The 41,868-nt window shown below is 41.1% G+C and carries 39 protein-coding genes (1 of these 39 running past the window's edge); 15 read left to right on the top strand and 24 right to left on the bottom strand.

The annotated features are described in order from the left end of the window. From DW862_RS09325 to DW862_RS09290, 8 genes are all read right to left on the bottom strand, one after another. Positions 1-293: relaxase/mobilization nuclease domain-containing protein (locus DW862_RS09325; protein ID WP_243636466.1), on the bottom strand; the 293-nt coding region annotated here is incomplete at its 3' end. Then, on the bottom strand, positions 259-642 hold the full coding sequence (locus DW862_RS09320; RefSeq protein WP_004315361.1) for a MobC family plasmid mobilization relaxosome protein: 384 nt from the start codon (positions 640-642) through the stop codon (positions 259-261). The genes DW862_RS09320 and DW862_RS09325, both read right to left, overlap by 35 nt. A gap of 145 nt (positions 643-787) precedes the next feature. Continuing rightward, the gene (locus DW862_RS09315) at positions 788-1,753 is read right to left on the bottom strand and encodes a toprim domain-containing protein (RefSeq protein WP_004315363.1); all 966 of its coding nucleotides are present in this window, start codon (positions 1,751-1,753) and stop codon (positions 788-790) included. Between the two features lie 162 nt (positions 1,754-1,915). Beyond that, complete coding sequence (locus DW862_RS09310) at positions 1,916-2,989, bottom strand: AAA family ATPase (protein ID WP_004315364.1); 1,074 nt, start codon at positions 2,987-2,989, stop codon at positions 1,916-1,918. A gap of 5 nt (positions 2,990-2,994) precedes the next feature. Then, on the bottom strand, positions 2,995-3,282 hold the full coding sequence (locus DW862_RS09305) for a helix-turn-helix domain-containing protein (RefSeq protein WP_120067914.1): 288 nt from the start codon (positions 3,280-3,282) through the stop codon (positions 2,995-2,997). 131 nt (positions 3,283-3,413) lie between these two features. After that, a complete protein-coding gene (locus DW862_RS09300; RefSeq protein WP_004315366.1) occupies positions 3,414-4,337 on the bottom strand; it encodes a hypothetical protein in 924 nt (307 codons plus the stop codon). A 111-nt stretch (positions 4,338-4,448) separates the two neighbouring features. After that, the gene (locus tag DW862_RS09295; RefSeq protein WP_004315367.1) at positions 4,449-5,642 is read right to left on the bottom strand and encodes a site-specific integrase; all 1,194 of its coding nucleotides are present in this window, start codon (positions 5,640-5,642) and stop codon (positions 4,449-4,451) included. A gap of 178 nt (positions 5,643-5,820) precedes the next feature. Next, entirely contained in the window at positions 5,821-6,777 is a 957-nt protein-coding gene (locus DW862_RS09290) for a bile acid:sodium symporter family protein (protein ID WP_117811452.1), read from the bottom strand. An 81-nt stretch (positions 6,778-6,858) separates the two neighbouring features. On the opposite strand from DW862_RS09290, the gene DW862_RS09285 reads away from it, so the two are divergent. From DW862_RS09285 to dnaA, 3 genes are all read left to right on the top strand, one after another. Next, entirely contained in the window at positions 6,859-8,118 is a 1,260-nt protein-coding gene (locus tag DW862_RS09285; protein WP_117811468.1) for an N-acetylmuramoyl-L-alanine amidase, read from the top strand. Between the two features lie 9 nt (positions 8,119-8,127). Next, positions 8,128-9,021, top strand: coding sequence for an MlaD family protein (locus DW862_RS09280; RefSeq protein WP_004299349.1), 894 nt, complete (start codon positions 8,128-8,130; stop codon positions 9,019-9,021). A gap of 351 nt (positions 9,022-9,372) precedes the next feature. Then, the gene (gene dnaA, locus DW862_RS09275; RefSeq protein ID WP_004299347.1) at positions 9,373-10,785 is read left to right on the top strand and encodes a chromosomal replication initiator protein DnaA; all 1,413 of its coding nucleotides are present in this window, start codon (positions 9,373-9,375) and stop codon (positions 10,783-10,785) included. 104 nt (positions 10,786-10,889) lie between these two features. Here dnaA and DW862_RS09270 read toward each other — a convergent pair whose 3' ends face one another. Next, entirely contained in the window at positions 10,890-11,633 is a 744-nt protein-coding gene (locus tag DW862_RS09270) for an NADPH-dependent oxidoreductase (RefSeq protein ID WP_117811471.1), read from the bottom strand. Positions 11,634-11,917: 284 nt separating this feature from the next. On the opposite strand from DW862_RS09270, the gene DW862_RS09265 reads away from it, so the two are divergent. The 4 genes from DW862_RS09265 (at position 11,918) to folB (ending at position 18,985) form a co-directional block, all read left to right on the top strand. Then, entirely contained in the window at positions 11,918-14,461 is a 2,544-nt protein-coding gene (locus DW862_RS09265) for an adenosylcobalamin-dependent ribonucleoside-diphosphate reductase (RefSeq protein WP_004299345.1), read from the top strand. 131 nt (positions 14,462-14,592) lie between these two features. Further along, entirely contained in the window at positions 14,593-17,274 is a 2,682-nt protein-coding gene (locus DW862_RS09260; RefSeq protein ID WP_120067912.1) for a 4-alpha-glucanotransferase, read from the top strand. A 303-nt stretch (positions 17,275-17,577) separates the two neighbouring features. Further along, a complete protein-coding gene (locus DW862_RS09255; protein WP_115484711.1) occupies positions 17,578-18,627 on the top strand; it encodes an acyltransferase family protein in 1,050 nt (349 codons plus the stop codon). Beyond that, positions 18,614-18,985: a dihydroneopterin aldolase gene (folB, locus tag DW862_RS09250; protein WP_117683269.1), complete on the top strand. Its 372-nt coding sequence runs from the start codon at positions 18,614-18,616 to the stop codon at positions 18,983-18,985. The genes DW862_RS09255 and folB overlap by 14 nt, the downstream gene beginning before the upstream one ends. 132 nt (positions 18,986-19,117) lie before the next feature. Here the strand turns inward: folB and DW862_RS09245 are convergent, their stop codons facing one another. Genes DW862_RS09245 through mtaB form a run of 4 tightly spaced genes read right to left on the bottom strand, consistent with a single transcriptional unit; the run spans position 19,118 to position 22,923 of the window. After that, entirely contained in the window at positions 19,118-19,642 is a 525-nt protein-coding gene (locus DW862_RS09245; RefSeq protein ID WP_004306620.1) for a methylglyoxal synthase, read from the bottom strand. Positions 19,643-19,645: 3 nt separating this feature from the next. Then, positions 19,646-20,674, bottom strand: a complete 1,029-nt coding sequence (locus DW862_RS09240) for a glycosyltransferase family 2 protein (protein WP_120067910.1) — start codon at positions 20,672-20,674, stop codon at positions 19,646-19,648. Between the two features lie 2 nt (positions 20,675-20,676). After that, positions 20,677-21,600 (bottom strand): lysophospholipid acyltransferase family protein, encoded by a 924-nt coding sequence (locus tag DW862_RS09235; protein WP_022199215.1) that lies wholly within the window; start codon positions 21,598-21,600, stop codon positions 20,677-20,679. Positions 21,601-21,603: 3 nt separating this feature from the next. Beyond that, positions 21,604-22,923, bottom strand: a complete 1,320-nt coding sequence (mtaB, locus tag DW862_RS09230) for a tRNA (N(6)-L-threonylcarbamoyladenosine(37)-C(2))-methylthiotransferase MtaB (protein ID WP_015531376.1) — start codon at positions 22,921-22,923, stop codon at positions 21,604-21,606. 110 nt (positions 22,924-23,033) lie between these two features. On the opposite strand from mtaB, the gene DW862_RS09225 reads away from it, so the two are divergent. Together DW862_RS09225 and DW862_RS09215 are read left to right on the top strand one after the other, a co-directional pair. Further along, positions 23,034-24,707 (top strand): long-chain fatty acid--CoA ligase, encoded by a 1,674-nt coding sequence (locus tag DW862_RS09225; RefSeq protein WP_004299337.1) that lies wholly within the window; start codon positions 23,034-23,036, stop codon positions 24,705-24,707. Positions 24,708-24,866: 159 nt separating this feature from the next. Then, positions 24,867-25,088: a hypothetical protein gene (locus DW862_RS09215; RefSeq protein WP_004299336.1), complete on the top strand. Its 222-nt coding sequence runs from the start codon at positions 24,867-24,869 to the stop codon at positions 25,086-25,088. An 89-nt stretch (positions 25,089-25,177) separates the two neighbouring features. Here DW862_RS09215 and DW862_RS09210 read toward each other — a convergent pair whose 3' ends face one another. The 8 genes from DW862_RS09210 to rpsF form a co-directional block, all read right to left on the bottom strand. Then, positions 25,178-26,086 (bottom strand): sugar phosphate isomerase/epimerase, encoded by a 909-nt coding sequence (locus DW862_RS09210; protein ID WP_008025008.1) that lies wholly within the window; start codon positions 26,084-26,086, stop codon positions 25,178-25,180. Positions 26,087-26,235: 149 nt separating this feature from the next. Then, the gene (locus DW862_RS09205) at positions 26,236-27,099 is read right to left on the bottom strand and encodes a DUF1080 domain-containing protein (RefSeq protein ID WP_004316253.1); all 864 of its coding nucleotides are present in this window, start codon (positions 27,097-27,099) and stop codon (positions 26,236-26,238) included. A gap of 44 nt (positions 27,100-27,143) precedes the next feature. After that, positions 27,144-28,631: a Gfo/Idh/MocA family oxidoreductase gene (locus DW862_RS09200; RefSeq protein ID WP_008776248.1), complete on the bottom strand. Its 1,488-nt coding sequence runs from the start codon at positions 28,629-28,631 to the stop codon at positions 27,144-27,146. A 12-nt stretch (positions 28,632-28,643) separates the two neighbouring features. Continuing rightward, entirely contained in the window at positions 28,644-29,756 is a 1,113-nt protein-coding gene (locus DW862_RS09195) for a Gfo/Idh/MocA family protein (protein ID WP_087320618.1), read from the bottom strand. 239 nt (positions 29,757-29,995) lie between these two features. Beyond that, positions 29,996-31,660, bottom strand: coding sequence for a DUF6377 domain-containing protein (locus tag DW862_RS09190; protein ID WP_120067908.1), 1,665 nt, complete (start codon positions 31,658-31,660; stop codon positions 29,996-29,998). An 82-nt stretch (positions 31,661-31,742) separates the two neighbouring features. Then, positions 31,743-32,186, bottom strand: a complete 444-nt coding sequence (gene rplI / locus DW862_RS09185) for a 50S ribosomal protein L9 (protein ID WP_004307965.1) — start codon at positions 32,184-32,186, stop codon at positions 31,743-31,745. Positions 32,187-32,200: 14 nt separating this feature from the next. Then, positions 32,201-32,473 carry a 30S ribosomal protein S18 gene (gene rpsR, locus DW862_RS09180; RefSeq protein ID WP_004307964.1) on the bottom strand — a complete coding sequence of 91 codons (273 nt, stop codon included), beginning with the start codon at positions 32,471-32,473 and terminating at the stop codon, positions 32,201-32,203. 2 nt (positions 32,474-32,475) lie between these two features. After that, entirely contained in the window at positions 32,476-32,820 is a 345-nt protein-coding gene (gene rpsF / locus DW862_RS09175) for a 30S ribosomal protein S6 (RefSeq protein WP_004299329.1), read from the bottom strand. 160 nt (positions 32,821-32,980) lie between these two features. Between rpsF and DW862_RS09170 the strand changes: the two genes are divergently transcribed. Continuing rightward, complete coding sequence (locus DW862_RS09170; protein WP_004299328.1) at positions 32,981-33,427, top strand: MarR family winged helix-turn-helix transcriptional regulator; 447 nt, start codon at positions 32,981-32,983, stop codon at positions 33,425-33,427. Between the two features lie 140 nt (positions 33,428-33,567). Continuing rightward, a complete protein-coding gene (locus DW862_RS25870; protein WP_004299327.1) occupies positions 33,568-33,744 on the top strand; it encodes a hypothetical protein in 177 nt (58 codons plus the stop codon). Positions 33,745-33,821: 77 nt separating this feature from the next. Here DW862_RS25870 and DW862_RS09165 read toward each other — a convergent pair whose 3' ends face one another. The 3 genes from DW862_RS09165 to DW862_RS09155 all read right to left on the bottom strand — a co-directional run bounded on the left by DW862_RS09165 (position 33,822) and on the right by DW862_RS09155 (position 38,569). Continuing rightward, positions 33,822-34,523 (bottom strand): response regulator transcription factor, encoded by a 702-nt coding sequence (locus DW862_RS09165; RefSeq protein WP_004299326.1) that lies wholly within the window; start codon positions 34,521-34,523, stop codon positions 33,822-33,824. A 1-nt stretch (position 34,524) separates the two neighbouring features. Continuing rightward, positions 34,525-36,081 (bottom strand): sensor histidine kinase KdpD, encoded by a 1,557-nt coding sequence (locus DW862_RS09160; protein ID WP_004299325.1) that lies wholly within the window; start codon positions 36,079-36,081, stop codon positions 34,525-34,527. Positions 36,082-36,412: 331 nt separating this feature from the next. Beyond that, complete coding sequence (locus tag DW862_RS09155) at positions 36,413-38,569, bottom strand: translation factor GTPase family protein (RefSeq protein ID WP_004299324.1); 2,157 nt, start codon at positions 38,567-38,569, stop codon at positions 36,413-36,415. A gap of 548 nt (positions 38,570-39,117) precedes the next feature. Between DW862_RS09155 and hemW the strand changes: the two genes are divergently transcribed. The 4 genes from hemW to DW862_RS09135 form a co-directional block, all read left to right on the top strand. Beyond that, a complete protein-coding gene (gene hemW / locus DW862_RS09150) occupies positions 39,118-40,248 on the top strand; it encodes a radical SAM family heme chaperone HemW (RefSeq protein WP_120067906.1) in 1,131 nt (376 codons plus the stop codon). 19 nt (positions 40,249-40,267) lie between these two features. After that, positions 40,268-40,822, top strand: coding sequence for an RNA polymerase sigma-70 factor (locus tag DW862_RS09145; protein WP_044918835.1), 555 nt, complete (start codon positions 40,268-40,270; stop codon positions 40,820-40,822). Between the two features lie 90 nt (positions 40,823-40,912). Beyond that, the gene (locus DW862_RS09140) at positions 40,913-41,347 is read left to right on the top strand and encodes a hypothetical protein (protein WP_117683271.1); all 435 of its coding nucleotides are present in this window, start codon (positions 40,913-40,915) and stop codon (positions 41,345-41,347) included. Positions 41,348-41,373: 26 nt separating this feature from the next. Next, a protein-coding gene (locus DW862_RS09135) for a FecR family protein (RefSeq protein WP_117683272.1) crosses the window boundary here: on the top strand, positions 41,374-41,868 show its 5' portion. The gene runs 384 nt beyond the window's last position; 495 of the gene's 879 nt are visible here — the first part of the coding sequence; its start codon is at positions 41,374-41,376; its stop codon lies beyond the right edge, outside the window.

Genomic DNA, 41,868 nt, shown 5'->3' with positions numbered 1-41,868 from the left:
ATGATATACTGCGTATCGGTGATTTTCATTTCACGCATATACTCCTGCGCAAGTTGTACCATCTTCCCGTCTGTCAATTTGGGCGCATCCACTGTCGAATAACTTAACGCAATATGTCCGACAGGCTTCTTCAAATCGGGATTCATCCCGGTCTGCATACAGAAGCTGCGGATTATATCACCCCGGCTTTCAGTCAGAACCCCGTCCGCATGAAGCAAAACCGCCTGCTCCTTGCCAAGCACATAGTTCACACAGCCCTTAAAACCGCTTCCCTTTTTTATTTTTCCAATCATCCGACAAATGGTTTATGATTCCAATAATCCTGTTTTTGAGCTTCACCAGTTCCACCGCCACCAGTGCGAAACCTCCGGCATTCGCCCGGTGCGCCAACTGGTTGATGTTGTTGGCTTCCCCTGCCAGTTTGCGGATGGTGTCCGCATCCTGCCTGTTCAGCCGGGGTATGACCTCTGCCGAAACAACCGCCTGCCTTACATACTCACTGACACGCAACCCGGCTTCCCCGGCTCGCTTCCTGATGGCGTAATACTGCAACTCGGTCAGTTTCGTACTGACAACCCGTTGCTGCTTCTCTATCCGTTTCTTTGCCGGACGTCCCCCCGGCTTGTCCTTTATACTCGTCATGGTTTTTTACGTTTGAATGGTGTCTTAAAAATTGCGACCAACGGGAGAAATTTTCTTTGCGGTGAGCAAAGCAAGGTAGTTTCGGTTTACCGAAACATAACCTTGCTCTCCAAATAAACCGCCAGCCGTTGATAGTCCTGCCGGATTAAATGCCCCTGCCTCTCTTTTGTCTTGAGGCGGCACGTTGTCCGGTTTCCTGCTTCGTTTCCTGCACTTGGCTGGCTTCGTTTTTCTGTTCCTGCTTCCTGCCGCACAGATAATCGTTCAAGTCCGAATATCCCCTATAATTGTGCGAGAAGTCACGCACACGGTAGGAGTATTCCAATTCGATAGCCCGTGTCGCTTCATATCCAGCCTTGTCATTGTCAAGCATACAGTGGATGCGTTCATACGGGTACAGCACGTCAATGGCTTTCGGCACGTTGACAGTCGAATTAAGAATGACATAGTCCTGTCTGTCAAGGTCGGGCATGGTCGGGCAGTTCTTCATCCGGAGCGTGAGGAAAGAAAGATAGTCCATAAACCCCTCGAATACCAAACACTTCTCTCTCGGCTCTCCCTGCTGCCGTATATGGGTGATGTCTTTCGGGGCAATGCAGCCTTTGAAAAAGGAATTGCGAACCTCGTAACCTCCTGCCATGTTCGGGAAACCGATAGCAAAGAACGGTCTGCCGTTATTGGTAAAATGGAGTTCCTTACATTCTCTTTTTGCCAGTTCGACATTGATACCCCGTCCCTGCAAATAACGGAGCAATGCCGGATGGATAAGGTCACGGACTTCCAAATGCTGGAAGCTCGGTTCTGTCCTACGCTGGGGAAAAGAAAAACTGACCGGACGGACGTGCGGTGTCTGTTCCGCTATCCGGTTTAAAAGGTATGGCAAGCTGTCTGAACAATAGAGTTCCTTTGCCAGTGCGATGATGTTGCCGCCCTTGCCTGCGCCAAAGTCATACCAAAGGTTGCGGTCAGTGTTCACCTTGAAAGACGGTTCGTGTTCCTCCCTTAACGGTGATTTGTACCATAAACCGTTACCCTGCTGCTTGACAGGAGAGTAACCTAAACTGTGCAGATAGTCTGCGATGGGTATTTGTTTCACATCTTCGATGTTCATAACATTTTCTTTTTGGGGATTAAAAAATAGTTGAAAAGTGCACCAGTCCTGTTTAGTCCGTTATATATACACCCGTACCATACTAAACCTGCCTGTTCCGATACTGGGAAATAGTAAGTCCGTTCCTCTTGTATATACACCCGGACTAAACCAAACTGACTTTTAATAATGGAAATCGGGATTATAGCGGTAGCCCTTGCCCTCTTTCACAATCATGCGCTTGTTCACAAGAAACTTGTTAAGCGACACAAGAACATTGCGTCCACGCTCGTAACCGATACTCGCATAACCCTGTTTCAATGCCGCTATGACATTGGAATAGCCTTGTACCACCTGCTTGCCGAAACCGTTCTCCAACGCTTCCCGGTGTTGCTGTTCAGTCAGTTCCGTAAGCGAAAAGTTCCTGTCCTGCTTAGGTTGTTGGAATACATAATCATCCACGATTTCGGGTAAAGCGTTGTCATTGATACGGAATGCGAACGGGTCAAATTCCCGGTCACGTATGTGCATCGCCTTTACCTCGCTTATGTTGCCGTCCTGCTGGCTTTTCGTGATTTGCAGGACGGTTTCAGCCTTGTTGTTCAGTTCCGTACCGATATGCCCCCTTGTGTTGTCATCCCCCTTATTCAAATGCAGAACAGTGTGGATATGCAGGTTATATCCGCTTGACCAGCGCATCAAGAGGTTGATTAGGTCGGTTGATTCGCTGGGGCTGTTGATGTCATACATCAAGTCACGGATTCCGTCAATGATGAGCAACCCCACATCGGGCATATTTTCAAGCATATAGCCGATAATCTGTTTCCGCTTGTCGGGGGTCTGCTCCCTTAGCACGATGAAAACAAAATCGTCCCTGTCCTTGTCGGTAGGCAGTCCGGCAAGTCGCAAAATACGCTCCATGACCTTATGGCAATGGTATTTGCTCTGCTCGGTATCTACATAGAGGATTTTCCGCTTGTTCGGTGGCAGATATGCCGAATACTTCAGTACCTCGTCATTCTTCAACGCCGCCGCAACGATGGCGGAAATGTTGAATGTCTTTTTGCTCTTGGCTTTTCCTGTGGATGCGCTGAAATTACCCAGCGTGCCAATGGTAGAGCCGTTCACCCAGAGTATTTCGGGCGGCACTTCGTAAGTGTCCGTCACCTTTAGATGGATGGTTTTCCAAAGGGCTGCAAAATCCTCTTTCTGCATGGTGACATCCTGCCCGGCTTCTGTCGCTTTTCTATTTTCCATAGCCGCTATTTCTTTAAGGGACGGTTAAGGATATATTTCTGCGCTTCCTGCTCTATCTGCGCCTGCGTCTTCACCGGGTTCTGACGCAACCACGCTTCTAATTCCGCTTTCTCAAAATAAAGAATTTTGCCCTGCGGCTTGTAATGGGGTATCAAGTTACCCGAAGTCAGCTTGTACAGGTAACTTTTTGAAAGGTTCAAGAACTTGCTCGCTTCATCAAAACTAAGCACATTCTTTGAAAGGAACACTAAATTTTCGAGTTCTGCAACTCGCTTCTCAATACTTGTTTCCATATAACAAAAGTATTTGCGTTAGACAATATGGAGTGCATGCCCTCCAGTTTCTTGTAATCGATTACGGGGGCAAAAGTATTGAGGAATAGCTTGATAGTGGATTAAGCTATGTTTGAGGTATTAACCTATTCTTAAAGTTTTTTCAGTTGTTTGATATAATTGCTGATGGTTACATAATCTTTTTCATGTTCCACCCCTTTTACATAATTGGCGGCTGTGGCTAAATCACCTTGATTCAGATATTTATCTTTCTTTATATTCTTCGTAACAAACAACTTATTCTTTGCTATAACAGATTGCCAGTTAGGTGTTATCAAACCACGATTGCTTAATTCCGAAAAAAGAAAAGCTACCTGCCTGTTGTTATTAGACCTAAATATAACTTTTGGCTTACAGGAAAGTATTGCTTTCAAATCTTCAAAAGTCATAGGAGCATTGAAAATTTCCACTTCATTGATACAATCCACCAACAATGCTATTTGTCTGTCGTTTAAAATAGACTTAAACGGATTTTCTGTTTCAGCAATATGGGAGATAATTTTAGGCTCTTGGCATTTATCTTGAATTGGTTGCGGCTCTTTCTGTTGTGGCTGCATTTCCGCTTGCACCTTACTTTCTTTCTTTTTTCGCAAGTACGCAGAATATTTTTCCAATACAACAGTTTTAACTATTACGGAAAAATAAGGCAGTTCTTCATCATAAACCGTATTATCTTGCTCATACCGGGAATAATCAAATGAAAGAGGATTAAACGACATGTATTTTCTTTTCTCATCGGATTTCAAGGATTCATAAAAACCGCTTTCCCAAAAGAAATCAGATACAGAATAAAAATATTGAATATCATTCAACACAGAATAACGAATATATAACTGCACCAACTCATCAGCGGTACGAACATATTCTTGCTGTTCCAGTTTATCTGCCTGTTCTTCGTCGAAATATAAGGACTTAGAGGCAATATTATCTATCATAACTTGGCTGGCATGATTGATACAGCGATTGAATATACCTTGTATATGGTCGAATTTTATTTTCAGTTCTTCTTCTGTCATAATAATCTATGTTTCAGTTAGTAGAAACAAAGATATATTTTTCCGGCTAAACAAAGACAAAAAAAGAAAGAAAGTACGGTAACTGTGATATAACCATACTTTCTTTTTAAATCAGTCCGTCAAATTCGGTATCAAACTTATAGCTTCTTCTTTTTTCTTATCGACAATCTTCGCATAAATTTGAGTTGTGGCAATATTTTTATGTCCTAACAATTTGCTAACTGTGTACAAGTCAGCCCCCAATGTAAGCATCATGGTAGCATGGGTATGCCGGGCAACATGAAACGAGATATGCTTAATAATCCCTGCGTCTTTCGCCCATTTTTGAAGTATTTTATTTATAGTTCCCTCATGCGTCAAAGGAAAAATCAAATCATCGCCTTTTGCTTCATTTTGTTGCGGCAACCACTTTAACGCTTCATCGGATATAGGCAGATAAAGCGGTTCTTTTGTTTTCTGCATCTTTATTTCAATTCTTATTCTTTCACCGCTTTTCTGCAAATCGTTCCACTTCAATTTTCTTATATCGCTTACACGCAGCCCACACAAACAACTGAAAAGAAAGGCTTGTTTCATTATCTCATACTTGCACTCTGTCCCGATAAGCCGCTTCAATTCCTCTATTGTCAAATACTCCCTGCGGCTGACTTCCGCTTTTACCTTACTGGCAAAATCAAACTCTTTCGTTGGATTGACCGTAATAATCCCCTCTTTATAGGCTCTATTTATAGCGGTACGCAGCACCCCATAGTAAGCAATAACGGAATTATTACTTAATACACCCCCAGCCTTTAACAAACCAAACTTGCTTGCTTTCTTCGCTTGTTTCAAGAAATCCACAAAGCTATTCAAGAAGTCCTTATCTATATCACGAAAAGCGATATAATCCCCTCTGAACAATTTTAGTTCACGAATGGTATTACCAACGGTCTTTTCATAGTTCAAGCTGCCACGTTCTTTAGATTGGCTTCTCATGTTCATTAAATAATCAATCACATTCGCTTTTGACTTGTTGGTGTTCTGAAAGCCGTGTGCATCATTTTGCAACTCTACTATCCGCTTGCTTTGAATAGCTTTTGCAAGAGCCAACGTAGCTTCGTTCTTTGCCTTATCCTCTCTTGTCTTTTCGGGTATAAGGTATAATTTCAAAAATTCATATTGCCGTTTACCGCCAACATAATTTTCTTTTCTAATAACATCACCTGTATAGTAGTCCAAATAAATAGACTGGTTGCCATTGGCAAGCTGCTTGAATCTAATCCTTACAGGTTCTTTCAATTTAACTTCTTGTTTTTTCTTCGCCATAATTATGTTCTTATTTTGTTACCGATACAAATATAGCGATTTGTTTTGTTACTTCAATGAATACAGGTAACAAAATAGTAACAAAATAAAGGCATTTATTAGACTAAACAAGAAAATAAGGAAAATAAAGGAAATTACATTCAATAAATATAAAATACTAAATATCAATATCTTATGTTCAATATTTTATCTCATTTTTTCTCTTTTTCCACAACTGACAGCTGTTGATGATGTTCTGCCATAACACATACGAACCGGGAGCCACAGAAGACAATGGATTCAAATAAGTATGTGCCATCCAAATAGCCAGAATCGTATTCTTTTGTCCCAACGCCTGCCCGCCACTGATACGGTCATTATAAATTGAGCCGATTGTCTTCCCCAAAAAGAACTGCAAACAGCAGGCAATCAGTGCTCCGACAGCAATCATGATTTCCGTAAAACCATCCGCTGGGTCATTGAGCAAGGAATACAATGTCTGCGCTGTTACGATAGCTAAAGACACAGCCCACAAATAAAAAGCAAGTTCATGATAGCCCAATAACTTCTGATGCACTTTTGGCAAACACTTACTCAACAACCAGGCAGCCAAAAAAGGACAAATCAACAACGGAAATACCTTACCTAAAATAACAAGAAACGCCTCCCAAAAAGTGACATCAGGATGCACCTCCACCAAAGGAAAAAGAATAGGCACAGCAATAGCCGCACCGATATTTGCTATCAATGTATAAGTAGTCAGACTGGCTGCACTCCCACCCAACTTGGAAGTAATCACCGCAGCAGCCGTAGCCGTAGGACAAATAATACAAACCATCACTCCCTCTGCTACTATTTTATCAAAGCGATAAAGCAGCAGATAAGCAGCCAACGCTCCGCCAATCTGAATCAATAACAACCACATATGGAGAGGTTTAGGCTTCAAATCACGAGGAGATACCTTACAGAAGGTCAATAGCAACATCGTAAAAATAAGATAGGGAGTCAGAAAAGAAAGGCTGATAAACAGCGGATAACCTATAGCACCTACCAGCATAGCAATAGGTAACGTCCAATTCTTCAAAAACTTAAGCATCGTCGTACATTTTAACTTCGAAGCACAAAGTAACGGAGATTTCAGGAAAAAAGCTACCATTAAACCGAAAAAAACACAAAACTTAATGGCAAATAATGAGTTTTCTACAAATTTCTACTACATTTGCACCGTATTATAGATATGAAACTGAATAGACCGTACATATTATACATATTCATTTGCCTCTGGCTACTTTTTCTACCCTCATGTACTAACCACTTATGGGGGAAGGATTTTGTAGTAGTTATCGACGCAGGACATGGCGGACATGATCCGGGCGCCATCGGCAAAATCTCGAAAGAGAAAAATATCAATCTGAACGTTGCCCTGAAAGTGGGAAATCTGATTAAAAGGAATTGCGACGACGTCAAAGTGATTTACACTCGTAGCAAAGATGTATTCATCCCTTTAGACCGACGCGCAGAAATTGCCAACAACGCGAAGGCTGACCTCTTTATTTCCATTCACACCAACGCACTGGCTAACAATCGTACCGCAAAAGGTGCTTCAACCTGGACACTGGGTTTGGCCAAATCAGACGCAAATCTGGAAGTTGCCAAGCGAGAGAACTCCGTAATCCTCTACGAAAGTGACTACAAAACAAGATATGCCGGTTTCAACCCGAACTCTGCCGAGTCATATATTATATTTGAATTCATGCAAGATAAATATATGGAGCAGAGTGTACACCTAGCTTCGCTGATGCAAAAACAATTTCGCCAAACTTGTAGAAGGGCAGACCGTGGAGTGCATCAAGCCGGATTCCTTGTCTTAAAAGCGAGTGCCATGCCGAGCATTCTGATAGAACTAGGATTTATCTCTACGCCCGAAGAGGAGCGCTATCTGAATTCCGAAGAAGGGGCCGGCACCATGGCAAAAGGCATCTACCGTGCTTTCTTAAATTATAAGAGAGAACATGAACTGCGCCTAACGGGAGTCAGCAAAACGATCGTCCCAACCGAACAGGAAGAAGACAATGCCCCGGCAATAGCCCAAAAGGATACCGAAAGTGTGAACACAGCTCCCCAACAGGAAAAGCTATTGGCCGAAGCAAAAACAAAACCTGCCGCGACAGCAAAAACAGCACCGAAACGCCCAATTGTAGTAGAGAGTGCAACCAATGACAGTGAAATTACGTTTAAGATACAGATACTTACTTCTTCCAAACCTCTCGCCAAAAACGACAAACGGCTGAAAGGACTGAAAGAGGTAGATTATTATAAGGAAGGAGGAATATACAAATATACGTATGGAGCCTCCGCCGATTATAACAAGGTGTTGCGTACGAAGCGCACCATTACGGCACAATTCAAAGACGCCTTTATCATCGCTTTCCGGAACGGCGAGAAAATGAACGTCAATGAAGCGATTGCCGAATTCAAGAAAAGAAGAAATAAATAAAAAGATAAAATGAAGTACATTACAAAAGAAGTCAGAATAGGTATTGCAGGTATCGTTGCACTATGTGTGCTTATATACGGAATTAACTGGCTGAAAGGTATACACATGTTTCAACCGTCCAGCTATTTCTATGCCAAATTTGAAAATGTAAACGGACTCACCAAATCAAGCCCGGTATTTGCCGACGGTGTTCGTGTAGGTATCGTGCGTGACATCTATTATGATTATGCCAAACCCGGAAATGTAATTGTCGAAGTGGAACTGGACACGGAACTGCGGATTCCCAAAGGGAGTAGTGCCGAGCTTGTATCCGAACTTATGGGAGGCGTACGCATGAATATTCTTCTGGCAAACAACCCGCGCGAAAAATATGCCGTAGGAGATACGATCCCCGGCACACTGAACAACGGAATGATGGAAAGCGCGGCGAAACTGATCCCAAAGGTAGAAGAAATGCTTCCGAAACTGGATTCTATCCTCATCTCTCTGAACAATATATTAGGAGACAAGAGCATCCCTGCCACCCTGCACTCGATAGAGAAGACAACCGCCAACCTGGCAGTAGTCAGTTCGCAGGTAAAAGGGCTGATGAGTAATGACATACCTCAACTCACCAGTAAACTGAACACCATCGGAGACAACTTCGTTGTTATCAGCGGAAATTTGAAAGAAGTAGACTATGCAGCCACTTTCAAAAAAATAGACGAAACGCTGGCTAACGTAAAAATACTTACAGAAAAATTAAACAGCAAAGATAACACAATCGGACTGCTCTTCAACGACCCGACTTTATACAATAATCTGAATGCAACAACTGAAAATGCAGCCAGCTTATTAGAAGACCTGAAAGAGCATCCGAAACGGTACGTTCACTTCTCATTATTCGGCAAGAAAGACAAGTAGCAAATTATCGTTATATAGATTTTATCTAAATAACGAAGGGCTTTCAAAAGAAAGTAGATTGCTCTTCAAATGTCTATCTACAAACCGAAATAATATTCCCGTACAAACGTACAAAAGTGAGAAAAAAGGCTAAAATTATATATATAAGACATTAACATACAGATACTTACAAAACTGCAAGAGAGGGTAAACAGAGTGTGTCCGACAACAAACGCATAAGTCATTGAAAGTAAACACATTATTGTTAGCATGAAAAAAACAAGAAAAAATAGATTTGTTTTTTCCGAATAAGATTCCCAATTTTGCAAACGTAGAAGTTTTGCTTAATTAATAAATGTATTAAAAGTTACTATGATTGAATCAAATCATGTCGTACTTTGGAACCGCTGTCTCGACGTTATTAAAGACAATGTTCCCGAGACGACATATAATACTTGGTTTGCCCCTATTGTTCCGTTGAAATATGAGGACAAAACGTTGATCTTACAGATCCCGAGCCAGTTTTTCTATGAAATACTGGAAGAGAGATTCGTAGATCTTATACGTAAGACATTATATAAGGTCATTGGCGAAGGAACCAAGTTGATGTACAATGTCATGGTGGACAAGACTTCGATTCCGAATCAAACCGTGAATCTCGAAGCAAGCAATCGTTCTACGGCTGTTACTCCCAAAAGCATAATCGGAGGAAACAAAGCTCCCAGCTTCCTACAGGCTCCTGCCGTTCAGGATTTGGACCCGCATTTGAATCCCAATTATAATTTTGAGAACTTCATTGAAGGATACAGCAATAAACTTTCAAGAAGTGTGGCGGAAGCCGTAGCGCAAAAACCGGGAGGGACTGCTTTCAACCCGTTATTCCTTTATGGAGCATCCGGAGTAGGAAAGACGCACCTGGCAAACGCAATAGGCACGAAAATCAAAGAAATTTATCCAGAGAAAAGAGTATTGTACGTTTCGGCACATTTGTTCCAGGTACAATATACGGATTCTGTACGCAATAACACGACCAACGACTTTATTAACTTTTATCAGACGATTGATGTATTAATCATTGATGATATTCAGGAGTTTGCCGGTGTCACCAAGACTCAAAACAACTTCTTCCATATCTTCAATCATTTACACCAGAACGGCAAACAGCTCATATTAACTTCAGACCGTGCTCCTGTATTGTTGCAAGGTATTGAAGAACGCCTCCTGACCCGTTTCAAATGGGGTATGGTAGCCGAGCTTGAAAAGCCGACGGTAGAACTTCGCAAAAACATTCTACGCAACAAGATACACCGCGACGGGTTACAATTCCCGCCAGAAGTGATCGATTATATTGCCGAAAATGTGAATGAAAGTGTACGCGATTTGGAAGGTATCGTCATTGCTATCATGGCTCGTTCCACTATTTTCAACAAAGAAATAGATTTGGATTTGGCACAACACATTGTACATGGCGTGGTTCATAACGAAACGAAAGCGGTTACCATCGATGATATCCTCAAAGTGGTATGCAAACATTTTGATCTGGAACCGTCTGCCATACATACAAAATCCAGAAAAAGAGAAGTCGTTCAAGCACGACAGATCGCCATGTATCTAGCTAAAAACCACACAGACTTTTCAACTTCTAAGATAGGTAAGTTTATCGGTAACAAAGACCATGCAACGGTACTTCACGCCTGCAAAACCGTAAAAGGACAATTGGAGGTGGACAAAAGCTTTAGTGCAGAAGTACAGGAAATAGAATCGTTACTGAAAAAGAGAAACTGAAATTAAGTATAAAGTATTAAGTATTATCCATGCGGACAGGCTTTATTATGCGGTTTCGCACCAGGGTAATACTTAATACTTTATACTTGAAAAATACTTAATACTTATTTCAAGAATCCTTGCTGGCGAAGTACTTTCAATAGGTTTTCGGACATAAATTCGTTATCTTTCTTTGTGTAACGCACGTCCGTAAAGACTTGAGCCAATGTTTCTTTTTTATTTTCTTCGATAAACTGCTTGTTTTCCGGCAACGATTCTTTGTAGGCATAGAGTTTATCTATTTCTTCCGGTGTATAGTCGTGATATTTTTCATCGTGCACGGCAGCTTCCAAAGGCAAACGATCTACTTGTGCGGGAATACCATCCGGATAACCTACCGTTATTGTGGTAAGAGGGAATACCAGTTCGGGGAGTTGGAGGGTATCAATAATCATTTGAGGATTATAAGTGGTAGTTCCCAAATAACAAATGCCGAGTCCTGCTTCTTCCGCCAGCGTACAAAAAGTCTGCGCAACAAGCAAAGTATCCATAGACGCATTCATAAAAGACATTAAATTATCGTAGCCCGGCACAGCTTTCCGCTGTTCACACCATTTGCTGAAACGACGGAAATCAGCACAAAAAGTCAGTATGACCGGAGCATTTTTTACCATCGGCTGATTGAAATGAGCAGGCGAAAGTTTCTCTTTCATTTCCGCATCGCGAGTCACAATCACACTATAAAGTTGCATCCCACCCATCGTAGAAGCACGGAAAGAGGTTTCAAGCAAATCATTTAACAAAATCGGATTTATATCTTTAGGCAGATATTTCCGGATAGTTCTTCTGTTCTTTACGGTTTCAAACATATCTTTTTTTTGCAAAGATATAAAAAGAAAAAAATAATCCACCACACTAGTGGAATAGAATAGTTTTCTTTTTGGAGAACTTTAACCTTTGAACAAAATTCAATTCTAACTGTTTATCAAACACTTAGCATAAACAAATGGAAAACTTGCAACCTGTTAATAAATTAATTCATTTTTATTTTGATAGATGAAAAAACATTCTTAGCTTTGCGCCTACATTTGTTAACGATAAGTAAACTTCTACATATTACTTATTAAAAACGAGATTTAACACAAATTGAATCGTGGAAAAACAGATTTATTCTTACGACGAAGCCTATGAAGAATCTTTACGATATTTTCAAGGCGACGAGCTTGCTGCAAGGGTTTGGGTAAACAAATACGCAGTAAAGGATTCTTTCGGTAATATCTATGAAAAATCCCCGGAAGACATGCATTGGAGAATTGCAAATGAAGTGGCACGCGTAGAATCGAAGTATCCGAATGCGTTGACAGCAAAAGAACTGTATGATTTACTGGATCACTTCAAGTACATCGTCCCCCAAGGTAGCCCGATGACAGGAATCGGTAACGACTACCAGGTTGCTTCACTATCCAACTGCTTCGTTATCGGAGTGGACGGTGCAGCCGACTCTTATGGCGCTATTATCAAAATCGACGAAGAACAGGTACAACTAATGAAAAGACGCGGTGGTGTAGGTCATGACTTATCACACATCCGTCCGAAAGGTTCTCCCGTTAAAAACTCGGCGTTGACTTCTACCGGTCTTGTTCCGTTCATGGAACGATATTCGAATTCCACTCGTGAAGTAGCTCAAGACGGACGTCGCGGTGCATTGATGTTGAGCGTGTCTATCAAGCATCCGGATTCGGAAGCATTCATTGATGCCAAGATGACCGAAGGTAAAGTGACCGGAGCAAACGTTTCTGTCAAGTTGGACGACGCTTTCATGCAGGCTGCCGTAGACGAAAAGCCGTATGTACAGCAATATCCTATCGACTCTGCCCAACCTACATTCACCAAGGAAATCGACGCTTCTACCTTGTGGAAGAAAATCGTTCACAATGCATGGAAATCGGCAGAACCGGGCGTTTTGTTCTGGGATACGATTATCCGTGAATCTGTGCCTGATTGCTATGCAGACCTGGGTTACAGAACGGTATCTACCAACCCATGCGGAGAAATTCCTCTATGTCCTTACGATTCTTGCCGCTTACTGGCTATCAATCTATATTCTTATGTGGTAAATCCGTTCAAACCGGATGCTTATTTTGATTTCGACCTGTTCCAAAAACACGTGGCTCTCGCTCAACGGATCATGGACGATATTATCGACCTCGAACTAGAGAAGATCGAACGTATCATGACCAAGATTGACGAAGATCCGGAAAACGAAGAAGTGAAACATGCGGAACGTGCACTTTGGGAGAAAATCTACAAGAAGAGCGGACAAGGTCGTCGTACCGGCGTAGGGATCACTGCAGAAGGTGATATGCTTGCTGCATTAGGATTGCGCTACGGAACGGAAGAAGCAACGGAATTCTCTGAAAAAGTACACAAGACAGTAGCTCTCGGTGCCTATCGTTCTTCAGTGGAAATGGCCAAAGAACGCGGTGCCTTCGAAATATACAATAGCGAACGTGAACAGAACAATCCGTTCATCCAACGCTTGGCAGCAGCCGACCCGAAACTGTATGAGGACATGAAGAAATATGGTCGCCGCAACATTGCCTGCCTGACGATTGCTCCAACCGGAACGACCAGTTTGATGACGCAGACCACCTCGGGTATCGAGCCTGTATTCCTGCCTGTTTACAAACGTAGAAGAAAGGTGAACCCGAACGATACGAATGTTCATGTAGACTTTGTAGACGAAACAGGGGACGCATTCGAAGAATACATCGTATTCCATCATAAATTTGTTACTTGGATGGAAGCTAACGGATACGATCCGGCCAGACGTTACACCCAGGAAGAAATTGACGAACTGGTTGCCAAATCTCCTTATTACAAAGCGACTTCTAACGATGTCGACTGGTTGATGAAGGTGAAGATGCAGGGAAGAATCCAGAAATGGGTAGACCACTCTATCAGCGTAACCATCAATCTGCCGAACGATGTGGACGAGGATTTAGTAAACCGCCTGTATGTAGAAGCATGGAAATCCGGCTGTAAAGGTTGTACCGTATATCGTGACGGTTCACGCTCCGGAGTGCTGATCTCTACGAAATCGGATAAGGACAAGAAAGAAGGACTTCCTCCTTGCAAACCGCCTACGGTTGTAGAGGTACGTCCGAGAATATTGGAAGCAGACGTTGTCCGTTTCCAGAACAACAAGGAAAAATGGGTAGCTTTTGTCGGATTATTGGACGGACACCCTTATGAAATATTCACTGGTTTGCAAGATGACGATGAAGGTATCTTGCTGCCTAAGAGCGTGACTTGCGGACGTATCATCAAAAATGTGGATGAAGACGGTACCAAACGTTACGACTTCCAATTCGAGAACAAACGCGGATATAAGACGACCATTGAAGGATTGTCAGAGAAGTTCAACAAGGAATACTGGAACTATGCAAAATTGATTTCCGGCGTGCTTCGCTACCGGATGCCGATTGAACAGGTTATCAAACTGGTTGGCTCTCTGCAATTGAACAGTGAAAGTATCAACACTTGGAAAAACGGTGTAGAACGTGCATTGAAGAAGTATATTCAGGATGGAACGGAAGCCAAAGGTAAGAAGTGCCCGAACTGTGGCAACGAGACATTGGTTTATCAGGAAGGCTGTCTGATTTGTACTACTTGCGGCGCTTCCAGATGTGGATAATAGTCCTACGTATGTTAATTAATATATAAACAAAAGATTAAAAGGAGTCCGGTGCGGCTCCTTTTATTTTTTATTCAAAAAAATGTCTTATACTTGCAGTGTCTTACATATACAATCAAAATCTAATATATATGATTCTATCATTTAATATTGAATACCGCACCAATTGGGGAGAAGAAGTAAGGATTTCCGGCTTATTTCCGGAATCAATTCCTTTACACACCACCGATGGTATCTATTGGACGGCAGAACTTGAGCTTGAAGTCCCTCAAGAAGGGATGACTATCAATTATAGCTATCAGATAGAGCAAAACGGAATAGTTATCCGCAAGGAATGGGACAGTTTTTCGAGATCTATTTTCTTATCAGGCAGCTCCAGGAAGATATACAGAATCAATGATTGCTGGAAAAATATCCCGGAACAACTGTATCTTTATAGTTCTGCTTTTACAGAAGCCTTACTGGCACATCCTGAAAAAGAGAATATCCCGCAAAGATATAAGAAGGGACTGGTTATCAAGGCCTACGCCCCACGTATCAACAAAGATTATTGCCTGGCAATTTGTGGCAACCAGAAATCATTAGGTCACTGGGACCCGGAGAAAGCGGTGCTGATGAGTGATACCAATTTCCCGGAATGGCAGATAGAGCTGGACGCCAGCAAACTAAAATATCCGCTGGAATATAAATTCATCCTCTACAACAAACAGGAAAAGAAAGCAGACTGCTGGGAGAAAAACCCTAACCGCTATCTGGCAGACCCGGAACTGAAGACCAACGAAACGCTCGTGATTTCCGACCGATATGTTTATTTCGACATTCCCGCATGGAAAGGGGCAGGAATCGCTATACCCGTATTTTCTTTAAAATCAGAGAAAAGTTTCGGAGTAGGTGATTTCGGCGACTTGAAACGTATGGTCGACTGGGCAGTAAATACTCGCCAGAAAGTTATTCAGATTTTACCGGTCAACGACACCACCATGACTCATGCATGGACGGACTCTTATCCTTATAACAGCATTTCTATTTATGCTTTCCATCCGATGTATGCGGATATCAGGCAAATGGGAACTCTGAAAGATAAAGAAGCGATATCGAAATTCAGCAAGAAGCAAAAGGAACTGAACAGCCTCCCTGCTATTGACTACGAAGCGGTCAACCAAACTAAATGGGAGTTTTTCAACTTACTGTTCCGACAGGAAGGAGAAAAGGTATTGGCTTCCAAAGGTTTCAAAGATTTCTTTGAAACGAACAAGGAATGGCTGCAACCTTATGCAGTCTTTAGTTATCTGCGCGATGCCTACAAAACGCCCAATTTCCGCCAATGGCCGCGACACTCTGTTTACCAAGCGGAAGATATAGAAAAAATGTGCCAACCGGGAACGGCAGATTATCCTCACATCTCGTTGTATTATTATATCCAGTATCATCTGCATCTGCAGTTGTTGTCTGCAACCGAATATGCCCGCCAACACGGTGTCGTATTAAAGGGGGATATTCCGATTGGTATCAGCCGCAACAGCGTGGAAGCCTGGACAGAACCCCATTACTTCAATCTCGACGGACAAGCGGGTGCTCCGCCCGATGATTTCTCGATCAACGGACAAAACTGGGGATTCCCCACATACAACTGGGATGTCATGGAAAAAGACGGATACCGCTGGTGGATGAAGCGTTTTCAGAAAATGGCGGAATACTTCGATGCTTACCGGATCGATCATATCCTCGGGTTCTTCCGTATTTGGGAAATACCAATGCACGCTGTACACGGATTGTTAGGTCAGTTTGATCCTTCTTTACCGATGAGCCGGGAAGAAATCGAAAGTTATGGTCTAACGTTCCGGGATGAATATCTGCTACCATTCATCCATGAATCTTTCCTCGGACAGTTGTTCGGACCGCATACCCATTTAGTCAAACAGGATTTCCTTGAATCGGTTGATGACTCCGGACTTTATCGGATGAAACCGGGATTCGAAACACAACGGGAGGTAGAGCAATTCTTCGCCGGTAGAAATGATGAAGATAGTGTATGGATTCGGGAAGGGCTTTATTCATTAATCAGCAACGTCTTATTTGTTGCGGATAAGAAAGAGGAAGGTAAATACCACCCGCGCATCGGTGTGCAACGGGATTTCGTATTCCGGTCGCTGAACGAAGAAGAGAAAAATGCGTTTAACAAACTATACGATCAGTATTATTATCACCGGCACAACGAGTTCTGGTATCAACAGGCTATGAAGAAGTTACCTCAATTGACACAGTCAACCCGCATGTTGGTTTGTGGAGAAGATTTGGGGATGATTCCTGCTTGTGTGTCGTCGGTGATGAATGATCTCCGGATTCTTAGTCTGGAAATTCAGCGGATGCCTAAGAATCCGATGTATGAATTCGGGCATTTAAATGAGTATCCGTACCGGTCTGTCTGCACAATCTCCACTCACGATATGTCTACGTTGCGTGGCTGGTGGGAAGAAGATTATCAACAGACCCAACGTTACTATAATGCAACGTTAGGACATTACGGAGTTGCACCGACAACTGCCACCCCGGAGTTATGCGAGGAAATCGTACGCAACCATCTCAACAGTAATTCCATTCTCTGTATCTTGTCTTTCCAAGACTGGTTATCGATAGACGGGAAATGGAGAAATCCGAATGTGGCGGAAGAGCGAATTAATGTTCCATCCAATCCACGCAATTACTGGAGATACCGGATGCATCTCACTCTGGAACAGTTGATGAAAGCAAAAACACTTAATGATAAGATTGGTGAACTGATTAAATACACAGGAAGAGATCCGAATAAATAGAATAAAAGATACAAGTAACTTTCAAAAAGGATATTTTCCGGACACTACCGACGCGGATAACACTAGATTAAGAACGCTAAAAATCTATGTGATCCGCGTCATTCGTTTTTCAAGGATATATTGATAACAGAGGTAAAATAAGGAGTTTCAAAACATAGTCAACCATTTTTTTCGCAATAATATCATTACTATATATCATACTTTTTCGCTTTTCGCATCATTCGTTTATTTTTTCAATGTTCCTCTTTTTATTCCGATTTATAAAGTATCTTTGCGCCGAAAAAGAGAAATTAAAAAGAGATAATGGAAGGCAACCAGAGCAGACGTATTGATTTTGTGGACTTAACCAAAGGAGTCTGCATTATCCTTGTGGTAATGGCACACGTTGGAGGGGCCTTCGAACAACTGGATACGAATTCGATGTTATCCTGTTTCCGCATGCCGCTTTACTTCTTTATCTCGGGAGTGTTTTTCAAATCATACGAAGGCCTGTTCGGATTCATCCTACGAAAAATAAACAAATTGATTATTCCTTTTCTTTTCTTCTATCTAAGTGCATTTCTAATGAAATACATTGTTTGGAAGATTGCTCCAGGAGTGTTTCAACTGCCTGTGTCGTGGAATGAACTCTTAGTTGTATTTCATGGACACGACCTTATCAAGTTCAATCCACCGATCTGGTTTCTACTCGCATTATTTAATTGCAACATCCTATTTTATCTAATTCACTTTCTGCGCGAAAAGCATCTGCCTGTCATGTTCGCTGTGACAATCCTGATTGGTTGCGCAGGATTTTATCTCGGAAAATTACAGATAGAGTTACCCCTGTATATAGATGTTTCCATGACTGCCCTCCCCTTCTATGTGGCCGGTTTCTGGATCCGACGGTATAATTTCTTTCTATATCCCAGCCATCGTTTCGACAAACTGATACCGGTTTTTGTTGTATTGGCACTGGTGGTAATGTACTTTACCGCTACCACATTGGGTATGCGTACCAACAATTATGCGGGAAATATTTTTCAAGTATATATCGCTGCGTTTGCAGGAATATTTATGATTATGTTACTTTGCAAAAAAGTGAAAAAGATAAAGGTTGTTTCTTACTTGGGACGATATTCAATCATCACCTTGAGTATTCATGGACCGATACTTCATTTTTTAGGTCCATTAGTCAGCCGTTATATTCACAATAGTTGGGCACAAGCAAGCGCACTTCTGCTTATAACATTAAGCATCTGCCTTCTGCTCACACCCGTCTTTCTTAAAGTGATTCCACAAATGGTTGCACAGAAAGACCTGTTAAAAGTCAAACAAGATCACACTAAAAAGACAGTATATGAAGATAAATAGTAGCTATATTCTTTTGAAAGAAATTCGTTGTTACGCCTATCATGGAGTCGCACCGCAAGAAAATCTGATTGGGAATGAATATCTCATTGACCTGAAACTGAAAGTAGATATCAGCAAAGCTGCCCGGACAGATGAAGTTACCGACACCGTCAACTATGCCGAAGTACATCAAGTGATAAAAAACGAAATGGCTGTTCCCTCGAAATTGCTGGAACACGTTAGCGGACGGATTATACAAAAACTCTTTGACCAATTCCCCTGTATTGAAGAAATCGAACTCCGGCTTTCCAAACGAAACCCACCGATGGGAGCAGATATAGAGTCCGCAGGAATTGAGCTACACTGCAGCAAGAAATAAGATAATCACAGCTAGAAATGAAACATAAATGACGAAATGCAGATAATACGATATTAATAAAGTAATCCGTATCATCTGCATTCCTTTTTTAAGCAAGATCTGCTTCTATTTTCACAGCCGTAAACTACCGGCTTATTTTCTCTTCTTTTTTCTTCTATTTACCGATTCGACAGCTTCTGTCACCACAGGTTTATCCTGAAAACGTTTTGTATAGCTGGAATAGTCCGGATGAATGCGTTCGTAATCAGGATCCATAAATAACGGACTGGAAATAATATGATCCGCCGTAGAACGGTTACAACAGAAAACAATATTTTCTACACCGGCCAAACGGGTTAATGCTTTTACATCCGTATCATGCGGTTGCAATGTCATGGGGTCCGTGAAGAAAAAGAGATAATCAATCTGCCCATCCACAATACGTGATCCCATCTGTTGATCACCACCTAACGGACCTGATTTTAAAATCGTAAAATCCCACTCTTCATCAGGATGTTTCTCCTTCAATGCTTCCAATATCAAAGTACCCGTAGTACCTGTACAGTAGAATTTATTACCCATCAACAGTTCCGAGTTCCACAGTACCCATTCGATGAGGTCTTTTTTCATTGCATCATGCGCTACCAGCCCGATGCCTCTTCTAACCTTTGATTCCATTTGCTATCCTTTTAAATCCGACAATTGAGAGAATCGTTTGCATCCCCTCGCATAAAACTGCCACAATATACTACTTTTTGTCCGTTCAAGTATCGGATTCAAAGTTTTTTTTCTCATATTTTCTTCACGGGACAAAGAAAATGACGGACATAATCGTTTATACTCTTTCCGCGCACGCATCACAGCACTAGCATTATCCCAGTGCCCTTGCAACAAGAAATTGAACGCCGCCAGATAATCGAGACAGGTCCGGATACGCATCACTTTATTTAACTCCTCCTGTGGAAGATTCTTATAGAGCATGACAAGATTATTACGGAAATTAAGAAAAGTCTTATGAGGATTCTCTTTTTTAAGAGTAGCTCCCCCCACATGATAGACAATGCTTTGAGGTACACAGACAATCTCACGATTCCGCGAACGGAGTCGCCAGCACAAATCTATTTCTTCCATGTGAGCAAAGAAACGTCCATCCAATCCCCCGACATTCACATAATCAGTGCGCCGGATAAACAACGCTGCCCCCGTGGCCCAGAAAACAGGAATTACCGTATCATACTGGCCTTCGTCTTTCTCCACAACTCCCATAATACGCCCCCTACAAAAAGGATAACCGTATTTATCAATAAAGCCACCGGCTGCCCCGGCATATTCGAAATATTCTTTTTGCCGCTGGCTTCGTATCTTCGGCTGACAAGCAGCTACCTCCGGATGCTTATCAAGATAAGCAATCATTGGTTCCAACCAATGTTCCGTCACCTCGACATCCGAATTCAAAAGAACTACATATTCTGCGTCGACCTGCTGCAATGCTAAATTATATCCATCCGCAAAGCCATAATTTTGGTCGAGAACAATCGTTCTGACAGAAGGAAATTCCTGTTGAAGCAAAGTAACGGAAGCGTCCGTAGAACCATTGTCAGCCACACAGACCTCAATCCCCTCCCCTTCCGAATACCGGACGACAGACGGAAGAAAAGTACGGAGCATATCACACCCGTTCCAATTTAAAATTACAACTGAAACTTTCATTATTATTCTTTTTTCTTGTTCAGCTCTTTCTCTTCTAATCGATCGGCTTCTTCACGAGTCATTTTCCAACGTTTATGAGACCACAACCAATATGCCGGTTCTTTACGAATCGTCTGTTCTAATCTATGAGCAAACATTTCCGTGATTTCTCCTTCTCTTGTTTCTTTCGGTGTTTCCGTCATTAACTTGAACTCCGCTTCACAGTATCCTCTGCGCTTCTTACTAAGCTCGCAATAGAAAACAGGAAAATTCATCATTTTGGCAATTCGCTCCGCACCATTCAGAAAACCGGTTTCCTGTCCTAAAAAGGTAGTCCAATATTTATCATATCCACTGGGCCATTGATCAGTAATCAAACCGACTACCATCTTTTTTCCATCATGTTTGAGCTTAATAATTTCACGGGCTGTAGAATGTTTCGGAATATTATACCCCCCGAAACGAGAACGAATACGTTTAAACAACTCATCCAAATATTTATCCCTCAACGGTTTATAAACCTGTACGGGAACATCCCCTGGTTTCATGATTGCTCCCATGCCTATCAACCACTCATAATTGGCATAATGAGGAATCATTACTATAATACCTCCATACTTTTCTGTCAGTTCAAGATATTGTTCCGTATTCTTATAAGTCATTCTCTCACAAAGTTCTTCAGCAGACATATGCAACAATTTCAAATCTTCAAGCATATAATCCGACAAATAGCGATAAAACTTGCGTTCTATCTGTAATCTCTCCGCATCAGTTTTTTCCGGAAATGATCTCAATAGATTTCCCCGAACTACTTTCCGACGATATTTTCCAACACGATACATCAGCAGATAATTTAAATCCGAAAGCATATATAAAATCCGGAACGGAAGAGCTGAAAACAGCCACATTCCACTGTATACCAACCAATAGATAAGTTTTGATCTCATAACTTATATCAAAATTGTACCTTTAAGTGCTGTCATCTCCTCATTAAACTCTCCCAGACGTACATTAACTACCTGATTATCCAGCGAGTCATCACTTTCCACCTCTACACGAATATAATTCTCCGTAAATCCATGCATCGGAGCACCAGTTTTCGATTTTTCCATCAATACCGGCATTGTCTGCCCGATATGACATGCATAAAAAGCCTGTGTCTTTTGGTCCGATAGTGCCAACAGACGCTGACTACGCTGATGCTTCTCTTCCGGAGAAACCACATATTCTATTTTTAAGGCTTGCGTTCCGGGACGTTCGGAATAGCTAAACACATGCAACTGCGTCACATCCAATCCGTCAATAAACTGATAAGCCTGTTCAAAGTATTCGGGTGTTTCTCCACGGGTTCCCACAATCACGTCCACTCCGATAAAAGCATCCGGCATCACCTCTTTTATCTTCTTCACTTTCGAAGCAAAAAGAGCAGTGTCGTAACGACGGCGCATTAACTGCAAAACTTCATCGCAACCGGATTGCAAAGGGATATGAAAATGAGGCATAAAACTACGGGAATGAGACACAAACTCGATAATCTCATCAGTCAACAGATTGGGTTCTATGGAAGAGATACGATAACGTTCGATTCCCTCTACCTGATCCAATGCTTTTACCAGATCAAAAAAACTCTCTCCTGTTGTTTTACCAAAATCTCCGATATTCACTCCGGTCAGAACGATTTCTTTTCCGCCTTCAGCAGCTGCCTGCCGGGCCTGCTCAACCATGGAAGCAATAGTCCCGTTACGACTTCGCCCGCGGGCAAAAGGAATCGTGCAATATGAACAGAAGTAATCGCATCCATCCTGCACCTTCAAGAAGAAACGGGTACGGTCTCCCCGTGAACACGAGGGAGAAAACGAACGGATATCTTTGGTTGTAGTGGTGATAGCCTCTCCTTTTTCATGCTTTTGGAGGTCGCCCAGATATTGAAGTAGTTCTCCCTTCTGTTCCGCTCCCAGCACTACATCTACTCCATCTATCTTTGCCACGTCGCCAGGCTTCAATTGCGCATAACATCCGGTCACTACCACAAAAGCATCGGGATGCTGCTTTACCAAGCGGTGGATGGCTTGCCGGCATTTCTTATCCGCCATCTCTGTCACCGAACAGGTATTTACCACACAGATATCTGCTTTCTCTCCTTTGCGCGCAGTCCGGACTCCTGCCTCACGCAGGATTTTACCGATAGTTGAAGTCTCTGAAAAATTTAATTTGCAGCCTAAAGTATAATAAACGGCTGTCTTATTTTGAAATACAGTGGTATCTATCATAAGCTGTTATAAACACATTAACTTTGCAAAGTTACACATTATTATCAGTAAAACACTTTAGGATACGAAAGTTTATTCCTATTTTTGCACAATTCACTAAAAAACGTGCAATGATTAAAGAGAATTTCATTAAACTATACGAAAATAGTTTTCGTGAGAATTGGGATCTGCCTTGTTATACTGATTATGGAGAAGATACCCAATACACATACGGTGAGGTAGCTGAAAAAATCGCCCGTTTACATCTGTTATTCAAACATTGTAGCCTTCGCAGAGGAGATAAGATTTCAGTTATCGGCAAAAATAACGCTCATTGGTGCATCGCCTATATGGCAACGATCACATACGGAGCGATCATTGTCCCTATCCTTCAAGATTTTACGCCTAATGACGTTCATCATATCGTCAATCATTCCGAATCTGTATTCCTGTTCACCAGCGACAGCATTTGGGAGAATCTGGAAGAGGAAAAATTAACGGGGCTACGGGGAGTATTCTCATTGACTGATTTCCGGTGTCTTTATCAACGTGACGGGGAAACCATACAGAAGTTTCTGAAAAATACCGATAAAGAGATGCATGCTTTGTATCCGAAAGGATTTACCCGTGAAGATGTTCAGTACACCACTTTATCCAATGACAAGGTGATGCTGTTAAATTACACTTCCGGAACCACCGGTTTCAGTAAGGGTGTGATGCTGACAGGAAACAATCTTGCCGGCAATGTCACTTTCGGTATTCGTACCGAACTCCTTAAAAAAGGGGATAAAGTGCTTTCTTTCCTTCCCCTCGCCCACGCATACGGTTGCGCATTCGACTTTCTGACAGCAACGGCTGTCGGCACCCATGTCACTTTGCTTGGAAAAACGCCTTCTCCTAAAATTATAATGAAAGCTTTTGAGGAAGTGAAACCTAACCTTATTATTACTGTCCCGCTAGTGATTGAAAAGATATATAAGAATATTATCCAGCCACTCATTAATAAAAAAGGTATGAAGTGGGCACTCAATATCCCTCTGCTCGACACCCAAATCTACAACCAGATACGTAAAAGACTGATTGATGCACTGGGAGGACGGTTTAAAGAGATCATTATCGGTGGCGCCGCTATGGATAAGGAAGTAGAAGAATTCTTCTACAAAATCAAATTCCCTTTTACCATCGGTTATGGAATGACAGAATGCGGTCCGCTTATCAGCTACGCCCCCTGGGATGAATTTGTACTAGGTTCTTCCGGAAAGATTCTAGATATAATGGAAGCACGTATCTATAAGGAAACCCCGGAAGCAGAAACCGGAGAAATCCAGGTTCGGGGAGAAAATGTGATGGTGGGCTACTACAAGAACCAGGAAGCAACACAGGAAGTATTCACGCAGGACGGCTGGCTACGTACGGGTGACCTCGGTTCCATGGACAGCAACGGAAATATTTTCATCCGGGGACGACTCAAAACTATGATCTTAAGTTCTAGCGGACAGAATATCTTCCCCGAAGAGTTGGAAACCAAACTGAATAACCTACCTTTCATTCTCGAAAGTCTTGTTATCGAACGCAATAAAAAATTAGTGGCACTTGTTTATGCCGATTACGAAGCGTTGGATTCTCTCGGATTAAATAATCCGGATAACCTGAAAACAATCATGGATGAAAATCTTAAGAACCTGAACAGCAACGTAGCCGCTTATGAGAAAATCAGCAAGATCCAACTCTACCCTACTGAATTTGAAAAAACGCCCAAAAGAAGCATAAAAAGATACTTATATAACAGTATTGCTGTCGATTAGTATGTTCTAAAACATATAAAAAGGGGAGAAAAGTGGCCAGTTACAAAAAAAAATATAAAAAAAGTTGGCGTTTCGAGAACAACATATTGAAAAAGTACATACCTTTGCATCGTTTTAATAAAGCAATTGATTGTATTACGTTTTTAAAAAGCAAAGAAAATGAAAAAATTAGTTTTGATGGCCGTAGCTATCGTAGCAGTATCATTCGCATCATGTGGTAACAAAGCAGCTGACGCAGCAAAAGCAACTCAGGATTCTATCCGTATCGCTGACTCAATCGCAGCAGTAGAAGCAGCAGCTCTTGAAGCTGAACAAGCAGCAGCCGCAGCAGCAGATTCTTTGAATGCTGATAGCACTGCAACTGAAACTGTAGCTGAATAATTCAGAAACAGCTTAGAGAGAATTGAAAGTCTGCCATGCGAAAGCATGCACAGACTTTTTTTTATGCCTTTATTTTAGCAAGCCACACGTTATTTAGCGTATGAACTTTTCACAAAGGGAGCGTTCAATAAATAATCCAGACTTTCTTCTACACTTTCCTCTACCGGAACACTATACTTTTCGATTTCAGCAACGAGATAATTAACGCCTGCAGTTTTTGCATTCTTAAAGATAGCATCAAAACCGACCATTCCACTTTGTCCAATCTCTCTGTGATCTTTCACATGGAATATCTGGAAGCGACCGGGATATTTATTAAAATAATCAACAGGACTGTTTTGTCCGCGAACTACCCAATAAAGGTCCATCTGGAAGAAAACATATTCAGGATTCGTATGTTCTAACATATAATCATACATCACTTTATCTTCTACCTTCTGAAATTCATGAGCGTGATTGTGATATCCGAACGACAAACCTTGTTGTTTGCAACGCTTGCCTATTTCATTATAATATGCACAATATGTTTCTAAATCCTTGAGTGTCTTAGGTACATCCATCCACGGAGCTACAATATATTTCATACCGGCAGCTTTGTGATCGGCAATACATTGATCCCACCATTCAAGTGACTTTGAATAGTCGCCGGAAGCCAATTCTTCTTTAGACAATTGTCTTGTACAATGTGAAGACAAGACTTTTAATCCTGCCGATTCGACATCTTTCTTAAATTGTTGGGGAGTACGGTCATAAAATTTACCGTTGTTATAATTGGCAGCTTCAACACCGGTATATCCCATGTTTGCCAATTTCTTCAGAAGAGCAGTATAAGTGGGGTCACACTTACCATTTTTGTTGTCTACCTTGTTTAATATATCTCTGACAGAATAGAGCTGAATTGCTACTTCTTTTTTAGCTTTTTTCTTGGTTTGTGCCGTTACTGCCAGTGGAATCATGAAAAGAGCAGCCAATGCACAGATATAAATTCTAGTTTTCATATAATAGATATTAGTGGGTTACAATTATTCAGGTTTACATAGAAAAAACAGGCACGGATTACACAGACTTCACGGTTACTCCATGGCAATCGCCATTCAAAAAAAACGTGAAATACACGTAACCCGTGCCTTTCTTTATTACTATTCGATTAGTCCAAAACTTTCACGCGGATGTTGCGGAACCAAACATCGTCACCGTGATCTTGCAAACCAATGAAACCTTCGTGATTTTCGCCACCGCAATTATTCAGCAATTCAAATGCCAAAGGCCATTTTTCTTCACTGAACTTACTTGCTTGCAACATATCAGTCCATTGTTTTGTCCACAAATGATATTCAAGTACGTTTTCATCGTTTTGTCCGTGAACAACAGTACCTTTATAAACCATAATCTTAGCCTTGTTCCATTCGCCAAACGGTTTAGAGTTTTGAGGAACTGCCGGAATCATGTCATACAAAGAAGCTGACTGACGATTGTTGTCCTTACCCAATTTAGCATCCGGATGATTGGCATTGTCCAACACCTGATATTCGGGCGCAGAAATATAAATAGGCTCAAGCACATCATTACCGTCTTTATCTTTCGATGTAACTTCCTGAGCTAAATAGAAAATACCGGAGTTACCACCTTTAGAAACCTTCCACTCCATTTCCAGTTCGAAGTTTTTAAACTTGTGAGCAAAAATCAGGTCACCACCATCACCGTCTTGAGCTTCACCGCCACCAGAACCGTTGAATTTGATACAACCGTCTTCAATTGTCCATTTAGAAGGAACACGGTCTTTTCCATAACCACGCCATCCGTTAAATGTTTCGCCATCAAAGATTGTGATATAACCATTTTCATCAACAGGCAAATTCAAGCTATCTGTTTCTGCCGCTTTCAATGATTTAGAGTAAGTCAACGCAACTTTTTGCTCTTCCGGAGCATTTGCTTTCTTCTGACCACCGCAAGAAGCGAAAACGCCTGCAGCAAGACAACAACAAGCTAATGGATAAAATACTTTTTTCATGATATCAACTATTTAATTTTTAATCTTTAATTTTTAATCTACTTTTATCTTGGCATATCAGGCAGTCTCCAGCCTTCACGATAATTATGTTTCACTAATTCAGCCGCAAACTGTTTTGCATTGATCGGATCTGTCCATGTCTTATCAAATGTAGGATGACCATTATGAATCTTGAATCCGTCTTTGATAACAGTACGAATGGTTTCGTTATCACCGATATTTGTAAAACACATGTTAGCTCCATCCCACTCGAGAGTCTTATTCAGAGCTTGCAAACGAATAGCCAATACACCCATTGCTACCATTTCATTCATAGGTCCGGCTTCTGAGAAGTCAGATTTAGTCATGATACGATTAGATTTATCTTCTTTACATGCACGTACCCAATCCATTTCGTGACCACCATTCATTGCTTTAGGAACACGACGGCAAACCTTCGGTGCATTTGGTTTACGACCTGAAAGCAACCAAGGATTCTGTCCATAACATCCGCAAATCAATGTATCTTTTGTTCCGTGGAAAATAGTCAAACCACCACCGCTCTGCATCAGTTGTTTTCCTTCTGGGAATCCTTTCGGACGTTCTGGCATCATACCGCCATCATACCAATGTATTTCCACTTCAGGCATAGCTACTTTCGGCATATTTTCACGAGCAGGGAAAATCATTTTCACGTGTTGTGCCTGTGGAGCACAAGCATTCAACAATAATGTCGATGAACCTTCCACTTTGGTAGGATACTGCAATTTCAATGCTTTAAACGGCTGATGCAAAATATGACAAGCCATATCACCCAATGCACCTGTTCCGTAATCCCACCATCCACGCCAGTTCCAAGGATGATAAATAGCATTGTAAGGATTCATTTTAGCAGGACCTGTAAACAAATCCCAATTCAATGTGCTAGGAATTTTATCAACCTTTTCAGGAACATTCAATCCTTGAGGCCAAATAGGACGGTCTGTTGCACATTCTACTTTCGTTACGTCACCGATTTCACCATTCCAAATCCATTCACATACTAAATCCGTACCTTCATCCGATGCCCCTTGATTACCCATTTGGGTGACCACGCCCGTTGATGCAGCCAGTTTTGTCAACAAACGAGATTCATAAACAGAGTGGGTCAATGGTTTCTGACAATATACATGTTTTCCCATTGTCATTGCGTCAGCAGTGATAATAGCATGAGTATGGTCGGCAGTTGCGATAATCACACCGTCGATAGATTTACCCATTTCATCATACATCTTACGATAGTCCCAGTATTTTTTAGCCTTGGGGAATTCGTCGAACACGCCTTTTGCGTACTTCCAATCCACATCACAAAGAGCCACAATATTTTCAGTGCCCTTTACGTGATTAATGTTGGCATGTCCCATGCCACCAATACCCACAGCTGCAAGATTTAATTTGTCAGTAGGCGACACATGCCCGTGACTCATACCTAAAATTGTACTAGGAGCAATGGTTATACCTGCTAAAGCAGCGGCTCCCGTTTTGAGAAATTTTCTCCTCGAAATGTTTGACATGATTTTATTTGTTTAAGGGTTAATAATCTTTGGAAGGTTGCCGTGCAACAATCCATATCCATTTTTCATGTTTTTTCTTCGTTCGCGTATTTGCTCCAAAGTGCGCAAATTACCAATAGCGGGCAAATCGTGTTTGCGGGTATCTTTCAAGAATGTCCATGCATATTCGGATGCAATAGCCGAATCGCGCATTAGCGGTAATCGTGAACTGCGTTTTCCGGTTTCTACCGAATCAGCAAACAGGTCACACAACACGTCTATATTCTTGCCGCCAAAAGGTTTCTCTACACGGATGGTCTGATTGACACCGTGTAGGTCGACAACAGCAGTATTGAAGTCATGCGTCATACGCACAACCCCTTTTGTACCTATAATATCTACATACGAATTATGTGTCTGGTCTTTAGATAATTGCCCATAAACAAATCCTTGGGTAATATCAAAAACGACCCCATTTTGAAAAGTTCCGTGACATTGCACCCACCAAGGATCTTTATAGTTCCACATATTCACTCCCTGGGCATTCCATGTTCTATAATCACATCCTGCATACCAACGGGTAATATCTACATAATGCATTCCGCAATCATGGAAAGCAGGTCCCTCATACTCATGACCTTCACCTGGTGCCAAGCCGGGAGTCATGTGACAAATACGAATAATAGCCAACTCTCCGATTTCCCCTTGCTGGATATATTCCTTCATTAAATTATGATACCAGGAATTTCGCAGATACAAGTTTACCGTAGAAATGAGATTTGTGTTTTCTGTCATTTCTACAACTTTCCACTCATTTTCCATTGTATCTGCAACTGGTTTTTCTGAAATAATGTGTTTACCGTAACGAATAGCTTTTTCTATTTGTTCCATCCGCGAGTCAGCCAAAGTGAAAAGCCCGACTACCTGCACACTTTCATCCTCAAAAATCTTTTGATTATCTTCTAATATAATAGAGTTAGGAGAAAGCTTCTTGGCTAACTGACGTGATGCCGGATTAGTATCACAAATATAAGCAATATTCCACCGATCACTTTTAGTCATCGCTTCCCAGTAGAATCTTCCCATCCTACCAAAACCGATAATTCCAACTTTAATTCTCGTGTTTACTGAAGATTGCGTGTTCATAATTAAACATAGTGAATTTAAGTACAAATAATAGATAAAACATCAACTTCTAACTACCAAACTGATGAGCTAAAAACTGATATTGCAAATCTAGCTAAATAAATAACGGCTTATTTGACTTACACTACTTTATGTAGATATAAAAATATCATTTTTTACTATTAATCAACAACTTAGCTAACTTGACACATCAAAAAAATGTAGATGATTTGGAAAGTATTATAATGTTAAAATGATAATTATGTCTCTTGTGTTGAACTAATTTTCATAATTTCATTCTCAAATTCATCCCTGTCGACGGCTGCCTTATTTCTCATTTTCGTACGATAATTATAAACCGTACTTGTAGAGCAACGGAGAAAGTTCGCTATCTTTCCACTATCCGTAATACCCAAGCGTAATAAAGCATAAATACGAAGTTCTCTATTCAATAAAGCATCCGGTTTTAAAATAATTTTCTCTTCATCTTTCAACAGAGCGTTAAAATCAGAAACAAAAGTAGGATACAAACCCAAGAAGACCTTATCAAAACGAGTATATAAAGCGCTAAGTTCATCGTCGATAAGCGCAGATGATTTTAGCTTCTTAATCAGTTCATCATAGTATTTATTAATAGCTATTTTATACAGCATATTCTGATATTTCTCCATTTTATGGATATAGCTAAAGCATACGTCAAAGAATTCGGCTATATAATACTCCTTTATACTATTAATTTCGCACAACTGATTATTTGTATCATTCAGTTGGCTGTTCATGCTATTCAGTTTGTTGTTCAATCGCAAAAGTTCCTCATTACTCTGTGCCAATGCCTGTTTTATTTTCAACGTCTTTTTCATCTGAATATAGATGAAAAGCACCAACAGGACTAAAAGAAAAAGGATAATACTTGTAGAAATAAGAAAAGTAGTCAGATGCGACCGTGATCTGGCCTGCTCCGCCTGATAAGCTGTATTAATAATAGAATTAAATTTATAAATTTCGATGGCACGGAAATGAATACCGGAAGATATAACGTCATCGATAGCAGACTGTGTAAATTTAAAGGCATCAGCTAAATTCTGTTCATCATAGGCTATCAATGCAAGAGATTGCAGGGATGCATTTTCCCGCGTAGCATTCCGGGTATCGGCTATTGCCGACAACATCAGGTATTTTTTTTCCTCATCATACTTTTTCTGATGGTGACATAACCTGGAATACGAATGAGTTATCATGGCATAATTAGGCGTCCCCACCTCTTCAATCTCCAACAGTTCCTTAAAAATCTCTTTCGATTTCAATGTATCACGCCAAATATAATAAGAAGCCTGGGACATTCGATAATCCCAAGAAGTGTGGTCAATGAGGGCAAACAGAGAATCTTGATAAGCAGCCTGCTGCTTACCATACAGATTATTGGCGACAGAAATCGAATAGTGTCCCCAAAAACTGGAATAAGTTTGATAATAGTTTATTAATAAATCTCTGGGAAGTTCTGAAGTCTTTATACTTTTCAAAATAATCTCCGCTTCGCGGAACCTGCCACACATCGAATATAAAAGACCAAGATTTAAAAACGACTGATTGGTGAAATAGGGTTTATTCAGCCGACGGGAAATCTCAATATTACGATCAACATAATGGATGGCTGAATCAATATGAAACTTTTTATATTCATTATATAACCGTAGATTGATTCTATATTCTCCTTCAAGAGTCAAACCGGGACTTCTCAACATACATTTTATCCGGTTTATCCGATCCTCTTTCTCTTTAACAAAGACGTGTTTTTCATCTATCACTCTACGCAAAGAATCAGTCAATAGTTTCAACTCATTATTTGCATAAAGAACACTGCCAATTCCCAAAGCAATCAGCAGAAGCAAAAACCTCTTCTTTAGAAAACAATAGTTGAATTTCATAATAGTAATAGCAAAGATAACAAAAAAAAGCGATTTATTCGTTCAGAACAAATCGCTTTTCATATATGAAGTAAATTTGCTCTTATTCAGCAACTACCTCGAAAGGAATTTCTACCGAAACCTCCTTGTGAAGCTTAACGATAGCCTTGTAGCTACCAACTTCTTTCACAGCGTCTTTTACAACGATGATCTTTCTGTCAACTTCATGACCCAGTTTAGACAATGCTTCAGCAATCTGGATGTTACCAACAGAACCGAAGATAGTACCGGTTGAGCTAACTTTAGTTGCGATAGTCAAAGAAACGCCTTCCAACTTAGCAGCCATAGCTTCAGCATCTTTCTTGATTTTCTCAAGTTTGTGAGCGCGCTGTTTCAGTTCTTCAGCCAACATTTTCTTTGCAGAAGGAGAAGCGATGATAGCTTTTCCAGTCGGGATCAGATAATTACGACCGTATCCGGATTTCACGTTTACGATATCGTTCTTATAACCCAAGTTTACTACGTCTTCTTTTAATATAATTTCCATACTTTTCCTCCTTCTTATTTCATCATGTCAGTTACATAAGGCAGCAATGCCAAGTGACGAGCTCTCTTCACAGCCTGCGCGATACGACGTTGGAACTTCAAAGAAGTACCTGTAATACGACGCGGAAGGATTTTTCCTTGTTCATTCAAGAATTTCTTCAAGAATTCAGGATCTTTGTAGTCGATATACTTAATACCACTCTTTTTGAAACGGCAGTACTTTTTCTTCTTAACGTCTACTGACGGCGGAGTTAAATATCTGATTTCTGATTGAACTTGTTGTGCCATGATTAATCCTCCTTTTTGTTTGATTTAACACTTCTTCTTTTTGCAGCGTATTCAGCAGCATACTTATCCATCTTGAAAGTCAAGAAACGGATTACGCGTTCATCACGACGGAAATTAATTTCCAGCTTGTCAATTACAGTAGGATCTGCATTGAACTCAATCAGTTGATAAAAACCTGTAGACTTTTTCTGAATTGGGTAAGCCAATTTCTTCAGTCCCCAGTTTTCTTCATTAATAATCTCAGCACCTTCAGCTTGAAGAACGCCTTTGAATTTTTCTACCGCTTCCTTCATCTGAACATCAGATAAAACGGGAGTTAAAATGAAAACGGTTTCGTATTGATTCATACTTCGTTTAATTAAATAAATAAATTATTTGATTTTAAATGCGGGTGCAAAGTTAGACATTTTATTTTGAACTACAAATATTTAATCTTTTTTTGTATCCGAAGATAGGATTTATCCGGGAAGAGACTTACCTTTGCAAAGTTGTTTAAACAATAATTTCATGATAGAGCAATTTAATTTCGACATTCGACTTATATTTGCCATATTAAATGGCAAAGTTTCTGCGGCAATCAACCGGAAACTGTACCGTAACTTCCGTCAGAACGGATTGGAAATCAGTCCCGAACAATGGACGGTACTCATTTTCCTGTGGGAAAAAGACGGCGTGACGCAACAAGAGTTGTGTAATGCAACTTTTAAAGACAAGCCCAGCATGACCCGTTTGATAGATAATATGGAACGGCAACATCTTGTTGTGCGCATTTCCGATAAAAAAGACCGCCGCACCAACCTGATCCATCTGACCAAAGACGGAAAAGAACTGGAGGAAAAAGCGCGTGTCATTGCCGGACAGACTCTGAAAGAGGCTCTTCACGGTATCACTCTCGACGAATTGAGCATTGGACAGGAAGTACTAAAAAAGGTGTTCTACAATACAAAAGATTAGATAGAAGAACTTCTCTCCAAATCATAAAATCCACTAAATCGTGCATTTATAATGGAATTTTTATCCAAATAATTTCGCCCGTTAAAGAATTATGCTTTAATTTGTGACTGGAATATTATAATCTATTAAAATACACACACATGAAAGGTTTATTAAAGAACTTAGGATTGATATTAATCTTGGTCGGAGTAGTCATCCTGCTGGCTTGTTCCTTTACAGGAAATGTAAACAACAACGCCATCCTGGGTACTTCAGTAGTACTTGTAGTACTGGGACTCATTTCTTATATTGTTATTAATAAGAAGATCGCTGATTAATTTCGCAAAATCAATAAAAAATCCCGGAAACGAATGTTCCCGGGATTTTTTATTTAGAGTTATCTCAAACGCAATCATTAAGATTCAACTTCCGGAGTAATCAGCTTATAGCCTTTTCCGTGAATATTGATAATTTCGATTGAATCGTCTTCTTTCAGATGCTTACGCAATTTCGTGATATACACGTCCATACTACGGGCATTGAAATAGTTATCGTCAATCCAGATTGTTTTCAGAGCGAAGTCACGTTGCAAAATCTCATTGGCATGTGCGCAAAGCAATCCGAGCAGTTCAGACTCTTTGGTAGTCAGCTTAGTTTGTTTGCCTTCTGACGACAGAATTTGTTTCTGTGTGTCGAAAGTAAACTTACCAATCTTATAGATATTGCTTTCTTTGTTCTTCTTTCCACGAACACGTCTCAAGATCGCTTCAATTCTGAATGTCAATTCTTCCATACTAAACGGTTTGGTGATATAATCATCCGCACCGATTTTAAAGCCTTCCAGGATATCTTCTTTCAGCGTTTTGGCCGTCAGGAAGATAATAGGAATTTCAGCATTTGCTGCACGGACATCCTGTGCCAGTGTGAATCCATCTTTTTTAGGCATCATCACGTCAAACACGCACAAGTCATATTTATTCTTCAAGAAAGCCTTATAACCGGCTTCTCCATCAGGATATAACTCAGCAGAATAACCTTTTGCCTGTAGATATTCTCTTAAAAGCATGCCAAGATTTTCGTCATCCTCGCACAATAAAATACGCAGTTTCTCGTCCATATCAATTATTTTTTAATAAAGGTAATGCAATAATAAATTTAGTTCCCACGTTCAGGTCGCTTTCCGCCCGGATGGTTCCCTTATGATCCAATATAATTTTTCTCACATAAGCCAATCCCAGTCCAAAGCCCTTCACATCGTGCAGATTACCCGTATGTACACGATAGAACTTTTCAAATATCTTTTTCAGGTTCTCTTTTTTGATACCGATACCATTATCCTGTATCGAAATCATCAGTTTACCCGACTCATTCCACGTTCTCACTTTCAGTTCCAGATCCTCTTCCGGTTTCTTATATTTCACCGCGTTATCCATCAGATTAAAGATTACATTCGTGATATGCATCTCGTCTGCAAATATAACAGGATCGGTGGCCTCAAGGTTCGATGTTATCTTACCATTATACCGTTCCACTTTCAGCGCAAAGGTATTGACAACTCCTGCTATTAATTCATTCGCATCAATCTCCTTCATCTTCAAAGTGGCCTTCTGACGTTCGAACATCGACATCTGGAGCACCTTTTCCACCTGGAAGCGCAAGCGCTTGGTTTCATCATTAATCACTCCCGATATATGCTGGAACATCTGTGGAGATTTTCCCACCGCCGGATCTTTCAACATCTGGGCTGCTAATGAAATGGTAGATATCGGTGTTTTAAATTCGTGCGTCATATTATTGATAAAGTCATTCTTCATTTCCGTCAGTTTCTTTTGCCGAAATACGATATAAATCGTAAAGATGAATGTCACTAACAATACCAGTGTAAATATCAGCGACGGAATCATGAAACTGATGGAGTCAAAGATATAATCTTTCTTCCCCGGAAAGTGTACTTTCAAGATACTCATTTTTGCAGGCGGGTCATTCTTGAACAATGCCTGCTGATAAGCGTCTTCACTTCCCTTTGCCTCATAATCCGCACAACGGTAGACTTCCCTTCCGTCTTTGTCGATCACCGTAAAGTGATAAGGCAAATCTATACTATTATTATATAAGCTCGATTTCAGATAGTCATCCAGTTCTTTAAACCGTACTCTGTCTCCAATCGACTTGTCACTTCCTCGGTAAATCATCTGCCAGGCCACTTCATCAAGTAATGCCCGTTGATACATATACCGATTCTTGATGGCTTCCACTAATGAACGCGAAGTTTCCGGAATGGTCTTTGTCCCCCTGTAAGGAGAAATCATAGCCTTCGGAAGCTCGGAGGGCTTAGTGGTCATCACTTTCAGCTCAAAATCCGAATATACTTTTCCATCCTTAGACTTCACTGTAAACCGCTGCGTTTGCTGAATCAAGTTGTCTTGTTGTATGGAAGCATTATTCGCAATCAGCGCTTTTCTTTCTGCTTCTGAAATATCTTCGATCAACCAACGTCTGGTCTCTGCATATTCCACATCCTTGGAAACCTGATCCAGGCTATTGCGTACAGCCGAATCAAACTGTTCCTTACGGGTTTTCATCATTTCCTCTATATAACTTACCTGCAAATACAGCAAGCTAAGGAAGGAAAGCCCCATTACAATACCTAATATCCAAATTGTTGACTTCTTCATAGCAACAAAATTAACACTCCCTAATTAACACTCCTAATGCATTAACTTGATTTAACCGGAACTTCCCGGAAATTAACCGTAAGGAGCTATTTAGGTTGTATTCTGATTACTACAACAATAAAACCCCTCCTTTGGTTTGCAAATTTAATAAAAAATTAAATCTTCTCCTTGTGTTTTTCCATCTTTATTAATCATAGTTAAACAAAAACCGCCCCCTTTTACTTAAAAAAGGCGGCGGTTTTAACGTTTTAGTTGATTCTTTATGCCTAACAGATGATAAATACCGAATATTATAGTGAATATTCAATCAATTATCACCTATCATTTATACTTATTCTTCAGTTTGTTTAGCTTCAAAGTCCTTCATTAACTTATCTTGAACATCCGTCGGCACAAGTTCATAACTAGAGAATTTCATAATGAACGAAGCACGTCCACCCGTGAGAGAGCTAAGCGCCGTAGAATAAGACGACATTTCTTTCAAAGGTACTTTCGCAACCAGTTTCTCAAAACCTTTTTCGCTACTCATACCCATAATCATGGCACGACGTCCCTGCAGATCTCCCATCACATCTCCCATCCTATCAGACGGAACGAACACTTCTACATCATAAATCGGTTCCAGAATTTTCGGACCGGCATTCTTGAAGGCTTCACTAAAGGCATTACGTCCGGCAAGCATAAAGGAGATTTCATTCGAATCTACCGGGTGCATCTTACCATCGTAAACAATAACGCGCACGTCACGAGCATACGAACCCGTCAACGGTCCTTGCTCCATACGAGACATGATACCTTTCATAATAGCAGGCAAGAAGCGGGCATCGATAGAACCACCGACGATACTGTTAACAAACACCAGTTTACCACCCCATTCCAATGGTATCTCTTCCGTACCTCTCACGGTAATCTTAAATTCCTGTCCATTGAACTTATACGTTTCAGGCACAGGCATACCTTCTTTATAAGGTTCTACGATCAGGTGAACTTCACCAAACTGGCCGGCACCACCGGACTGTTTCTTATGACGATAGTCGGCACGGGCAGCCTTTGTAATCGTTTCACGATACGGAATCTTCGGTTCTTCATATTTTACCTGAAGTTTTTCGTTGTTTTCCAAACGCCATTTCAAGGTACGAAGATGGAATTCTCCCTGACCGTGTACCAAAGTCTGTTTCAGTTCTTTTGATTGCTCAATCACCCAGGTAGGATCTTCTTCGCGCATACGGTTCAGGATACTCATCATCTTTTCCACATCCGCTTCATTCACCGGCTTAATGGCACGTGTATATTTAGAGTTCGGATATTTGATAAAATTGAATTTGTAGTCACAATCCTTACCGTTCAGCGTATTACCGGTTTTCACGTCTTTCAGTTTCACGGCAGCACCGATATCACCGGCCTGCAATTCTTCCACCTTGACACGGTTACCACCGGCTACCACATAGATTTGCGCGATACGTTCCTTCGAACCACGGTCGGCATTCAGCAAATCGTCTCCCTCATGAACTTTACCGCTCATTACTTTAAAATAGGAAACTTCACCGATATGCGGTTCCACACTTGTCTTGAAGAAATAAAGAGATTCCGGTCCATTGGAGTCCGGAGCCACTTCTTTACCTTCCGTATTCTGTACCTTCGGCATTTCAGAAACAAAAGGAACAACGTTTCCCAAGAATTCCATCAAGCGGCGAACGCCCATATCTTTCCCCCCGCAAACACAGAATACAGGGAACATACCTCTGGCGATCAATCCCTTACGGATACCTTCACGCATTTCGTCTTCTGACAGGGAATCTTGCTCGAAGAATTTCTCCATCAGATTTTCATCATTCTCGGCAGCAGCTTCTACCAATGCTTTGTGCATTTCCATAGCCTTATCCATTTCTTCTGCCGGAATATCTTCGATTGTCGGAGCCCCTCCTTCGGGTTTCCACGAGTATTTCTTCATCAACAATACGTCGATCAGCGCATTAAAGCCTGGACCGGTAGCTATCGGATATTGGATGGGAACAACTTTAGAGCCGTATGCCTCTTTCAGCTGTTCGAGGATATTATCATAATCGCATTTTTCATTATCAAGCTGGTTGACTAGAAAAATAACAGGTTTATTCAGCTTTTCTGTATAACGGAAGTGATTTTGTGTACCGACTTCGACGCCGTATTGGCCATTGAGAAGGATAATTGCTGTGTCGGTCACATTTAGTGCAGTCACTGTGCTGCCTACGAAATCGTCCGATCCCGGACAGTCAATAATATTAAGTTTTTTGTTATTCCATTCTACATGGAGAACGGTGGAGAAAACGGAGTAACCATACTCTTGTTCAACAGGAAAATAATCGCTAACTGTGTTTTTTGCGGCAACAGATCCGCGACGTTTTATAACACCACTCTCGAAAAGCATCGCTTCCACGAGAGTGGTTTTCCCAGAGCCAGAACTTCCCAACAAGGCAATGTTCTTGATTTCATTAGTCTGATATACTTTCATAATATATAAGATTTTAGTAATTACTCAGTATGTTTCTCACATACCATTAATTTTGTGATGCGCAAATTAGGGATTAATTGGGGGAAAAGCAACACTTATGGCAGTGTTACTAAACAATGTTATGTAACACATCTTTGACATGAACATTTTCGAAACGGGTTAAAAATTATTTTCGCATGGCTATAAACTAATTTCATAGTTGCAACGAGTAATCCGGCACGATGTTATTTTTAGTTGTTTTCCTTTCATACAATAGTTCCCCCGTTGCCTAATCAGTTTTCGTTTGACTTAAGTCAAGCGTTCGTTTAACTTAAGTCATTCTATCGTTTGACTTAAGTCAAACGAAAACTCGGCTACAAGTTCGAATCTTATTTATAAAAGAAAAGATCTTAAATTCAGCATTGCAGGAAATTATCTTCCACTAATCAATGGGGGAATTATCTCTTTAGCGTATTCCTGCTGCATTATAAATAATTTCCGTCAACAGCTTTTTTGATATATCTAATAATAGTCTTACTTTTACACCCACAAACCCAAACAGCATAGCTATGGCAGGTATTTATCTTCACATTCCTTTTTGCAAAACGCGTTGCATCTACTGCGACTTCTACTCAACCACTCGCAGCGAACTCAAAACCCGTTATGTACAGGCTCTCTGCCGGGAGTTGGCGATGCGTAAAGAATACCTGAAAGGAGAAGATATAGAAACTATTTATTTCGGTGGCGGAACCCCGTCTCAACTGGAAAAAGAGGATTTTGAACAAATATTTGATACCATCCGCAAGCACTACGGATTGAATCATTGTCAGGAAATCACTCTGGAAGCTAATCCGGATGATTTATCGCAGGAATATCTGGAAATGCTTTCCTCACTTCCTTTCAACCGCCTCAGCATGGGAATACAGACTTTTGATGACGCTACGCTCAAACTATTGAGACGCCGCCACAATGCCCGTACAGCCATCGAAGCAATTGACAGATGCCGGAAAGCCGGTTTCCAGAACATCAGTATCGACCTAATTTACGGATTGCCCGGAGAAACAAAAGAACGATGGGAAAACGATCTCCGCCAGGCTATCAGTCTGAATGTAGAGCATATCTCCGCCTATCACTTGATTTATGAGGAAGATACACCTATATATAATATGTTAAAACAGCACCAGATATCCGAGGTAGACGAAGACTCCAGTTTAGAATTTTTCACATTACTGATAGAGCATTTGCAGAAAGCAGGATTTGAACACTATGAGATTTCCAATTTCTGCCGCCCCGGAAAATATTCCCGCCACAACACTTCCTATTGGAAAGGAATAGCTTATCTGGGATGCGGACCATCGGCACATTCTTTTGACGGAATGACACGGGAATGGAATGTGTCTGCAATCGACACCTATATAAAAGGTATAGAAGAAGACTGCCGTGCTTTCGAGACAGAGTATCTGGCCCCAACCACCCGCTACAACGAATTTATTATCACTACCATACGTACCGTATGGGGAACACCTATAGAGAAACTGAAACAGATGTTCGGCAATGAAATGTGGGAGTATTGCCAAAAAATGGCTGCACCTTATCTGAAAAATGGTAAACTGGAGGAATACAACGGAGCTTTGCGCCTGACGCGTGAAGGGATTTTTATTTCCGACAGTATAATGAGTGATTTACTTTGGGTAGACTAACCAAACAAACAAAAAGCCGATGACCGAATCAGAAGTAAGAAAGTTATTGCGGCAAATGAAAGAACTGGATTCGCAAACTGCTTTCCGGGACTTTTACAACATGACTTACGACCGTCTCTTTCGTATTGCCTATTATTATGTGAAACAGGAAGAATGGTCGCAGGAAATCGTTCTCGATGTATTCCTGAAACTATGGAAGCAACGCAGCAATTTGCTTGATGTGAGAAACATTGAAGATTATTGTTTCATTCTCGTCAAAAATGCTTCGCTCAATTATCTGGAAAAAGAATCAAGGCATACGCTTATTCATCCCGATTCTCTGCCGGAGCCTCAAGAACAAAGCTATTCACCGGAAGAATCGCTCATCAGTGAAGAACTGTTCGCTCTTTACGTAAAAGCACTCGACCGGCTTCCGGAACGTTGCAGGGAAGTGTTCATCCGCATCCGTGAAGAAAAACAGAGTTACGCACAAGTAGCAGAAGAATTAGGCATCAGCATGAATACAGTGGACGCACAACTTCAGAAAGCAATCACACGTTTAAAAGAGATGATTAGCCGGGCCGAAATAGATTAACATTCTTTTAGACAAAGAGCGTAGGGAGTTTCTGTCACCCTCCGGTCTTTATCAACAAATAAGTCAATCAATCACTAAAAAAGACAGAAAATGAAAAAGCTAAATGACGCAAACATGGGAATCTTTGTCCTTCTTTCAGCTTGTCTGTGCCTGTTTTCATGCAACAATGACAACGACAACCTACCAAAGGACTATGCAGGATTTGAACATTCGAAGGAAACAGTAGAATGTGAAAGCGACCAATCCGAATGTGAGTTGAAAATTAAAATTGTTGCAACAGAAAAAACAAAAGAAGACCGGACGGTAGTACTTGCCACACCCCCTCCGGTAGTAGGACAAGCAGCAGTGGTACAGCTAACAGAAAAGAAAGTAATCATCAAAGCGGGTAAGAAGTCAGCAACAACTGTCATAAAAATCTATCCTAAACAGATGATATTGAAGAAGCAGAATGTCACTTTATCCTGCACTCCCCAGTGGAAAGAAGGAGGAATCAGCAAACTGACCATTCTGTTGAAACGAAAATAATAGATCAAGAGCAATACAGAAAAAAGATGAAATACACCGATACGAAATTAGAAGAAATACTGAACAAGCTCGTCGCTTCCACGCGTTCACCGCGAGGGCGGTTTTCAGCAACAGCCAGTTACCCGGAACTAGAGAAAAAACTGAAGTCACATACCCGGCGTCTGACACTGATACGTACTTTCTCGGCAGCGGCGGCAGTAGCTCTACTTTGCCTATCGGTATGGACAGCCTATTTATATATGCAACCGGTCACGATACAAACGGTTTCCACCTTGGCAGAGACACGCACAGTCTGTCTTCCTGATGGCAGCACCGTCACCCTCAACCATTATTCTTCACTTTCTTATCCTGAAAAGTTCAAATCGGACAAGCGGGAAGTGGAGCTAAATGGGGAGGCTTATTTTGAAGTAAGCAAGGACAAGAAACATCCGTTTATCGTGCAGACTGAAACGATTGACGTTCAGGTGTTGGGAACTCACTTCAACGTAGATGCCTATCATAACAACCCGGATGTAAAAACA

It is taken from the genome of Bacteroides sp. AM37-9 (assembly GCF_003603455.1).
GTDB classification, from domain to species: Bacteria; Bacteroidota; Bacteroidia; order Bacteroidales; family Bacteroidaceae; genus Bacteroides; species Bacteroides xylanisolvens.
This window is presented reverse-complemented; position numbering and strand designations above follow the sequence as displayed.

What these genes read in the sequence shown, in the direction of transcription:
- rpsF (WP_004299329.1), bottom strand. Translation starts at nt 32,820, where the DNA reads ATGAATCAATACGAAACCGTTTTCATTTTAACTCCCGTTTTATCTGAT.
- DW862_RS09225 (WP_004299337.1), top strand. Translation starts at nt 23,034, where the DNA reads ATGATTAAAGAGAATTTCATTAAACTATACGAAAATAGTTTTCGTGAG.
- DW862_RS09210 (WP_008025008.1), bottom strand. Translation starts at nt 26,086, where the DNA reads ATGAAAACTAGAATTTATATCTGTGCATTGGCTGCTCTTTTCATGATT.
- DW862_RS09155 (WP_004299324.1), bottom strand. Translation starts at nt 38,569, where the DNA reads ATGAAAGTATATCAGACTAATGAAATCAAGAACATTGCCTTGTTGGGA.
- dnaA (WP_004299347.1), top strand. Translation starts at nt 9,373, where the DNA reads ATGATTGAATCAAATCATGTCGTACTTTGGAACCGCTGTCTCGACGTT.
- DW862_RS09235 (WP_022199215.1), bottom strand. Translation starts at nt 21,600, where the DNA reads ATGAGATCAAAACTTATCTATTGGTTGGTATACAGTGGAATGTGGCTG.
- DW862_RS09305 (WP_120067914.1), bottom strand. Translation starts at nt 3,282, where the DNA reads ATGGAAACAAGTATTGAGAAGCGAGTTGCAGAACTCGAAAATTTAGTG.
- DW862_RS09245 (WP_004306620.1), bottom strand. Translation starts at nt 19,642, where the DNA reads ATGGAATCAAAGGTTAGAAGAGGCATCGGGCTGGTAGCGCATGATGCA.
- DW862_RS09290 (WP_117811452.1), bottom strand. Translation starts at nt 6,777, where the DNA reads ATGGTAGCTTTTTTCCTGAAATCTCCGTTACTTTGTGCTTCGAAGTTA.
- DW862_RS25870 (WP_004299327.1), top strand. Translation starts at nt 33,568, where the DNA reads ATGAAAGGTTTATTAAAGAACTTAGGATTGATATTAATCTTGGTCGGA.
- DW862_RS09300 (WP_004315366.1), bottom strand. Translation starts at nt 4,337, where the DNA reads ATGACAGAAGAAGAACTGAAAATAAAATTCGACCATATACAAGGTATA.
- DW862_RS09145 (WP_044918835.1), top strand. Translation starts at nt 40,268, where the DNA reads ATGACCGAATCAGAAGTAAGAAAGTTATTGCGGCAAATGAAAGAACTG.
- DW862_RS09195 (WP_087320618.1), bottom strand. Translation starts at nt 29,756, where the DNA reads ATGAACACGCAATCTTCAGTAAACACGAGAATTAAAGTTGGAATTATC.
- DW862_RS09140 (WP_117683271.1), top strand. Translation starts at nt 40,913, where the DNA reads ATGAAAAAGCTAAATGACGCAAACATGGGAATCTTTGTCCTTCTTTCA.
- DW862_RS09295 (WP_004315367.1), bottom strand. Translation starts at nt 5,642, where the DNA reads ATGGCGAAGAAAAAACAAGAAGTTAAATTGAAAGAACCTGTAAGGATT.
- DW862_RS09165 (WP_004299326.1), bottom strand. Translation starts at nt 34,523, where the DNA reads ATGGACGAGAAACTGCGTATTTTATTGTGCGAGGATGACGAAAATCTT.
- DW862_RS09205 (WP_004316253.1), bottom strand. Translation starts at nt 27,099, where the DNA reads ATGAAAAAAGTATTTTATCCATTAGCTTGTTGTTGTCTTGCTGCAGGC.
- DW862_RS09170 (WP_004299328.1), top strand. Translation starts at nt 32,981, where the DNA reads ATGATAGAGCAATTTAATTTCGACATTCGACTTATATTTGCCATATTA.
- DW862_RS09190 (WP_120067908.1), bottom strand. Translation starts at nt 31,660, where the DNA reads ATGAAATTCAACTATTGTTTTCTAAAGAAGAGGTTTTTGCTTCTGCTG.
- hemW (WP_120067906.1), top strand. Translation starts at nt 39,118, where the DNA reads ATGGCAGGTATTTATCTTCACATTCCTTTTTGCAAAACGCGTTGCATC.
- folB (WP_117683269.1), top strand. Translation starts at nt 18,614, where the DNA reads ATGAAGATAAATAGTAGCTATATTCTTTTGAAAGAAATTCGTTGTTAC.
- DW862_RS09240 (WP_120067910.1), bottom strand. Translation starts at nt 20,674, where the DNA reads ATGAAAGTTTCAGTTGTAATTTTAAATTGGAACGGGTGTGATATGCTC.
- DW862_RS09260 (WP_120067912.1), top strand. Translation starts at nt 14,593, where the DNA reads ATGATTCTATCATTTAATATTGAATACCGCACCAATTGGGGAGAAGAA.
- mtaB (WP_015531376.1), bottom strand. Translation starts at nt 22,923, where the DNA reads ATGATAGATACCACTGTATTTCAAAATAAGACAGCCGTTTATTATACT.
- rpsR (WP_004307964.1), bottom strand. Translation starts at nt 32,473, where the DNA reads ATGGCACAACAAGTTCAATCAGAAATCAGATATTTAACTCCGCCGTCA.
- DW862_RS09160 (WP_004299325.1), bottom strand. Translation starts at nt 36,081, where the DNA reads ATGAAGAAGTCAACAATTTGGATATTAGGTATTGTAATGGGGCTTTCC.
- DW862_RS09310 (WP_004315364.1), bottom strand. Translation starts at nt 2,989, where the DNA reads ATGGAAAATAGAAAAGCGACAGAAGCCGGGCAGGATGTCACCATGCAG.
- DW862_RS09255 (WP_115484711.1), top strand. Translation starts at nt 17,578, where the DNA reads ATGGAAGGCAACCAGAGCAGACGTATTGATTTTGTGGACTTAACCAAA.
- DW862_RS09280 (WP_004299349.1), top strand. Translation starts at nt 8,128, where the DNA reads ATGAAGTACATTACAAAAGAAGTCAGAATAGGTATTGCAGGTATCGTT.
- DW862_RS09320 (WP_004315361.1), bottom strand. Translation starts at nt 642, where the DNA reads ATGACGAGTATAAAGGACAAGCCGGGGGGACGTCCGGCAAAGAAACGG.
- DW862_RS09315 (WP_004315363.1), bottom strand. Translation starts at nt 1,753, where the DNA reads ATGAACATCGAAGATGTGAAACAAATACCCATCGCAGACTATCTGCAC.
- DW862_RS09200 (WP_008776248.1), bottom strand. Translation starts at nt 28,631, where the DNA reads ATGTCAAACATTTCGAGGAGAAAATTTCTCAAAACGGGAGCCGCTGCT.
- DW862_RS09285 (WP_117811468.1), top strand. Translation starts at nt 6,859, where the DNA reads ATGAAACTGAATAGACCGTACATATTATACATATTCATTTGCCTCTGG.
- DW862_RS09270 (WP_117811471.1), bottom strand. Translation starts at nt 11,633, where the DNA reads ATGTTTGAAACCGTAAAGAACAGAAGAACTATCCGGAAATATCTGCCT.
- DW862_RS09215 (WP_004299336.1), top strand. Translation starts at nt 24,867, where the DNA reads ATGAAAAAATTAGTTTTGATGGCCGTAGCTATCGTAGCAGTATCATTC.
- rplI (WP_004307965.1), bottom strand. Translation starts at nt 32,186, where the DNA reads ATGGAAATTATATTAAAAGAAGACGTAGTAAACTTGGGTTATAAGAAC.